Origin of the sequence: Actinorhabdospora filicis, from assembly GCF_030269765.1 — a bacterium.
Taxonomy (GTDB): Bacteria; Actinomycetota; Actinomycetes; order Mycobacteriales; family Micromonosporaceae; genus Actinorhabdospora; species Actinorhabdospora filicis.
Genome location: NZ_BSTX01000005.1, coordinates 111,366 through 165,939, shown reverse-complemented (window position 1 = coordinate 165,939; position 54,574 = coordinate 111,366). Strand labels below are relative to the sequence as shown.

General features: G+C 71.1%; 57 protein-coding genes (1 of these 57 running past the window's edge). 28 read left to right on the top strand and 29 right to left on the bottom strand.

Going from position 1 to position 54,574, the window contains the following annotated elements; translation table 11 throughout:
• The first annotated feature begins 80 nt into the window (after positions 1 to 80).
• The 4 genes from QSK10_RS29900 (at position 81) to pknB (ending at position 6,258) form a co-directional block, all read left to right on the top strand.
• Entirely contained in the window at positions 81 to 1,565 is a 1,485-nt protein-coding gene (locus QSK10_RS29900; RefSeq protein ID WP_285666712.1) for an FtsW/RodA/SpoVE family cell cycle protein, read from the top strand.
• Positions 1,562 to 3,007 (top strand): peptidoglycan D,D-transpeptidase FtsI family protein, encoded by a 1,446-nt coding sequence (locus QSK10_RS29895; RefSeq protein ID WP_285666711.1) that lies wholly within the window; start codon positions 1,562 to 1,564, stop codon positions 3,005 to 3,007. The genes QSK10_RS29900 and QSK10_RS29895 overlap by 4 nt, the downstream gene beginning before the upstream one ends.
• A 105-nt stretch (positions 3,008 to 3,112) precedes the next feature.
• Entirely contained in the window at positions 3,113 to 4,525 is a 1,413-nt protein-coding gene (locus QSK10_RS29890; RefSeq protein WP_285666710.1) for a serine/threonine-protein kinase, read from the top strand.
• 17 nt (positions 4,526 to 4,542) lie between these two features.
• A complete protein-coding gene (gene pknB / locus QSK10_RS29885) occupies positions 4,543 to 6,258 on the top strand; it encodes a Stk1 family PASTA domain-containing Ser/Thr kinase (protein ID WP_285666709.1) in 1,716 nt (571 codons plus the stop codon).
• A 55-nt stretch (positions 6,259 to 6,313) separates the two neighbouring features.
• On the opposite strand, the gene QSK10_RS29880 is transcribed toward pknB, so the two are convergent.
• From QSK10_RS29880 to QSK10_RS29865, 4 genes are read right to left on the bottom strand one after another with little or no spacing between them, the layout of a single operon-like run.
• Entirely contained in the window at positions 6,314 to 6,877 is a 564-nt protein-coding gene (locus tag QSK10_RS29880; RefSeq protein WP_285666708.1) for an anthranilate synthase component II, read from the bottom strand.
• The gene (locus QSK10_RS29875; protein ID WP_285666707.1) at positions 6,877 to 7,137 is read right to left on the bottom strand and encodes a hypothetical protein; all 261 of its coding nucleotides are present in this window, start codon (positions 7,135 to 7,137) and stop codon (positions 6,877 to 6,879) included. Before QSK10_RS29875 ends, QSK10_RS29880 begins: the two co-directional genes overlap by 1 nt.
• A gap of 4 nt (positions 7,138 to 7,141) precedes the next feature.
• On the bottom strand, positions 7,142 to 7,972 hold the full coding sequence (locus QSK10_RS29870; RefSeq protein WP_285666706.1) for a class E sortase: 831 nt from the start codon (positions 7,970 to 7,972) through the stop codon (positions 7,142 to 7,144).
• A 28-nt stretch (positions 7,973 to 8,000) separates the two neighbouring features.
• Entirely contained in the window at positions 8,001 to 8,840 is an 840-nt protein-coding gene (locus QSK10_RS29865; protein WP_285666705.1) for a DUF881 domain-containing protein, read from the bottom strand.
• Positions 8,841 to 8,944: 104 nt separating this feature from the next.
• Between QSK10_RS29865 and QSK10_RS29860 the strand changes: the two genes are divergently transcribed.
• Both QSK10_RS29860 and QSK10_RS29855 read left to right on the top strand, forming a co-directional pair.
• Positions 8,945 to 9,937 carry a hypothetical protein gene (locus tag QSK10_RS29860; RefSeq protein ID WP_285666704.1) on the top strand — a complete coding sequence of 331 codons (993 nt, stop codon included), beginning with the start codon at positions 8,945 to 8,947 and terminating at the stop codon, positions 9,935 to 9,937.
• 207 nt (positions 9,938 to 10,144) lie between these two features.
• Complete coding sequence (locus QSK10_RS29855) at positions 10,145 to 10,408, top strand: cell division protein CrgA (protein ID WP_285666702.1); 264 nt, start codon at positions 10,145 to 10,147, stop codon at positions 10,406 to 10,408.
• A gap of 127 nt (positions 10,409 to 10,535) precedes the next feature.
• On the opposite strand, the gene QSK10_RS29850 is transcribed toward QSK10_RS29855, so the two are convergent.
• On the bottom strand, positions 10,536 to 11,699 hold the full coding sequence (locus tag QSK10_RS29850; protein WP_285666700.1) for an acetyl-CoA C-acyltransferase: 1,164 nt from the start codon (positions 11,697 to 11,699) through the stop codon (positions 10,536 to 10,538).
• 110 nt (positions 11,700 to 11,809) lie between these two features.
• Between QSK10_RS29850 and QSK10_RS29845 the strand changes: the two genes are divergently transcribed.
• From QSK10_RS29845 to QSK10_RS29835, 3 genes are read left to right on the top strand one after another with little or no spacing between them, the layout of a single operon-like run.
• Complete coding sequence (locus QSK10_RS29845) at positions 11,810 to 12,469, top strand: sensor domain-containing protein (protein WP_285666698.1); 660 nt, start codon at positions 11,810 to 11,812, stop codon at positions 12,467 to 12,469.
• A gap of 10 nt (positions 12,470 to 12,479) precedes the next feature.
• Positions 12,480 to 13,508, top strand: a complete 1,029-nt coding sequence (locus QSK10_RS29840; RefSeq protein ID WP_285666697.1) for an NADH:flavin oxidoreductase/NADH oxidase — start codon at positions 12,480 to 12,482, stop codon at positions 13,506 to 13,508.
• 29 nt (positions 13,509 to 13,537) lie between these two features.
• Positions 13,538 to 13,948, top strand: a complete 411-nt coding sequence (locus QSK10_RS29835; protein ID WP_285666696.1) for a PH domain-containing protein — start codon at positions 13,538 to 13,540, stop codon at positions 13,946 to 13,948.
• A gap of 193 nt (positions 13,949 to 14,141) precedes the next feature.
• On the opposite strand, the gene QSK10_RS29830 is transcribed toward QSK10_RS29835, so the two are convergent.
• Together QSK10_RS29830 and QSK10_RS29825 are read right to left on the bottom strand one after the other, a co-directional pair.
• On the bottom strand, positions 14,142 to 14,993 hold the full coding sequence (locus QSK10_RS29830; RefSeq protein WP_285666695.1) for a sigma-70 family RNA polymerase sigma factor: 852 nt from the start codon (positions 14,991 to 14,993) through the stop codon (positions 14,142 to 14,144).
• An 82-nt stretch (positions 14,994 to 15,075) separates the two neighbouring features.
• The gene (locus QSK10_RS29825) at positions 15,076 to 15,900 is read right to left on the bottom strand and encodes a LysR family transcriptional regulator (protein ID WP_285666694.1); all 825 of its coding nucleotides are present in this window, start codon (positions 15,898 to 15,900) and stop codon (positions 15,076 to 15,078) included.
• Positions 15,901 to 15,970: 70 nt separating this feature from the next.
• Between QSK10_RS29825 and QSK10_RS29820 the strand changes: the two genes are divergently transcribed.
• The gene (locus QSK10_RS29820) at positions 15,971 to 16,645 is read left to right on the top strand and encodes a type 1 glutamine amidotransferase domain-containing protein (protein WP_285666693.1); all 675 of its coding nucleotides are present in this window, start codon (positions 15,971 to 15,973) and stop codon (positions 16,643 to 16,645) included.
• 76 nt (positions 16,646 to 16,721) lie between these two features.
• Here the strand turns inward: QSK10_RS29820 and QSK10_RS29815 are convergent, their stop codons facing one another.
• The gene (locus QSK10_RS29815; protein ID WP_285666692.1) at positions 16,722 to 17,258 is read right to left on the bottom strand and encodes a YbhB/YbcL family Raf kinase inhibitor-like protein; all 537 of its coding nucleotides are present in this window, start codon (positions 17,256 to 17,258) and stop codon (positions 16,722 to 16,724) included.
• Entirely contained in the window at positions 17,248 to 18,294 is a 1,047-nt protein-coding gene (locus QSK10_RS29810) for a serine hydrolase domain-containing protein (protein ID WP_285666691.1), read from the bottom strand. Before QSK10_RS29810 ends, QSK10_RS29815 begins: the two co-directional genes overlap by 11 nt.
• Before the next feature lie 53 nt (positions 18,295 to 18,347).
• Here QSK10_RS29810 and QSK10_RS29805 point away from each other — a divergent pair, with 53 nt between their 5' ends.
• Positions 18,348 to 19,448 carry an aminotransferase-like domain-containing protein gene (locus tag QSK10_RS29805; protein WP_285666690.1) on the top strand — a complete coding sequence of 367 codons (1,101 nt, stop codon included), beginning with the start codon at positions 18,348 to 18,350 and terminating at the stop codon, positions 19,446 to 19,448.
• Positions 19,449 to 19,850: 402 nt separating this feature from the next.
• Here QSK10_RS29805 and QSK10_RS29800 read toward each other — a convergent pair whose 3' ends face one another.
• On the bottom strand, positions 19,851 to 20,411 hold the full coding sequence (locus QSK10_RS29800) for a hypothetical protein (protein ID WP_285666689.1): 561 nt from the start codon (positions 20,409 to 20,411) through the stop codon (positions 19,851 to 19,853).
• A gap of 261 nt (positions 20,412 to 20,672) precedes the next feature.
• Between QSK10_RS29800 and QSK10_RS29795 the strand changes: the two genes are divergently transcribed.
• Positions 20,673 to 21,164, top strand: a complete 492-nt coding sequence (locus QSK10_RS29795) for a hypothetical protein (RefSeq protein WP_285666688.1) — start codon at positions 20,673 to 20,675, stop codon at positions 21,162 to 21,164.
• Here QSK10_RS29795 and QSK10_RS29790 read toward each other — a convergent pair.
• Positions 21,154 to 21,993, bottom strand: a complete 840-nt coding sequence (locus QSK10_RS29790; protein WP_285666900.1) for a helix-turn-helix transcriptional regulator — start codon at positions 21,991 to 21,993, stop codon at positions 21,154 to 21,156. The genes QSK10_RS29795 and QSK10_RS29790 overlap by 11 nt on opposite strands.
• 168 nt (positions 21,994 to 22,161) lie before the next feature.
• On the opposite strand from QSK10_RS29790, the gene QSK10_RS29785 reads away from it, so the two are divergent.
• The gene (locus QSK10_RS29785; RefSeq protein WP_285666687.1) at positions 22,162 to 22,992 is read left to right on the top strand and encodes an alpha/beta fold hydrolase; all 831 of its coding nucleotides are present in this window, start codon (positions 22,162 to 22,164) and stop codon (positions 22,990 to 22,992) included.
• A 295-nt stretch (positions 22,993 to 23,287) separates the two neighbouring features.
• Here the strand turns inward: QSK10_RS29785 and QSK10_RS29780 are convergent, their stop codons facing one another.
• Positions 23,288 to 23,668: a YciI family protein gene (locus tag QSK10_RS29780; protein WP_285666899.1), complete on the bottom strand. Its 381-nt coding sequence runs from the start codon at positions 23,666 to 23,668 to the stop codon at positions 23,288 to 23,290.
• A 464-nt stretch (positions 23,669 to 24,132) separates the two neighbouring features.
• Entirely contained in the window at positions 24,133 to 24,624 is a 492-nt protein-coding gene (locus tag QSK10_RS29775; RefSeq protein WP_285666686.1) for a hypothetical protein, read from the bottom strand.
• 1,143 nt (positions 24,625 to 25,767) lie between these two features.
• Between QSK10_RS29775 and QSK10_RS29770 the strand changes: the two genes are divergently transcribed.
• Positions 25,768 to 26,295: a peptidylprolyl isomerase gene (locus tag QSK10_RS29770; protein WP_285666685.1), complete on the top strand. Its 528-nt coding sequence runs from the start codon at positions 25,768 to 25,770 to the stop codon at positions 26,293 to 26,295.
• Complete coding sequence (locus QSK10_RS29765) at positions 26,295 to 27,218, top strand: rhomboid family intramembrane serine protease (protein WP_285666680.1); 924 nt, start codon at positions 26,295 to 26,297, stop codon at positions 27,216 to 27,218. Before QSK10_RS29770 ends, QSK10_RS29765 begins: the two co-directional genes overlap by 1 nt.
• Here QSK10_RS29765 and QSK10_RS29760 read toward each other — a convergent pair.
• Positions 27,215 to 27,889, bottom strand: a complete 675-nt coding sequence (locus tag QSK10_RS29760) for an SDR family oxidoreductase (protein WP_285666679.1) — start codon at positions 27,887 to 27,889, stop codon at positions 27,215 to 27,217. The two genes, QSK10_RS29765 and QSK10_RS29760, sit on opposite strands and share 4 nt — an antisense overlap.
• Positions 27,890 to 27,952: 63 nt before the next feature.
• Between QSK10_RS29760 and QSK10_RS29755 the strand changes: the two genes are divergently transcribed.
• Complete coding sequence (locus tag QSK10_RS29755) at positions 27,953 to 28,708, top strand: helix-turn-helix domain-containing protein (protein WP_285666677.1); 756 nt, start codon at positions 27,953 to 27,955, stop codon at positions 28,706 to 28,708.
• 61 nt (positions 28,709 to 28,769) lie between these two features.
• On the opposite strand, the gene QSK10_RS29750 is transcribed toward QSK10_RS29755, so the two are convergent.
• The 3 genes from QSK10_RS29750 to QSK10_RS29740 all read right to left on the bottom strand — a co-directional run bounded on the left by QSK10_RS29750 (position 28,770) and on the right by QSK10_RS29740 (position 32,060).
• Positions 28,770 to 29,918: an acyl-CoA dehydrogenase family protein gene (locus tag QSK10_RS29750; protein ID WP_285666676.1), complete on the bottom strand. Its 1,149-nt coding sequence runs from the start codon at positions 29,916 to 29,918 to the stop codon at positions 28,770 to 28,772.
• A gap of 14 nt (positions 29,919 to 29,932) precedes the next feature.
• Positions 29,933 to 31,474, bottom strand: coding sequence for an acyl-CoA carboxylase subunit beta (locus QSK10_RS29745; RefSeq protein WP_285666675.1), 1,542 nt, complete (start codon positions 31,472 to 31,474; stop codon positions 29,933 to 29,935).
• Positions 31,475 to 31,616: 142 nt separating this feature from the next.
• Complete coding sequence (locus tag QSK10_RS29740) at positions 31,617 to 32,060, bottom strand: chaplin family protein (RefSeq protein WP_285666674.1); 444 nt, start codon at positions 32,058 to 32,060, stop codon at positions 31,617 to 31,619.
• A 441-nt stretch (positions 32,061 to 32,501) separates the two neighbouring features.
• Between QSK10_RS29740 and QSK10_RS29735 the strand changes: the two genes are divergently transcribed.
• From QSK10_RS29735 to QSK10_RS29720, 4 genes are all read left to right on the top strand, one after another.
• Complete coding sequence (locus QSK10_RS29735) at positions 32,502 to 33,251, top strand: SDR family oxidoreductase (protein WP_285666671.1); 750 nt, start codon at positions 32,502 to 32,504, stop codon at positions 33,249 to 33,251.
• Positions 33,248 to 34,063, top strand: coding sequence for a helix-turn-helix transcriptional regulator (locus tag QSK10_RS29730; protein ID WP_285666669.1), 816 nt, complete (start codon positions 33,248 to 33,250; stop codon positions 34,061 to 34,063). Before QSK10_RS29735 ends, QSK10_RS29730 begins: the two co-directional genes overlap by 4 nt.
• Before the next feature lie 43 nt (positions 34,064 to 34,106).
• Positions 34,107 to 34,847: an SDR family oxidoreductase gene (locus tag QSK10_RS29725; RefSeq protein ID WP_285666668.1), complete on the top strand. Its 741-nt coding sequence runs from the start codon at positions 34,107 to 34,109 to the stop codon at positions 34,845 to 34,847.
• A 312-nt stretch (positions 34,848 to 35,159) separates the two neighbouring features.
• A complete protein-coding gene (locus tag QSK10_RS29720; protein ID WP_285666667.1) occupies positions 35,160 to 36,422 on the top strand; it encodes a DNA cytosine methyltransferase in 1,263 nt (420 codons plus the stop codon).
• A 213-nt stretch (positions 36,423 to 36,635) separates the two neighbouring features.
• Here the strand turns inward: QSK10_RS29720 and QSK10_RS29715 are convergent, their stop codons facing one another.
• From QSK10_RS29715 to QSK10_RS29690, 6 genes are all read right to left on the bottom strand, one after another.
• Positions 36,636 to 37,652: a chaplin family protein gene (locus QSK10_RS29715; RefSeq protein ID WP_285666666.1), complete on the bottom strand. Its 1,017-nt coding sequence runs from the start codon at positions 37,650 to 37,652 to the stop codon at positions 36,636 to 36,638.
• Positions 37,653 to 37,785: 133 nt separating this feature from the next.
• Positions 37,786 to 38,658 carry a chaplin family protein gene (locus QSK10_RS29710; RefSeq protein WP_285666664.1) on the bottom strand — a complete coding sequence of 291 codons (873 nt, stop codon included), beginning with the start codon at positions 38,656 to 38,658 and terminating at the stop codon, positions 37,786 to 37,788.
• A gap of 280 nt (positions 38,659 to 38,938) precedes the next feature.
• A complete protein-coding gene (locus QSK10_RS29705; protein ID WP_285666662.1) occupies positions 38,939 to 40,147 on the bottom strand; it encodes a hypothetical protein in 1,209 nt (402 codons plus the stop codon).
• A 103-nt stretch (positions 40,148 to 40,250) separates the two neighbouring features.
• Complete coding sequence (locus tag QSK10_RS29700; RefSeq protein ID WP_285666661.1) at positions 40,251 to 41,180, bottom strand: hydroxymethylglutaryl-CoA lyase; 930 nt, start codon at positions 41,178 to 41,180, stop codon at positions 40,251 to 40,253.
• Positions 41,177 to 42,508, bottom strand: a complete 1,332-nt coding sequence (locus QSK10_RS29695; protein WP_285666660.1) for an acetyl-CoA carboxylase biotin carboxylase subunit — start codon at positions 42,506 to 42,508, stop codon at positions 41,177 to 41,179. Before QSK10_RS29695 ends, QSK10_RS29700 begins: the two co-directional genes overlap by 4 nt.
• 176 nt (positions 42,509 to 42,684) lie before the next feature.
• Positions 42,685 to 43,260 (bottom strand): TetR/AcrR family transcriptional regulator, encoded by a 576-nt coding sequence (locus tag QSK10_RS29690; RefSeq protein ID WP_285666659.1) that lies wholly within the window; start codon positions 43,258 to 43,260, stop codon positions 42,685 to 42,687.
• A 158-nt stretch (positions 43,261 to 43,418) separates the two neighbouring features.
• On the opposite strand from QSK10_RS29690, the gene QSK10_RS29685 reads away from it, so the two are divergent.
• Together QSK10_RS29685 and QSK10_RS29680 are read left to right on the top strand one after the other, a co-directional pair.
• Positions 43,419 to 43,919: a sigma-70 family RNA polymerase sigma factor gene (locus tag QSK10_RS29685; RefSeq protein ID WP_285666657.1), complete on the top strand. Its 501-nt coding sequence runs from the start codon at positions 43,419 to 43,421 to the stop codon at positions 43,917 to 43,919.
• Positions 43,920 to 44,014: 95 nt separating this feature from the next.
• Entirely contained in the window at positions 44,015 to 44,464 is a 450-nt protein-coding gene (locus tag QSK10_RS29680; protein ID WP_285666655.1) for a carboxymuconolactone decarboxylase family protein, read from the top strand.
• Between the two features lie 108 nt (positions 44,465 to 44,572).
• On the opposite strand, the gene QSK10_RS29675 is transcribed toward QSK10_RS29680, so the two are convergent.
• Positions 44,573 to 45,169: a TIGR03086 family metal-binding protein gene (locus tag QSK10_RS29675; protein ID WP_285666653.1), complete on the bottom strand. Its 597-nt coding sequence runs from the start codon at positions 45,167 to 45,169 to the stop codon at positions 44,573 to 44,575.
• Between the two features lie 90 nt (positions 45,170 to 45,259).
• On the opposite strand from QSK10_RS29675, the gene QSK10_RS29670 reads away from it, so the two are divergent.
• Positions 45,260 to 46,060, top strand: a complete 801-nt coding sequence (locus QSK10_RS29670; protein ID WP_285666651.1) for a helix-turn-helix domain-containing protein — start codon at positions 45,260 to 45,262, stop codon at positions 46,058 to 46,060.
• Here the strand turns inward: QSK10_RS29670 and QSK10_RS29665 are convergent.
• A complete protein-coding gene (locus QSK10_RS29665; RefSeq protein ID WP_285666649.1) occupies positions 46,057 to 46,380 on the bottom strand; it encodes an ArsR/SmtB family transcription factor in 324 nt (107 codons plus the stop codon). The genes QSK10_RS29670 and QSK10_RS29665 overlap by 4 nt on opposite strands.
• 127 nt (positions 46,381 to 46,507) lie before the next feature.
• Here QSK10_RS29665 and QSK10_RS29660 point away from each other — a divergent pair, with 127 nt between their 5' ends.
• The 5 genes from QSK10_RS29660 (at position 46,508) to QSK10_RS29640 (ending at position 51,372) form a co-directional block, all read left to right on the top strand.
• Positions 46,508 to 47,923, top strand: coding sequence for an MFS transporter (locus QSK10_RS29660; RefSeq protein ID WP_285666647.1), 1,416 nt, complete (start codon positions 46,508 to 46,510; stop codon positions 47,921 to 47,923).
• A gap of 448 nt (positions 47,924 to 48,371) precedes the next feature.
• The gene (locus QSK10_RS29655; protein ID WP_285666645.1) at positions 48,372 to 48,995 is read left to right on the top strand and encodes an RNA polymerase sigma factor; all 624 of its coding nucleotides are present in this window, start codon (positions 48,372 to 48,374) and stop codon (positions 48,993 to 48,995) included.
• A complete protein-coding gene (locus tag QSK10_RS29650) occupies positions 48,992 to 49,750 on the top strand; it encodes a hypothetical protein (RefSeq protein ID WP_285666643.1) in 759 nt (252 codons plus the stop codon). Before QSK10_RS29655 ends, QSK10_RS29650 begins: the two co-directional genes overlap by 4 nt.
• A 33-nt stretch (positions 49,751 to 49,783) precedes the next feature.
• On the top strand, positions 49,784 to 50,443 hold the full coding sequence (locus QSK10_RS29645; protein ID WP_285666641.1) for a response regulator: 660 nt from the start codon (positions 49,784 to 49,786) through the stop codon (positions 50,441 to 50,443).
• Positions 50,444 to 50,511: 68 nt separating this feature from the next.
• Complete coding sequence (locus QSK10_RS29640) at positions 50,512 to 51,372, top strand: universal stress protein (RefSeq protein WP_285666639.1); 861 nt, start codon at positions 50,512 to 50,514, stop codon at positions 51,370 to 51,372.
• Here QSK10_RS29640 and QSK10_RS29635 read toward each other — a convergent pair.
• From QSK10_RS29635 to QSK10_RS29620, 4 genes are all read right to left on the bottom strand, one after another.
• Positions 51,369 to 52,718 carry a nucleotidyl transferase AbiEii/AbiGii toxin family protein gene (locus QSK10_RS29635; protein ID WP_285666637.1) on the bottom strand — a complete coding sequence of 450 codons (1,350 nt, stop codon included), beginning with the start codon at positions 52,716 to 52,718 and terminating at the stop codon, positions 51,369 to 51,371. The genes QSK10_RS29640 and QSK10_RS29635 overlap by 4 nt on opposite strands.
• 4 nt (positions 52,719 to 52,722) lie before the next feature.
• Positions 52,723 to 53,370, bottom strand: coding sequence for a nucleotidyl transferase AbiEii/AbiGii toxin family protein (locus QSK10_RS29630; protein ID WP_285666634.1), 648 nt, complete (start codon positions 53,368 to 53,370; stop codon positions 52,723 to 52,725).
• Positions 53,367 to 53,966, bottom strand: coding sequence for a hypothetical protein (locus QSK10_RS29625; RefSeq protein WP_285666631.1), 600 nt, complete (start codon positions 53,964 to 53,966; stop codon positions 53,367 to 53,369). The genes QSK10_RS29630 and QSK10_RS29625 overlap by 4 nt, the downstream gene beginning before the upstream one ends.
• A 71-nt stretch (positions 53,967 to 54,037) precedes the next feature.
• Positions 54,038 to 54,574, bottom strand: partial view of a macro domain-containing protein gene (locus tag QSK10_RS29620; protein ID WP_285666629.1) — the 3' portion only. The gene runs 81 nt beyond the window's last position; 537 of the gene's 618 nt are visible here — the last part of the coding sequence; the start codon falls outside the window, past its right edge; its stop codon occupies positions 54,038 to 54,040.

Genomic DNA, 54,574 nt, shown 5'->3' with positions numbered 1-54,574 from the left:
GACGGCGGCCGCAACCGTCATCACCCTCGGTCGCCGGGCGGACACGCCCGGCGACGCGCCATATGGAGTGGGGGAGCCCGATGAGCGCCACGGCGTCCGTCCCGTCCGCGACCGCGCAGCCGAGGGGACGCACCAGACGCAACACGGAGCTGATGCTCCTGCTGCTGGGCCTGGTCATCATCATGGGCTTCTACGCGGCCGCCGACATCGCGCTGACCAAGCAGGTCACCAGCTCGGTGTTCACGCTGCCGCTGCTGCTGGCCATCCCGTTCCTCGCCGCGCACGTGGCGGTGCGGGCGTGGGCGCCCTACGCCGACCCGGTCCTCCTGCCGGCCGCCGCGCTGCTCACCGGCATGGGCGTGGTGTTCCTGCGGCGGCTGGACCTGGTCCCCGACCCGTACAACGGGATCGACGAGCCGGAGCTGACCACCGCCGCCGGGCGCATCGACTTCCCGCTGTTCGCCGGTCAGGGCATCCGCCAGTACTTCTACGTCCTGGGCGCGCTGGTGCTGTTCGGGCTGGTGCTGGCGCTGCTGAAGGACCACCGGATCCTGTCCCGCTACGCCTACACCCTCGGCCTGGCCGGGCTGGTGCTGGTCGCGCTGCCCGCGATCCTGCCGGCCTCCATCTCCGAGGTGAACGGCTCGAAGCTGTGGATCCGGCTGGGCGCCTTCTCCATCCAGCCCTCGGAGTTCGCCAAGCTCCTGCTGCTCTGCTTCTTCTCCTACTACCTCGTGCGCAAGCGGGAGGTGCTGTCCCTGGAGGGCCGCCGGATCTTCGGCATGGTCTTCCCGCGCGGACGCGACCTCATCCCCGTGCTCGTGGTGTGGGGCGCGGCGATCCTGATCCTGGTCTTCGAACGCGACCTGGGCACCTCGCTGATGTACTTCGGCCTGTTCGTGTCGATGCTCTACATCGCCACCCAGCGCACCAGCTGGATCCTCATCGGCCTGAGCCTGTTCGCCGGGGCGGCCGTGCTGGCGCACACGCTGTTCAGCAACCTCCAGCTGCGCGTGATGATCTGGTCCGACCCGTGGCCCTACGCCGAGAACGAGAGCTACCAGCTCGTCCAGGGCCTGCTGGGCATGGGCACCGGCGGCCTCTTCGGCGCCGGACCCGGCCAGGGCCAGCCCGAGAAGGTCCCCTACGCCTCCTCCGACTTCATCATCGCCGGGTTCGGCGAGGAGATCGGCCTGGTCGGCCTCACCGCGATGCTGCTGGTCTACCTGGTCATCATCGCGCGCGGCCTCAAGGTCGGGCTGACCGTCCGGGACGCCTTCGGCAAGCTGCTGGCCGCCGGAGCCGCGTTCACGATGGGGTTGCAGGTGTTCGTCATCGTGGGTGGTGTGACCAAGCTGATCCCACTGACGGGTCTGACGACGCCGTTCCTCTCGTACGGTGGATCCTCGCTGGTCGCCAACTGGATCGTGATCGCGCTCCTCATCCGGATCTCGGACACGTCCCGCAGGCCCCCGCCCCCCGGGGTGACCGCGCCCGGCACCGGCGGCGGACCCGCCAAGCCGGATCGACTCGACCACGCGCCGACGGAGGTGATCAAGCTGTGAACGCCCCCATGCGGCACGTCCTCATGGTCTCGATCGGACTGTTCGTCCTGCTCATCGGGAACCTGACCTGGCTCCAGTTCTTCCAGAACGACTTCTACACCAACCACCCCAGGAACACGCGCACCCGGATCGCGGAGTACTCCAGCCAGCGCGGCGCGATCCTCGCCGACCGCGAGGCGATCGCCACCAGCGTGGCCACCGACGGCGAGCTGAAGTACCTGCGCACCTACGCCAACGGCCCGCTGTACGCGAACCTGACCGGCTACAAGTCCCTCGACTACGGCGCCTCGGGCATCGAGGCCGCCGAGAACGAGATCCTGGCCGGCACCGACGACCGCCTGTTCGTCAACCGGCTCACCGACATCTTCTCCGGCAAGGAGCAGTCGGGCGGCAACGTGATCCTCTCGGTCAACCCGAAGGTCCAGGAGGCCATGGCCAAGGGGATCAACGGGAAGAAGGGCGCCGCGGTGGCCTTCGACCCGCAGACCGGGGCGATCCTGGGGCAGTACAGCTCGCCGTCCTACGATCCCAACCCGCTGGCCTCGCACGACACCACCGAGGTCACCGCGAAGATCACCGAGTACAAGGACACGCCGGGCAACCCGATGCTGGACCACGCCGCGCAGGACTTCTACCCGCCCGGCTCGACCTTCAAGGTCGTCGTCTCGGCGGCGCTGCTGGAGATGGGCGGCTACACCGCCGACACGATGGTCCCGGCGGGCAACTCCTACACGCCCCCGCAGACCTCGCACGTCATCAAGAACTCCAATAACCAGTGCCCCGAGGCGGAGCTGCCGCTCAAGGAGGCGCTGGCCCGCTCCTGCAACACCACCTTCGCGCGCCTGTGCGTGGACAAGATCGGCGCGAACCAGCTCAAGGAGACCGCCGCCAAGTTCGGCTTCGGCGAGACCTACACGACGCCGCTGAACGTGATCGCGTCCAAGACCGGCGAGATGCCCGACCCGCCCACGCTGGCGCAGTCCTGCATCGGCCAGAACGAGGTGGCCGCGACACCCTTCGAGATGGCGATGGTCTCGGCGACCATCGCCAACGGCGGGGCGCGCATGGAGCCGCACCTGATCAAGGAGCTCCAGGCACCCGACCAGACCACGCTGGAGCGCACCACCGCCAGCAAGCTGAACCAGTCGATCAGCTCCAGCACCGCCACCGAGCTGCAGAAGATGATGTTCGAGGTGGTCAACGGCGCCAACGGCACCGGCAAGAAGGCCCAGATCCAGGGCGTGACGGTGGGTGGCAAGACCGGCACCGCCGAGCACGGCCCGGGCGTGCCCGAGCACGGGTGGTTCACTGGATACGCGATGGGTTCGGACGGCAAGCCCGCCATCGCCGTCGCGGTGTTCCTGGACTCCCCCGGTGAGGGTGGCTCCAGCGAGGCCACCAGGATCGCCGGTGAGGTCATGAAGGCCCAGCTGGGTAAGTGACGACCATGACGACGGGGACGCGCGCCACCGGCGCGCACGACGTGGAGCGGGCGAGATCCGCCCGTCCCGCACATCGAAGATGACACCGCCCAGGGGAGGAACGAAATGTTGAGTCCGGGCACCACGCTCGGTGGCCGGTACCGGCTCGATTCGCGGATCGCGTCGGGCGGCATGGGTGACGTGTGGAAGGCCACCGACTCCGTGCTGGGCCGCACCGTCGCGGTCAAGATCCTGCTTCCGTCGCTCATGGAGGACCCCGGCTTCGCCGAGCGGTTCCGGGGCGAGGCGCGCGTCGTCGCCACCCTGTCCCACCACAACGTCGTCCGGGTCTACGACTACGGCGAGTCCCCGCTCGAAGGCGGCGGCCACGCCGCCTACCTGGTCATGGAGTTCATCGAGGGCCAGGCGCTCTCCCGCGTCCTCCAGGACCAGGGACGCCTGTCGCCCACGCAGACGATGGTGCTGCTCGCGCAGGCCGCCGAGGCCCTGCACGAGGCGCACCAGGCCGGGATCATCCACCGGGACGTCAAGCCGGGCAACCTCATGGTCAAGCCCAATGGCACCGTCCTGCTCACCGACTTCGGCATCGCCCGCAGCGCGCAGTCGACGAACCTGACCATGGCCGGCTCGGTGCTGGGCACCGCCGCCTACATCTCCCCCGAGCAGGCCAACGGGCTGCCCGCCACGCCCCTGTCCGACCAGTACTCGCTCGGCGTGGTCGCCTACCAGTGCCTGGCCGGACGGCGGCCCTGGGACAGCGACAACCCGCTCGAACTGGCGATGCGGCACGCGCGCGACACGCCTCCCCCGCTGCCCGACGACGTCCCGGCGAACGTGCTGGCCGTCGTGCACCGGGCGATGGAGAAGGACCCGTCCAGGCGCTTCGGCGACGCCGCCGAATTCGCCGCCGCGGCCCGCGCGGCCGCCGGGGACCAGGCGACCTCGCCCGTCCCGGCGTCCCCGGTGAGCGGCGGAGCGTACGCGGCCACCGTCTCGGCCCCGCCCGGACGCGGCCTCGACCACGACGCCACGAAGATCGGCATGCCCCTGCCGCCACCGAAGGCGTCGTCGAAACGTGTTGGTTTGTACGCGATGATCGGTGCCGGCGCCCTGGCGCTGGTGCTGATCGTGGGCGGGATCATCTTCGCCGTGGCCAACGGCGGGGGGAGCGACACGCCCTCCGCGGGAGGTGACGGCAACCAGCCCACACAGAGCACTTCGTCGGGGAACAATGGGGACACCGCGCCCATCAACCGGGACGAATTCATCGGGAAGAAGCGCAAGGAGGTGGAGGACACATTGCGAGGCCGGGGCTTCACGAACATCGTGACGCAGGGCAGCGGCCAGTGGGTGTCTGAAATCAATCCGAGTGGTGGGAACATCCCGAAAACCCAGCAGATCATCCTCACACTGAGCCTGAAGAAACCCGATGGCGGCGGCAACCCCAGCCAGGGGACCTCGCCCGGGAAGTGCACGGGCCTTCTCTGCCCCAAGAACCACCTAAGCGACGCCAATTAGGCAAGGAATCTTTCGACATGACGGCGCAGGCCCGCCTTTTGGGCGGCAGGTATGAGATCGGCGAGATCCTCGGATACGGGGGCATGGCCGAGGTGCACCGGGGGCTCGACACCCGCCTAGGCCGTGACGTCGCGGTCAAGATGCTCCGCACGGACCTGGCCCGGGACGTCACGTTCCAGACCAGGTTCCGGCGCGAGGCGCAGAACGCCGCGTCCCTGAACCACCCCGCGATCGTGGCCGTGTACGACACCGGCGAGCAGCTGGAGCCCGGCGCGGTCACGCCGGTCCCGTACATCGTGATGGAGTACGTGCCCGGCCGCACCCTCAAGGAACTGATCGTCGCCGAGGGCCCGGTGCCGCCCCGGCAGTCGTGCGAGATCGTCGCCGACATCTGCGCGGCCCTCGACTTCAGCCACAAGCACCAGATCATCCACCGGGACATCAAGCCCGGGAACGTGATGATGACCCCCAGCGGCGACGTCAAGGTGATGGACTTCGGCATCGCGCGCGCCATGGCGTCCAGCCAGGCGACGATGACGCAGACCTCGGCGGTCATCGGCACCGCCCAGTACCTGTCGCCGGAGCAGGCGCGCGGCGAGACCGTCGACGCCCGCTCCGACGTGTACGCCACCGGCTGCGTCCTGTACGAGCTGCTGACCGGGAACCCGCCGTTCACCGGCGACAACCCGGTGTCGGTGGCCTACCAGCACGTGCGCGAGCAGCCCCGGCTGCCCAGCGAGCACAACCCGGACGTCCCCCCGGCGATAGACGCCATCGTCATGAAGGCGCTGTCGAAGAACCCGGTCAACCGCTACCAGTCGGCCGGCGAGATGCGCGCCGACCTCCAGCGCGCGGCGGCCGGGCGGCCCGTCCTGGCCCCGCCGGTCTCGGCCGACGCCGACCGGACCGCCATCATCGGCGCGGCGGCCCTGCCGTCCGAGGCGACCCGGGTGGCCCCGGCCGCGCGGGTGGCGCAGCCGCAGAAGAAGAAGTCGAACGCGCTGGTGTGGACCCTGGTCTGCTTCGGTGTGGCGGCGGCTCTCGCGCTGGCACTGGGTCTCTACCTCCAGAACCGCGGGCCGGACCAGGTCGCGGTCCCGGCGGTGGTCGGGATGACGCAGAAGCAGGCCACGGAGGCGCTGACGACGAAGAAGTTCAAGACCGCCGTCCAGCAGGTGGCCTCCGATCCCAAGGACAAGGGCAACGTCGTCAAGCAGGACCCCGACGGCGGCAAGAAGGCCGACGAGGGTTCGACGGTGACGATCTCGGTGGGCGCGGGACCGAACATGGTGACGATCCCGGCGACCATCGTCGGCAAGACCCAGACCGACGCCAGCTCGGTGCTGATCGCCCTGGGCCTCAAGCCCAAGTTCGTCACGGTGGACAGCGACAAGCCCGCCGAGACGGTGGTCGACACCGATCCCAAGCCCGGCCAGTCGGTCAGTGAGGGCAGCGAGGTCACCCTCAAGATCTCCAAGGGCAACATGAAGAACCTGCCGGACGTGACCACCATGTCCAAGGACGACGCGGTCGCCAAGCTGTCCGAGGCCGGCTTCAACAACGTGGGCTTCCAGGACGGCAGCAAGGCCGGTGCCGCCCCCGGGACGGTCACCGCCCAGGACCCGGGCCCGAACAAGTCGTACACGACCGACACCCGGATCACCCTGACCATCCAGAAGCAGCCCGACACCAGCTCCTCCAGCGGCGGAAGCTCGCCGCCCGGCGGCGCGTAGGACGCGAAAGAGGGCGGCTCCTTCGGGGGCCGCCCTCTTTCGTCGCATCGGTGGATCAGGACAGGCGCGCCAGCCAGTTGCCGAGCAGCCGGTGCCCGTGCTCGCTCAGCACCGCCTCCGGGTGGAACTGGACGCCCTCGACGTCCAGCCCCTCGTGCCGCAGGCCCATCACCACGCCGTCGCCGGTGGTCGCGGTGACCACCAGCGGCGCGGCCACGGTGTCCGGGTCGACGGTCAGGGAGTGGTAGCGGGTCACCGTGAACTCTCCCGGCAGGCCCGCGAAGACGCCCGTCCCGTCATTGCGCAGGACGGCCGTCTCCCCGTGCACCGGCTCGGGCGCGCGGACCACGCTCGCGCCGTAGGCCTCGGCGATGACCTGGTGGCCCAGGCACACCCCGAGGATCGGCGTGCCGCCCGCGTGGCGGGCGATGACCTCGTGGCACGTGACCGCCTCGGCCGGGCGTCCCGGCCCCGGGGACAGCAGGACGCCGTCGAAGCCCCCGGCGTCCGGCCCGGCCTCCGGGCGGCGCACGACGCACTCGGCGCCCAGCGACCGCAGGTAGTCCACGATCGTGTAGACGAACGAGTCGCGGTTGTCCACGACCAGGACGCGCGGCATCAGTTGCCCGGCAGGATCGTCCCGGAGTTCTCCGGGTCGCCACTGGGCAGCGGCGGGTCGGAGGGCTCGTCGTGCGGCACGAAGTTCGGGTCGGTGCTCTGCTCGGGCACGATCTGCGAGTCGTCGAAGGGCAGCAGCGGCTCCAGCTTCGGGAACGCGAAGAACCACAGGAGCGCGCCCAGGCCGCCGAAGAGCACCAGCATGCCGACCAGCTTCACGGGCCAGGGACCGGGAAACTTGCGCCAGATGAATCCGTACATGCCGCTACTTCTCCAGGGCCTCGGGCGGAATGCCCTCGCTACGGGGCTTGGTGTCGATGAGCTTGCCGTGCACGATCCAGCGGCTGGTGTTGTCGTACCAGGGCCAGCAGGTGGTGAGGGTGATGTAGGCCTCCTTGGCGTCCTTCACCTTCGAGCCGAGCTCGCCGGGGATCGGGGCGATCACCTCGCGGGCGTAGGGATCGACGATGAGGGTCTCGCTGACCTCGTAGATGTAGAAGTTCTCGGCGGTCTCCACCACGATCTTGTCGCCGGGCTTCAGCTCGTAGGTCTCGCGGAACATCGCCGGGACGTTGTGGCCGGCGACGGCGAAGTTACCCTTCTCGCCGGGGTCCTGGCTCTCCTTGTAGTGGCCCGGGGCGTCGCGGATGTCGTCCCAGTTGGTGCCCTCCACGACGATGAAGGGCTTGTCCTTCACCTTCGGGATGTACAGGCGGGCCATGGCCTCACCGGGCAGCGGGTCGGACTTCGGGTTCGCCTCCCACTGCTGCTCCAGCTTGGTGCCCAGCTGGTCCTGGTGCGCGTTGATCTCGGCGGTCTTGCCCCAGATCTCGTAGGCGGCGAACAGCAGGATGATCAGGCCGAAGGTGATGAACAGTTCGCCGAAGCCGCGCACGACCGCGCGGATCCAGTCCCCGGCGGTGCGGCGGCCGCCTCCGGTGGCGTCGCGGTGGCGGCGGACGGCGCGCCGCTTCTTCCCCTCGGCGGGGGGCTCGGGCTCCTCGTCGGAGATCTGCGGGAGAAGGGTGGTCTCGTCGCCCATCGGCACGAGGTCGGCGGCTCCCCTGCGGGGCCGCTTCGGGTCCTGCGCGGTCACTGGCGCCCCTTAGCGTCGGTGCGGTACATCATCGAACCGGCTTCGCGCCGGTGAGTTCGTGGGAGCCGTCGTAGGCCGGCATCTCGCGGTCGGTCTCCTGCCGCACGTCGTAGCCGAGACCGAAGTCCTCGGCCGCCCTGCGGTAGGCCCCCACACCCGGGGAGGCGTCCAGCGCGGCGCGCATCCGGTCCACCGGGCCGATGGCGGCGATCACGAAGGGCGGCGAGTACACCTGGCCGTGGAGAAGAAGGGTATTGCCCACACACCGTACCGCGCTGGTGCTGATCACCCGGATGTCCATGATCGTCATGGCTTCGGCCCCACCGGCCCACAGCGCGTTGACCACGGCCTGCACGTCCTGCTGGTGGACGACCACGTCGTCGACGGTCGCGCCCGCCGGGAGCCCGCCGCCCACGCGCGGGGCGTCGTCCAGGCCGACCACGAGCGCCGGTCCGTGGACGGCGGTGAAGCCAGCCCCGGCGGCCTCGGCGGCGGCGCGGTCGCGCTCGGCGGAGATCTCGGAGTCCCCGGCGGCCAGGCCGCCGGTGAGGGACTCGTTCTCCTCGCGCAGCTCGCGGGCCCGGGCGTCCTCGGCGGCGATCTCGTCGGCGCGCTGGGCGATGAGCTCGCGCAGCTCGACGGAGTCGTCCACGCGCAGGTCGGTGCCGCGCGCGGCGGTCGCGGTGGCCGCGAAGAGGAAACCGGCGGCGATCATGACGACCGGCACCGCCGGGCCCCACGCCGTCCGCCGTCCGCCCCGGCGCGGCCTGATGGCGCGCCCGGCGCGGCGCACGGCTATGCGCAGCGTCGCCGCCCAGCCCAGTTCACGGCGATCACGCCGTCTGGGCCCCCCGGTGTACTCGCTCATCGATCCCTCGCCCCGTCTCTCGGTCTACCAGGCTAACGATTACGCCCCTCCAGACGCGACCCGGCGGCCCCGGGGTTGACATACGGATGGGGGAGACTCGCCGGATGTCCGACTTCATCCCTCCCGAGGACTACATCCACCTCTTCGGCGCCGCGAAGGCGCCCGGCTGGTTCCCGGGACTCCAGCCGGGCTTCGTGCGGCTCGGCGAGAAACTCGACGCCACCCGCGACGAGAGCGGCTACGGGCCCGCCTCCGTCGCCCACGCGCTGGCCCGCGAGCCGTGGGACGGGCGGCAGCAGATGGTCCTGTGGGCGCTCCTGCGCGCCCTCCTGCGGCAACCCGGCTCGCTGCCCATGTTCGCCCCCGAGATCGTCGAGGGCTGCTCCTGGGGACGCGTGGACGCCATGTGGGTCATCCAGTACACGCCCGCGCAACCCGAAACCGTTCACCTGATCCTCGCCGCCGTCGAGTCGGTCCCTCCTGAGGACCGGCCCGTGCTGGCCGCGACCGTCGCCGGGCTGCGCGAGCTCACCGGCGACCCGGGCGTCCACGCGCGGCTCGACGCGATCGAGAAGGACATCGCCGGGCGGCCACGCCCCGACGACGTGCTCGACCCGAGGCTGCTGGACCGCATCCCGGAGATGCGGCACCTGCCGATCATGGAGCTGCTCAGCCGCTGCGCGGTCACCAAGCCGGAACGGCTGCCCTACTGGCGGCGCGACAACCTGCGCCGCGCGGCCGACGGGCTGCACGACGCCATCCGGCTGCTGCTCATGGCCGTCCCCGGGCACCTCGCCGAGCACGGCGGGTTCAGCCACGGCGAGGACGTCCTGCGCGGGCTGATCATGCTGGAGCTGGAGCTGCCGAAGAAGGACCTGTCGCCCGAGCTGCGGCAGCCGGGACTCACCGCGCTCCTCGCCGACATCATCCGCGCCGTCGACGCCACCCGCCCCCGGCGCGGCGAGAAACTGGCCAACGCCGCCGCCGAAGTCCTCTACTACAAGAAGAAGGCCAAGGGCACCGTCCGGCAACTCGTCGGCGAGGTCACCGGCAAACGCCTCAAGGCACGCCTGGAAATGGTGCTGGAGTACATGTGACGGAACCGGAGGGGAGGTCGGCGACGTCTGAGGCGAGAACACTTCAGTGTTCAGCGGGCAGCGACAATTCGATCACAACCCGGCGGATTGTTACCCACCCGCGATACCCTGTCCCGCTAAGCTGAGGGATGCAGCCGGGGCCCCCGGCCACCCCGAACACCTCTCGACCCCGGTTAAGCTGACCCGAAGGTCAGCGAGGAGATACCAGTGCCTAAGTCGCGCGTACGTAAGAAGAAGGTCTACACGACCCCGGCGGACATGCGTCCCACCTCGGCCGAGGCGGCGAAGCAGCCGAGCCCGACCTGGGTGCCGGTGCTCGCCGTCGTCCTGATCGTCGTGGGCATCGCCTGGCTGGTGACCTTCTACCTGTCCCGCCAGGAGTTCCCGGTGGCGTCGTGGGGTTACTGGAACATCGCGGTCGGCTTCGGCGCGCTCGTCGCCAGCTTGCTCGTTCTGTCCCGCTGGCGCTGAGTCAGGGGTTATCCACAGGCTGTGGACAAGCCTGTTGATAATCACACCGATGTAATAACTGATCTTGAACGGCCCGGTCTCCCCACCTGGGGAAACCGGGCCGTCACACGTGTTTTACGAAAGGGTCTCAGAGGGCTTCGAGGATGGTCGCGTTGGCCATCCCGCCGCCCTCGCACATGGTCTGCAGGCCGTAGCGGATGCCGTTGGCGCGCATGTGGTGGATGAGCGTGGTCGCCAGGCGCGCGCCGGAGGCGCCGAGCGGGTGGCCCAGGGCGATGGCGCCGCCGAGCGGGTTCATCCGCGCCGGGTCCGCGCCGGTCTCCTTCAGCCAGCCCAGCGGGACGGGCGCGAAGGCCTCGTTGACCTCGTAGGCGCCGATGTCGGCCAGCGACAGGCCCGAGCGGGCCAGCACCTTCTGCGTGGCCGCGATCGGGCCGTCCAGCATGACCACGGGGTCCGAGCCGACCACGACGGCGGTGTGGACGCGCGCCAGCGGCGTCAGGCCCAGCTCGCGCGCCTTCTCCGAGGTGGTGACCAGCAGCGCCGCCGAGCCGTCGGAGATCTGCGAGGCGTTGCCCGCGCTGATCACGCCGTCCGCCTTGAACGGGGTCTTCAGGCCCGCCAGCTTCTCGACGGTGGAGTCGCGGCGCACGCCCTCGTCGGTCTTGATCCCGGCGATCGGGGTGATCTCGGCGGTGAAGGCGCCCGCGTCGATCGCGGCGGCGGCCTTCAGGTGGCTCTCCAGTGCGAAGGTGTCCAGGGTGGTGCGATCCAGGCCCCAGCGCGCGGCGAGCATCTCGGCGCCCACGCCCTGGTTGAACGGGATCGGCAGCTCGGTCGCCACGCCCTCGACACCGGCGTAGCGCTCGCGCACCTTGTCGCCATAGGGCGCGCCCACGCCCTGGCTCACCGAGGAGCCCATCGGCACCCGGCTCATGCCCTCGACACCGGCGGCGACGACCACGTCGGCCTGCCCGGAGATCACCGCGGCGGCGGCGAAGTGCAGGGCCTGCTGGCTGGAGCCGCACTGGCGGTCGATGGACGTCCCGGGGACGCTCTCGGGCCAGCCGGCGGCCAGCACCGCGTTGCGGGCGATGTTCCAGGACTGCTCACCGACCTGGCTCACACAACCCATGATCACGTCGTCGACGTGGACCGGATCGAGCCCGGCCCGCTCGGCGAGCGCCGACAGCACCTCGGCCGCGAGGTCGGCGGGGTGGACGCCGGACAGGCCGCCGTTGCGACGTCCGACCGGGCTACGTACCGCTCCAACGATTACCGCATCACGCATGAGTCGAGCCTACTCGCCGGTAACCCCCGGTCAAAGAGTAGATCTCGGCTCTCCCCCAGGGGGGACCTAACCCCACTGACACCGGCCGGTTACCGGCGAAACATGAAGGCATGACATCACGGCGCTTCTCCACCGGCGGGCGGATGGAGATGACCGCCTCCGCGGTCTTCCTGCTCCCCCTCGTCTTCATCGGCCTCGCGGTCACCATCATCACCGTCACCGGCGTGTCCCTCATCTCCATCGGGGTCGGCGTCCCGATGGTCTTCGCGATGGTCCTGTTCACCCGGCACTTCGCCGATCTGCACCGCTACTGGCTCGCCTCCCGGTTCGGCGTCGCCATCGACCGCCCCTACCGCGACCTGCCCGACGAGCCCGGCTTCATCGGGTTCTGGAAGCGCTTCCAGGGCCTGGTGACCGACCCGCAGACCTGGCGCGACCAGGCGTGGCTGTGGGTGAACATGGTCCTCGGGCTGGCGTTCCTGGTGACCGTGATCGCGCTGTTCGCGGCCGGGCTCGGGTCCATCAGCATGGGCCTGTGGTGGCACCTGATGCCCGAGGGCGCCGAGTACACCAGCCTCTTCTACACCGTCTCCGACACGCCCACCGCGTTCCTCTACGGCATCCCCGCCGGGCTGGCGTACCTGACCGCCTGGTGGCTGGCGACGCCTCCGCTGATGCGCGCCTACACCCACCTCGCGGTGGTGTTCCTGGGCGAGCGCCAGCCCACCCTGGCCGAGCGCATCGACCGGCTGACCAGGGCCGCCGGGTAGCTTTCAGCGCATGCTGTTCGAGCCGCTGAAGCTGCGGGACCTCGTGATCCCCAACCGCGTGTGGATGGCGCCCATGTGCCAGTACTCGTGCGGCCCCGACGGGCTGCCGACGGACTGGCACATGACGCATTACACGTCCCGCGCGGTCGGTGGCGCCGGGCTGATCCTGACGGAGGCGACCGCGGTCGCCTCCGAGGGCCGCATCAGCCCCTGGGACCTCGGGCTCTGGAACGACGGGCAGCGCGACGCCCTGCGCGGGCTCGTGGAGCGCGTGCAGGCGTCCGGGACCGCGATCGGCGTCCAGTTGTCCCACGCGGGGCGCAAGGCGTCCACGGGCCGCCCCTGGGAGGGCGGCGGGCGCCTGGACCTCGGCTGGCGCGTGGTGGGTCCCTCCCCGGTGGCCTTCGCCGAGGGCTGGCCGGTGCCGCACGAGCTCACCGCGCCCGAGATCGCCGAGATCGTGGCCGGCTTCGCCGCCGCGGCCCGCCGTGCCCGCGAGGCCGGGTTCGACGTGGTGGAGGTGCACGGCGCGCACGGCTACCTGATCAGCGCCTTCCTGTCGCCGCTGGCCAACCACCGCACCGACGCCTACGGCCGCGACCGCGCCCTCCTCGCCGTGGAGGTCGCCTCGGCGGTCCGCGCGGAGTGGCCGGCGGGCAAGCCGGTGTTCTTCCGCGTGTCGGCCACCGACTGGGTCCCCGGCGGCTTCGAGGCGTCCGACGCCGTGGCCCTCACCCGCCGCCTCGCCGACGTGGGCGTGGACCTGATGGACGTGTCCACCGGCGGCAACGCGCCCGGCGCCCGCATCCCCGTCGGTCCCGGCTACCAGGTGGAGTTCGCCGCCCGCGTCCGCGCCGGGACCGGCCTGCCCGTGGCGGCCGTCGGCATGATCACCACCCCGCCGCAGGCCTCGCGGATCCTCGCCTCCGGCGCGGCCGACGCCGTCCTGCTCGGCCGCGAACTCCTCCGCGATCCCTACTGGCCCCGCCGCGCCCGGGGTGGCGAAGGCGTCCCGCCCCAGTACGCGCGCGCCTATTGATGTCACACTTGGTGATCGTGGAGGAAAGCATGTCTCGCACCTGGCGCGTGCCCCGGCCCGTGATCGCCGCGAAGCTGGCCGGCACCGCGGCGTTCGCGCTGGTCGCACTGTGGTTCTCGCACGACCCGAGCCGCCTCGTGGTCGCCGCCCTCGCCGCCCTGCTCCTGGGCGCCTACGCCGTCCGCGACCTCGCCTCCCCCGTGACCCTGGCCACCACCGCCGACGGCGTCATCGTCCGCCGCGGCTTCTTCGGCCAGCGCAAGCTCCTCTGGAGCCAGATCGAGCGCATCCGCATCGACTCCCGCCGCAGGCTCGCCGGCCGCTCCAACCTCCTGGAGATCGACACCGGCACCACGATCTACTTGTTCAGCCGCTACGAGATCGGCGCGGACCCCTCGGACGTGGCCGACGAGCTGCGCTCGGCGCGGACGGGGCATTAGTGCCGCTCGCGACCCGCACCACGCAGCCGTAGGACGTCTGCCGCATCACTCCGGACGAGTTCTGCGCGTCCACAGCCGGCCCATCGGCCGGGCCGCCCGTCCCCGCCGGACGGCCCTCAGTACCGCTCGACCCGTGCTCACCGCGCGAGCCCATGCGCACCGGGTCAGTTGGTGTGCCTGGCGTCCTGGTATTTCACGCGGTGCCCGCCGCGAACTCCATCCGCGCCAGCGACTCGGGGTCCATGACCGCCTCGATCTCGGTGACGAGTCCGTCGACCACGGTGAAGCGGAGCACGAGCAGCATCCGGCCGTACGGGGCGACGACGGCGTGGAACTCGCCGTCCACGAGCAGCGAGCGGGCGGCCTGGGCGGTGCCGTTGAAGCGTTCGGCGACGGCCCGGCGGCCGATGGTGTCGGGGCCGCCGCGCAGGCTCGCGAGGGCGTCGCCGCGGCACACGACGTCGGGGTCGAGGATCTCCAGGAGCCGCTCGAACTGCCCTTCGCGGGCGGCGGTGAGGAACGCGTCGACGACTTCGCGTTTGCGGGCGGCCTCGGGCGCGGGCTGGAGGGGCGCGCCCTGCACGCGGCGGCGGGCGCGGGAGGCGAGCTGGCGGGTGGCGGCGGGGTTGCGGTCGACGATGGGGGCGATGTCGTCGAAGGGCACGGCGAACATGTCGTGCAGGACGAACGCGAGGCGCTCGGCGGGCGCGAGGGCGTCCAGGACGACCATCATGGCCAGCCCGACGGACTCGGCGAGCTCGGCCTCGGCGGCCGGGTCGTGGTCCTCGCCGCGGCGTTCGCGGGCGGTGTCGTCGAGGGCGTCCTCGCGGCGGGACGTGCGCGACCGCAGCATGTCGAGGCACACGCGTCCGGCGACGGTGGTGAGCCAGCCGGGGATGTTGGCCACGTCGGTGGTGTCGGTGCGGTCGTAGCGCAGCCAGGTCTCCTGCACGGCGTCCTCGGCTTCGGCGAGCGAGCCGAGCATGCGGTAGCACACGGCGAGCAGGTGCTGGCGGGTCTGTTCGAAGAGGGCGGGGTCCTTCATCGCGTCACATTCCTCCGGCCGGGTCCGTCATGGTTCTGACGGATGGGGTCCGGTCGATGTGACCGGAGCGCGCCATGATGTTTCACCATGATCGCGCGGCGGCGCGCAGGTGGCCCCGGACGGGGTCGGCGCGGCCGGGGCGGGCGGCGATGAAGACGGTGTTCAGGGGCGGTATCGCGGGTTCGAGGAGGGCGTGGAGGCGCCCGTCGGCGAGTTCGGCGAGGCAGAGGTACCGGGGGAGGACGGTGATCCCGGCGCCGGCGACGGTGGCGGCGAGGACTCCGCGCAGGTCGGGGACGACGACGGCGGGCGGGCGGTTGAGGCGGGTGTCGAAGACGCTGCGCCAGTAGCGGCGCAGGATCGGCTGGTTCTCGGCGTAGGCGATGAGCGGCGCGGTGTCGATGTCGGCGGCGGTGTGCCCGGGCGCTCCGACGAGGACGAACTCCTCGTCGAAGAGGGGTTCGGCCGGGATCCGCCGGGGGCGCACGGTGGCGATGGCCAGGTCGAGGGCCCCGCCGGTGAGCCGCGCGATGAGGTCGTCGGGCAGCCCGAAGACCGCGCGGACGCGCAGTCCGTCGCGCACGAGGGGCGCCAGCGCCGGGAGCACCCGCTCGCACATGAGCTCGGCGGGGCCGCCGATGTGGACGACGGGCGCGCCGGGTTCGGCGACGGCCTCCAGTGCGTCGATGGGCCCGGCGATCCGTGCCGCGAGGTCATCGGCGGCGGGCGTGGGGATCATCCCGCGCGGCCCGCGCGTGAACAGCGGCCGCCCGATCCGGGTTTCGAGCGCCTTGATCTGCGCGGTGACCGCGGGCTGGGAGAGCCCGAGCGGCCCGGCGGCGTGGGTCGCCGAACCCGAGCGGTGCACGGCGAGGAAGGTGCGCAGGAGATCGAGTGGGAGAGACATCGGTTTCTTGATACCAGGTCTGCCCTGTTCTATTGGTCGCCAATACCTTCGCGGGTCGATGATCGTCGGCATGACACGCGCTCTGATCGTTCTCACCAGCCACGCCGACCTGGGCGGCACCGGCCGCCGGACCGGCTTCTACGTCTCGGAGGCCGCCGAGCCCTGGGCCGCGCTGACCGGCGCGGGCGTCGAGGTCGATCTCGCCAGCGTCGCCGGAGGCGAACCCCCGCGCGACGGCGAGGACCCGGACGACCCGGTCCAGCGCCGCTTCCTCGAAGCCGAGGCCGCCCGCCTGGCCGCCACCCCGGCGCTGTCGGAGGTCGACGCGTCCGGCTACGACGCCGTCTTCTTCGCCGGAGGCCACGGCACCATGTGGGACTTCCCCGAAGCCCCCGCCATCTCCCGCGTCGCCCGCGAGATCTGGGAGCGCGGCGGCCACGTCGCCGCCGTCTGCCACGGCCCCGCCGCCCTCGTCGGCGTGACCCTCTCGGACGGCACCCGCCTGGTGGCCGGCAAGCGCCTCGCCGCCTTCACCAACGACGAGGAGTCCGCCGTCGCCCTGACCGGCGTCGTCCCGTTCCTCCTCGCCGACGCCCTCACGGCCCGCGGAGCCACCCACGTCCCGGCCCCGCCCTTCACCCCGCACACGGTGATCGACGGCCGCCTGATCACCGGCCAGAACCCCGCCTCCGCGGCCGGCGTCGCCGAAGCCCTCGTGGCGGCCCTGACCGGCCCGGCGGCCTGAGCGAGGTTCCCGGCGGCGCACACGAAACCGCCCCGGCCGCTGCGGGCGGCCGGGGCGTTCTGGTGGGTACCGCGGCTCAGCGCTGGTAGACCGGGGTGATCACCGCGCGGGCGATCGTGTGCGCGGTCAGGTTGAACCCGGCCACGGCGGGCGGGTAGTCGCCGTCGGCGAGGCCGAGGTCGTCGGTGTCCAGCGCGTGCACCGCGAACAGGTAGCGGTGCGGGTGGTCACCGGCGGGCGGGGCCGCGCCGCCGTACTCGTCGCTCCCGTAGTCGCTACGGACGTGGTACGCGCCGGACGGCAGCTCGCCGCCCTCGCTGCCCGCGCCGCGCGGGAGCGAGGTCACGTCGGCGGGGATGCCGAGCAGAACCCAGTGCCACCAGCCGGACCCGGTGGGGGCGTCGGGGTCGAAGCAGGTGACCGCGAAGCCCTTGGTCTCCTTCGGGAAGCCCTTCCAGGACAACTGTGGCGACCGGTTCCCGCAGCCCTCGCCGAAGGCGAACTCCTCGGCGAGCATCTCGCCGTCCCGCACGTCCGCCGAGGTCACGGTGAACGCCCCGACCGGGGGCAGGAAGTCGTACGGCCACGGTGCGCGCGTGCGCTTAAGGTCCATCGCGCCTTTCCCTCCACATTGCTTCGATGACTTGGGCCACGGCACACCGTACCGCCCGCGCTTCCGAGCGTGTCCGCACCGGATGGACGCGATTGGTCAGCAGAACGGCGGTGGCCTCACGCTCCTCGTCGACCAAGATCGACGTTCCGGTGAAGCCGGTATGGCCGAATGCTTCGGTGAGCGGACCGCAGAAGCCGGGATCGCCGATCCGGCAGCCGAGGGCCTGCCCCCAGCCGTCCTCGACGGGGGCGAGCGTCTGCGGGGTGCGCATCAGCCGCGCCGACTCCGGCGAGAGCAGCTCACCGGCGCGCAGCGCCTCGGCGAAGCGCCGGACCTCACCGGCGGGCGCGAAGATCCCGGCGTTGCCCGCGACACCGCCCAGCGCGCGTGCCGCCTCGTCGTGGACGACGCCCAGGGGCGTGCCGATCTCGGTGGCGGCGGTGACCTCCGGCTCCCCGGGGAGGTAGCCGGTGCGGGACAGGCCCAGCGGCCCGGTGACGCGGTCGCGCAGCAGCGTCGGCAGGCCGGCGCCACCGGCCTCCTCGACCACGCGCCCGGCGATCTGGAAGCCCACGCACGAGTACCGGTGGACGGTGCCCGGCGCGTCCAGCAACCCCACCGACATCACCGAGCGCCAGCGCGCGGCGAGATCGGCGCCGCGCGGCTCGTAGGTGGCGGGCAGGCCGGACGTGTGGGTGAGCAACTGCCGCAGCGTCACCCACTCGCCGTCCCCGTACTCGGGCAGCCACGCCTCGACCGGCTCGTCCAGCGTAAGACGGCCCTCATCGACCAGCGACAGCGCCAGGACGGTCATGTACAGCTTGGTCAGCGACGCCAGATCGAACAGCGAATCGGCGGTCACCGCGGGCCGCTCGGGGGCGAGTCCGCCCAGCTCATCGGCGTAACGGACCAGCTCTCCTCTCACCACCTGGGAAACGATCTCGCCGCCCAGGGAGACGATGGCCACCGCGGCCGCCGCAACCTCCGGTACCGCACCCTCGATGACCTGCGGAAGTCCACTCGCGTCCTGGCTCACCCGAACAGCGTACGACCGGCGGTGGCCTGCGACGATGGCCGTACGATTTGCCCATGTCAGTTGCCGACACCAAACCCGTCTCCTTCGCCCGCGGCGCGCCCTCCCTCGACATCGTCGACGTCGAGGGCCTGAAGGCCGCCGCGCTCGCCGCCTTCGACAGCGACCCGGCCGGCGTCACCGGCTACGGCACCTCGGTGGGCTATGTCCCGCTGCGCGAGTGGATCGCCAAGAAGCACGGCGTGCACGTCGACCAGGTCATGGTCACCAACGGCTCGATGCAGGCCGACGCGTTCCTGTTCGACCAGCTCGTGAAGGCCGACACGCCCGTCATCGTGGAGCGGCCCACCTACGACCGGACCCTCCTGGGCCTGCGGGAGCGGCGCGGTCAGCTGCACCCGATCACCCTCGACGAGGACGGCCTGGACGTCGCCGAGCTGCGCGCCCTGCTGGAGTCGGGCGTCCGGCCCGCGATCGCGCACATCATCCCGAACTTCCAGAACCCGGCCGGGGTCACCCTGTCGATGCCGAAGCGCCAGGAGCTGCTCGCGCTGGCCGAGCAGTACGGCTTCATCATCTTCGAGGACGACCCGTACCACGATGTCCGCTTCCGCGGCGAGTCGATGCCGCGCCTGCTGGACATGGACGGCGGCAAGGGCAATGTCGTCTACGCGTCCTCCTTCTCCAAGACGGTGTGCCCCGGCGTCCGCGTCGGCTACCTCGTGGGCCCGTCCGGCCTGATCTCGCAGATCTGCAAGGCCGCGACGAACACCTACATCGCGCCGAACATGGTCGCCCAGGCGATCGTGCACCAGTTCGCCGTCTCCGGCGCCCTGGAGAACTCGGTGAAGACCGTCCGGCACGCCCTGAACGAGCGCGCCGACGCCCTCGCCGCCGCGCTGCGCAAGCATCTGCCGGAGGCGAAGTTCACCGTCCCCGACGGCGGCTACTTCCTGTGGGTCGAGCTGGGTGAGGACATCGACGTCGACGCCCTCCTGCACGCCGCCGCGGCACGCCACGTCGCCGTGGTCAAGGGCACCGACTTCCTCCTCGAAGGCGGGCAGGGTTCGCTGCGCCTGGCCTACTCGGCCGTCCGGGCAGAGGACATCGACGAAGGGGTCCGCCGCCTCGCCGAAGCGGTGCACTCTCTGCGTTGACCGTCCACTGCGGACGGCCGAAAGACGGGCCGGCCTTAACGGTTAGTACCCGTTCACTGAGCAGGCCGTGCACACTCGGTGTCGTATATGCGCCATGGCGGTTGTCCGCCAGGGATTACCCATTCCGAAGCCGAGGTGCCGCGGTTAACAATCGCTTCCGATGGCACACGACGACCCGGCGCAACCGAGGTTGTCGAAACCGTCCACAGACCAACCCCCCGCCCCCCCATGTGGCGCCGGGTGGACTGGTACGTCGACTCCCCCCGCGACGTGCCGACTTTCCACCCGGCGCCACTTTTATGCCCGCGTGCGGCCCGCGACCCGCGGTCCGGACGCCGGGGGCGGCGTGAGGTTCACCGGCGAGCGCGCGCCGTCGGCCCGCTCACGCCCGGGGCCCGTCCGTCACGGAGCCCTGGCCGCGCCTCTGTCCGCCCGCTCCCCCGGCACCCCCGTGGAGCTCCAGCGGTAGCGCGACTCCCAGAAGTTCTTGGGCACCACGCCGAGCAGGAGCAGCCGGGCTCTCAGGGAGCCGGGCGAGCGTCCGAGGTCGCCGGCGATGTGGTCGATCTCCTCCCCGGCGCGGAAGCGGTCGGTGAGCTCGCGTTCGTCCTCGACGGTCCAGGGCGCGCCCTTGTTGGGGTACTGGAGCCAGTCGGCGCGCATTCCGGCGTTCTCCCGTCTCTCCCGTATGTCGGCGGCGAGCCGGTTGAGCGCCCTGGTGACGCGGGTGAGCTCGGCGGCGGGGATCCGGCCGGTCACCCGGGCCACGACCATGCCGTCCTTGTCGCAGCCGTTCACGTCGAGTTCGTAGACGTCTCCGGTGGCGGTGGCGGTGAGGTCGTAGGTGTTCGGGCCGATCGCGACGGTCTCCTGGTAGGCGAGGGCCTCCTCGGGCGCCCGGTCGGCGGTGAAGGAGATCTGCGGCGGCTTCTCCAGCAGGGGTGTGAACGAGGTGGACGACATGTCGGCTCCTTCCGGTGGGCCGCCGATCGCGGCCGGTGGTCCAGAAGACACCGGTTCGCCCGAAAACACAAACGACATGTCGGTACACCTGTGGATAACTCACCGGTTGTGGATAACTTTTTGGAGCTTCACGCCTAAGTCGTCCAAAAGTTATCCACAACCGACCAGTAATCCACAGGCCCCCAAAGCACCTGTTTGCACCCATCCCGGTCTCATGGTTGGCTCACGTCACCAACTCGCATTCGCCCCAAGGAGGCCGAAATGACCGGGTCGACCTGTGCTCCCGTCCGCCGATCGCGCGGCACCGTCTGCCGCCAGATCCACGTCGGTCAGCGCGTCCTGGACTTCGCCGCCCGGCGCACCGCGCCCGGCCGCTACACGATCGAACTCAACGGCATGACGCCCGGCGAGCCACCCGGCACGCGCGTGACCGGCGAGGTCGCGGCGGCCGACCTGGCGTCGGTGGGCTCGTTCCTGACCCGGATGCTGCGCGAGGTCCTGTCGGCCCTGGCCGAGGAGACGCGCGAGGCGGCGACCGAGCAGGTGCTCTATCCCGTCGAGGGAGCGTCGTGGACGCTCGAAGAGGAGGCCGAACTGTTCGCGCGGGTCCGGGGCGGCCAGACGATCGGCGAGCTGGCCAGGGCGTTCGGGCGGCGTCCGGACGCGATCCGCTCCCGCCTGGGCTCGGCGGGGCTGGCCGCCGAGGGCCTGATGCCCCTGGAGGGGGTGGGCGCGATGTACGTCAGCCCGTGAAGACCTCGTCGCCGACGACGCGCAGCAGCGCGAGCCGGTCGAGGTCGGGGCTGCCGGGCGGCGCGGTGAACATGATGATCCGCTGGTCCTCTTCGGGCGCGAACAGCACTTCGCAGTCGAGTTCGAGGAGACCGACGGACTCGTGCCGCACCCGCATCCGGCTGTGGCGGCGCACACCGACCTCGTGGAGTTCCCACAGGCGGGTGAACTCGGGGCTGGCCTCGTGGAGACGGGAGACGAGCCGCGCGGAGGCGGCGTCGTTGCCCCGGCGCGCGACGGCGGCCCGCAGGTCGGCGACGTGCACGCGGCCGAGGTGCTCGTGCTCCTCCTCGGGGTAGGCGTGCCGCTGGTCGAGGTCGGTGAACCAGCGCCACACCACGTTGCGGCCGTACTCGGAGACGGTGCACACCCCGCCGAGCAGGCTGCGGGCCATGGCGTTCTGGGCGAGGACGTCGCCGAGGTCACTCAGGATCTGCGCGGGGGTCTCGGCGAGCCGGTCGAGCAGGTAGAGCAGGCCGGGGCGCACGTGCTCCCCGGCGAGCCGCCCGGCGGGCGGCCGGTGTCCGGAGAGGAGGTACAGGTGGTCACGTTCGTCATCGCCGAGTCGTAGGGCCCGGGCCAGGGCGGCCAGCATCTGCGTGGAGGGCTGCGGGCTGCGAGCCTGCTCCAGCCGCACGTAGTAGTCGGCGGACATGCCGGCGAGCTGGGCGACCTCTTCGCGGCGCAGCCCGGGCGTCCGGCGGCGGGGCCCGGCCGTGAGTCCGACCTCGGCGGGCACCAGGCGCTCGCGCGAGCGGCGGAGGAAGTCGGCGAGTTCGCGGCGGTCCATGCTCATGGCGACGATCATGCCCGCGTCACCGCCGGTCAACCAGGGATCGGCGATCCCTGGTTGGCCGATCCGGGGCGAAGCGCTCCGATTGTGGCCGTCCCGGCGGGGCGGCAGTGTCGTCCACGGCGACCGGAGATGCCGGTCGGCGTGAGCGATGTGGAGCGGGTCATGGCGTACGTGCCGGTTGGGGCGGCGAAGGTCCACTACGAGGTCGTCGGAGCGAGCGGCGCGGTCGAGGGCGCCGGGAAGGAGGGTGCGGCGAGTCCGGCGCTGGTGATGGTGCACGGCACCGGCTCGGCGGGGGCCGCGGTGAACTGGGGCCAGACCGCCCCGTTGTTCGCGGGTGACCGTCCGGTGGTCCTGCCGGACCTGTCGGGCACCGACAAGACCGCCGACGACGGTGGCGTGCTGTCCGTGGAGGTCCTGGCGCTGCAGGTGATCGCGGTGATCGAGGCGGCCGCGCGGGGTCCGGTGGACCTGCTCGGTTTCTCGTTGGGCGCGACGGTCGTGGTGAAGGTCGCGGCCCTGCGGCCCGACCTGGTCCGCCGCCTGATCGTGGTCGCCGGGTGGGCCCACACCGAGGGCGACGAGTACCTGCGGAACGGTTTCGGCCTGTGGCGGTCACTGGGGCGGACTCCCGGCCAGGAGGACGCGTTCGGGCGGCTGATCACGATCACCGGGTTCAGCGGCGGCTTCCTGAACTCCATCGGCCGGGACGGCGTGGAGGCCCTGGTGCCGAACCTCCCGCCGACCGAGGGGACGCTGCGGCACGTGGAGGCGGACCTGTCGGTCGACATCCGCGAGGACCTGCCGCTGGTCGCCGCGCCGACCCTGGTGATCGGCGCGACGCAGGACTTCACGGTCCCGGTCCAGCACAGCCGCGCGCTGCACGAGGCCATCGCGGGCAGCGAGTACGCCGAGCTGGACGCCGGGCACGTGATGTTCTTCGAGCGCCCGGAGGAGTTCGCCGACGTCGTGGGCGAGTTCATCCGGCGGTGATGCCTCACGCGGTCGTGCCACGTGACCGCATGTGGATGGTTTTTTGGAGGTGGTGGCGGCGGGCGGGCATAGGGGAAAGGAAGAGAAGACTCACCGTCACGTCGAAGTGCACCGACCCGACCCGGCCGACCCCTCCGGGAGCCGGTGGGAGCCGACCCCTCCGGGTGCCGGTGGCGGGTGACGTCGGCGTCGGCATCGGCGTCGGACGACGGCGGCCCAGGTCAGGTGCGGCCGCGATTCGCCCACCGGCCCCGGACGTCCACCACGACCATCCGCCCATGCTTCTGAGCGGACCTCAGACCTCCGGCGCCTGGCCGATCGGCTGGACGTGCAGCGGGAAGTTCATGGGCTTCCCGTCGGGTCCGGGCGCGGCCGAGATGAACGCGGCGATCTCCCGGACGCGGTCGGTGCTCTCCACGTCGACGAGCCAGTAGCCGGCGAGGAACTCCTTCGTCTCGGGGAACGGCCCGTCGGTGACGATGGGTTCGCCGGTCGGGGAGGCGCGCACGACGAACGTTTCGCCGGGGCCGCCGAGGCCTTGCATGTCGACGATCTCGCCGTCGCGGAAGAGGACCTTCGGCAGCGCCGTCATGAAGTCGACGTGGGCCCGGACGGCCGTGGCGGGCCACTCCGACATCGACTCGATCTCCTCGCGGGTGGCCTGCATCAGCAGCATGTACTTCACGGGGTTCCTCCTGCTCGGTTCGCGCTTCGGGTGAGACGTCGGCGCGGGGGCGGCGGTTTCGACACGGTCCCCGGATGATTCTCGACGCGATGGCCACGATGTCGCCGGTGGAATCCGGATGTGGCATGCAGGATCCGGGTCACCGCAGGGTGCCCGGGCGACGGACTGATGGGTCGCGGCCGACCGGGGTGGAGCGCGAGCGCCGGGTGGACGTACCGAGGCCACGAGGGTGGGCCACCTGCGGTGACGAGTACGTCGACGGACCCTCATTTCCGGACGACCTCGGGCCCGGTTGGGGTGCTCCCTGCGCGCAGAGGCGAGCGCGGAACGGGATCTCTTCCAGCTCGTCAGCATGGACCGGGCGAGACATGAGCGCCGGTCATCCCCGCGAGATCCCCGTGCAAAAGAGCCCGCGCCCCGGCGTGGCCGGGGCGCGGGGGTGTCGTCACGCGTGGTCAGTGCGTGCTGTTGTAGCCGCTGGGTGTGGCTGAGCGGACCTTGTCGGCCGCGCGGTCGGCGAGGTCGGCTGCCTTGTCGCGGGTCTTGTTCGCGAGTTCGGCGGCCTTGTCCTGCGCTTTGGCGGCGTGGTCCTTGACCTTGTCCTTGGCGTCGGCGGCGACGTCCTTGACCTTGTCGACGGCGTCGGATCCGGCTTCCTGGAGGTCATCGACGGCGTCGGTGGCCGTGTAGTCCTCCCACTGGCCCTGGCGGCGTTTCACCAGGGCGATGACCGTGACGCCCGCGACGGCGCCGAGGCCGACGGCTCCGGCGATCCAAGGCCAGAGGCGGCGCTTGGGACGCTGCCGCAGGCCGACGGCGACCATCGCGCTGTCGACGCGGGGGGCGATCTTCTCGGCGGCTCCCTGCGCGGCGTGCGTCGCCGCGGTACGGAAATGTCCGAAGCTCTGGCCGAGTTCGTCGCGGACGATCTGTGTACGGTTCTTCACTGAATTTCTACCAAAAGGCACCGCTGTCCACCTCCTAGACCCATCCTTACCCAGCTGCCCTGCTCATCATGCACCTTTTGCCCGGCCGCGTTGCCCGATTCGCCCGGTGGGGCACGCGCGTGGACGCGGGAAGGCCCCCGGCGGAGTGAGCCGATGGCGGCCGGGCGGAGTGGTGAACACCGAGGTCACGGACGTGTGACGGCACGCGTGTGGATGCGGTCGGCCGAGGCCCGGGCGGTGTGGACGGCCTGCGAGGCGGGCGGCCGGGGCTCGAAAGATGAGGCGGTGGACGGAGGTCCAGCACGCGAAACGGCCGGGCGGACCAGGCGACGCCCGGGCCGGGTCAGCCCGGTGGCACGAAGCGGATGGAAGAGACGGCGGCGAGGACGGGCCGCCGCGTGACCGGCACGACGCACGGTCTTGGCGGCGAGTCTTGCCGGGCGGGTGTGGAGTCCGGGGCCGTGAACGGGAAGCCGGACAGTCGGCGATACGCGGGACGAGAGACAAAAGCTGCCGCGTCGGGTAAATGGGGCCGGTGGGACCCGGCCAGACGCCTCGCGGCACACAGCGGTGAGGACCGAGCGCCCTGGGGGACGCGGCAGCGCGGGTCGCGCGCTCGCCCCGGACGTACGCGCCGCCTGCTTCGCCTGGACGGCGGCGGCCGAGCCGACGGGACCCGAAAGGTCGCCCGCGGCACCGGACGACGAGCAGCGGAGAGGGCGGCGTGCCTCCGCGGGATGATGGCGGCCGATCCTGCGGGACGAAAGTCGCCCGCGGCAGCGAAGGACGCGCCGTGGCCAGGACGGCGCGCCACCGCGAGATGGCGGCGGCCGTCCGGCGGAACCTGTGGGCGGACGTCCGGCGACGCACGGCAGTGAGGACGAGGCACGGCACCGGCCGGAGCCCGCGCGCCCATCGCCATCCGTGCGCCGCCCAGCGAGCGTGTCGGCCCGCATCGCGCCGGCCGCGCCCTGGCGAGCTTCTCAGCGAGTGCCCTATCGAGCCCATCTGCAAAATCCCCGCTCGGTGGCCCGCCGAAATGCCGCCCGAGCAGCCCGTCGAATGCCACGCCGGGCCCGGGGATCCGGGTGTCCCACCTCTCGTCGCCGGACCTCTTTTCGGTCCCCATGGCAAAATGGCCGCATGACCACCACCGCGACACTGCACACGAACGTCGGCGACATCAACCTGAGCCTCTTCGACAACCACGCGCCGAAGACGGTGAAGAACTTCGTGGAGCTCGCCGAGGGCACCCGTGAGTACATCGACCCGCGGACGGGCGAGAAGGGCGAGGGCCCGTACTACGACGGCGTCATCTTCCACCGGGTCATCGACGGTTTCATGATCCAGGGCGGCGACCCGACGGGCACCGGGCGGGGCGGCCCGGGTTACACGTTCAACGACGAGATCCACCCGGAGCTCCAGTTCACCAAGAAGTACCAGCTGGCCATGGCCAACGCGGGCATCCAGATGGGCCAGGGCACCAACGGGTCCCAGTTCTTCATCACGGTGACGGCCCCGAACTGGCTGAACGGCAAGCACACCATCTTCGGCGAGGTCGCCGACGAGGAGTCGAAGGCCGTCGTCGACAAGATCGCGACCACGCAGACGGGCCCCGGCGATCGTCCAGGCACCGACATCGTGATCGAGCGCGTTACCATCAAGCGTTAATGGACGCAGGGCAGATCGGGGCGGCGACCTGTTATCGCCACCCGCAACGTGAGACGTATGTCCGCTGCACGCGCTGCGGGCGCCCGATCTGCCCTAATTGCATGCATGAGGCCGCCGTCGGGTTCCAGTGCCCGGAGTGCGTGGCCGAAGGCAGGCGGACGGTCCGGCAGACGAAGGGCCACTTCGGTGGCGGTGTCGTCGGACGCCGTGAGTACGTCACCTACGCGCTCGTCGCGATCAACGTGGCCGTGTTCCTGCTGGACGCGGTGCTCACCAAGGGCCGCTCGCTGGGCGGGTTCGGCATCGGCGGCGGGTCGGGTTACTCGCCGGCGCAGTTGTGGGGCGGAGTCATCGCCCCGAGCTTCACCCAGGACGGGCAGCTCTACACCGGCGTCATGGACGGCGGCTGGTACCGGCTGCTGACCTCGGGTTTCGTGCACTACGGCGTGCTGCACCTCCTCATGAACATGTTCGCGCTCTGGTTCGTCGGGCGTGGCATGGAACGGACGATCGGGCACGTGCGCTTCGCCGCGCTGTACCTCGTGTCCGGCCTGGGCGGCGCGGTCGCGGTGTACCTGTTCAGCGACCCGCGCAGCGTCACCGTCGGCGCGTCCGGCGCGATCTTCGGCCTGTTCGGCGCCCTGGTCTTCGTCAACCGCAGGCTCGGCCGCGAGTTGCAGGGCGTCATCGCCATCATCGCCATCAACGTGATCTTCAGTTTCAGCGTGTCCGGGATCAGCATCGCCGGGCACCTGGGCGGGCTGGTGACCGGCGCGCTGCTGGCCCTCGGCATCGCCTACGCCCCGCGCAAGTACCGGATCCCGGTGCAGGTGGGCACGTTCGTGCTGGTCCTGGCGGTACTCGCCGTCCTGGTCGTGATGCGCACGAACTATCTGGAGATACATCCGGAGCTGTTCGGTTAGACCAATCGCTGCCCTCCATCGGCGAAGAGTGTGGTGCCGGTGATGTGCGGGTTGCGCATCAGCGTCAGGTAGGCCGGGGCCAGATCCGACGCCGAGGCCACCCGCCCGACGGGCAGCCGCGCGCCCATCGCGTCCAGACGCTCGCCCCGGGCGTCCCCCGCCAGGCTGTCCCAGATGTCGGTGTCGACCCAGCCGGGCGACAGGCAGTTGACCCGGACGGGCGCCAGCTCGATCGCCAGTGCGCGCACCAGCGCCTCGATCGCCCCGTTCGCGGCGGCGATGACGGACCCGCCGGGTGCGGGCCGCCGCGCGTTGAAACCACCGGTGATGGTCATGGATTCCAGCCCGGGCGGCGCGTACCGCGCCAACAGCAACGGTCCCAGCACCTTCGGCCCGAACGCGCGCTCGACGTCGTCCGGAGTCACCGCGGCCACTGGCGCGTAGGCCCCGTCCACGCGTACGGCGGTGGTGACGATGTGCGAAACCGTCCCGATCCTGTCGAACATAGAACGAACGGAATCCGCCGAGGTTACGTCGAAGGATTCCAGGCGCGCCCCGGGCAGTTCGCGGGGGTCGCGGCTCGCCGCGATGACGGGCGAGCCCTCGGCGAGCAGCGCCGATGCGAGAGCCCGGCCGATGCCGGTGGTCCCGCCGATGATCAAGGTGGTCATGCCCACGATCCTGCGGCCGATCGCCGCCGTTAACCAGGCCGCGCCGCACCTAGGCTGGGACGGGTGAGCAACGCACTCGGGACGTTCCTGCGCGCGCGACGCGCCGCCCTGTCCCCCGCCGACGTCGGCCTGCCCAGGGGCACCCGCCGCCGGACGCCCGGGCTGCGCCGCGAGGAACTCGCCGCCCTCGCCGGAGTGAGCGTCGACTACTACACGCGCCTGGAGCAGGGCCGCGAGACCGGGCCCTCCCCACAGGTCCTGCGCGCCCTGGCCACCGCGCTCCAGATGGACGCCGAGTCGGCCGCGCACCTCGACGCCCTCGCCCGCCCGCCGCTGGCCGCGCCAGAGGCCCGCGAGGGCGTGCCCGACACCGTCGTGCGCCTGGTCGAGACCGTCCGCCCCAACCCCGCTTACGTCCTGAACCGGGTCGCCGACGTCCTCGCGGTCAACCCCGAGGGCCTGCGCCTCATGCGCGGTCTGGACGACTGGCCGCGCGAACGCTGGAACTCCGTGCGCTGGATCTTCACCCACCCCGCCGCCCGCGAGGTCCTGGCCGACTGGGCGCACTCGGCCGCCGACAATGTCGCCCACCTGCGCACCCAGGAGCCGCAGGCGCCGGACGTCGCCGCCCTGGTCGCCGAACTGTCCGAGGTCACCGAGTTCGCCGAGCTCTGGCGGCGCTACGAGGTCCGCGCCTGGAACAGCCGCGTGAAGACCTTCCACCACCCCGAGGACGGTGAGCTGCGCCTGGTCTCCCAGTCGCTCACCCTCCCCGGAGGGGGCGACCGGCTGGTCATCTACCAGCCGGCCGAGGACTGAAGGGCGAAAACCGGGCCGCGTAACCCCGCGGCCCGGAGATCGTTAATCCCGGCAACCCGACCTAGAACCCCAGATCACGCGCGATGATCATGCGCTGCACTTCCGACGTTCCCTCACCGATCTCCAGGATCTTCGAGTCACGCCACATGCGGGCCACCGGCGTCTCGTTCATGAATCCGTAGCCGCCGTGGATCTGCGTGGCCGCACGCGCGTTGTCCACCGCCGATTCCGACGCGTACAGCTTCGCGATCGCCGCCTGCCGCTTGAACGGCTCACCGGCCAGCATCCGCCTGGCCGCGTCGTAATAGCCCAGGCGCGACATGTGCGCACGCGTCTCCATGTCGGCGATCATGAACTGGATCGCCTGGTTCTCACCGATCGGACGCCCGAAGGCCTCGCGCTGCCGGGAGTACTTGACCGACTCGTCCACGCAACCCTGCGCCAACCCGACCGACAGGGCCGCGATGGCAATGCGGCCCTCGTCCAGGATCCGCAGGAACTGCGCGTAGCCCCGGCCGCGCTCACCGACGAGGTTGGCCAGCGGGACGCGCACGTCGTCGAAGAACAGCTCGCGGGTGTCGGAGGCCAGCCAGCCGACCTTCGAGTACTCCTCGGCGACGGTGAAGCCGGGCGTGCCGCGCGGGACGATGATCGAGGAGATCTCCGGTCCGCCCTTGGGGGTGGTGCCGGTGACGGCGGTGACGGTCACGAAGTCGGTGATGTCGGTGCCGGCGTTGGTGATGAAGCACTTGGACCCGTTGATCACCCACTCGTCACCGTCGACGACGGCCTTGGTCTTGGTGGCACCGGCATCGGAGCCGCCGCCGGGCTCGGTGAGCCCGAAGGCAGCCAGGGCCTCGCCCCGGCAGAGGCGCGGCAGCCACGTGGCCTTCTGCTCCTCGGTTCCGAAGCGGTAGATCGGCATCGCGCCCAGGGAGACGGCGGCCTCCAGGGTGATGGCGACGGAGGAGTCGACGCGCGCCAGCTCCTCCAGCACCAGGCACAGCGCGAAGTAGTCGCCGCCCATGCCGCCGTACTCCTCGGAGAACGGCAGCCCGAACAGGCCCATGTCGCCCATCTGCTTGATGAGCTCGTAGGGGAACTGGCGATTCTCGTAGTACTCGCCGATGACCGGGGCGACCTTGTCCTGGGCGAAGGCCCGCACGGTCTCCCGAAGCTGGGAGTACTCCTCGGACAGTCCGAAGTGCATGATGGTCGCCCTCTCTAGACGGGGGTGATGCCGTGGCGGCGGCGGGAGAAAGTGCGGTCCTTGGTCGCCGCGGCGGCGTACCGGGCGATCAGCTCGGGACGCAGGCGCTCGGCGTCGATGATCGTGTCGACGACCAGCTCGGCGGCCAGGTGGGTGATGTCGATGTCCTTCTCGTACTCGGCGCGCTTGGCGGTGATGAAGCCCTCGCGCTCCTCCTCGGGAAGGCCGGCGATCTTCTTGGCGTAGACGGCGTTCACGGCGGCCTCGGCGCCCATGACGGCGATCTTCGCGGTGGGCAGCGCGATGGTGGCGTCCGGGCCGAAACCGGGTCCGGCCATCGCGTACAGGCCAGCGCCGTAGGCCTTGCGGACGACGACGCACATCTTCGGGACGGTGGCCTCGGAGATCGCGCTGATCATCTTGGCGCCGTGGCGGATGATGCCCTGCTTCTCCACGGCGGTGCCGACCATGAAGCCTGGCACGTCGGCGAGGAACAGCAGGGGCACGTTGAACGCGTCGCAGGTCTGCACGAAGCGCGCGGCCTTGTCGGCGGAGTCCACGAACAGGACGCCGCCCTTGAACATGGAGTTGTTGGCCACGATGCCGATCGGCTTGCCGTCCAGGCGCGCGAAGCCGACGGTGAGCTCCTTGGCCCATCGGGCCTGGATCTCGAAGAAGCTGCCCTCGTCCACGACGCCCTTGATGAACTTGCGGATGTCGAAGGCCTGCCGCTCGTTGGCCGGGACCAGCGCGGACAGGTCGGCGTCCTCGGGCGCGCGCGCCTCGCTCACCGGGGGCTGCCCGGCGTGGTTGGACGGCAGATAGGACAGGTAAGTGCGCACGACCTCGATCGCGTCGGCCTCGGTCTTGCACAGGAAGTGCCCCACCCCCGACTCGGTGGTGTGCATCTTCGCGCCGCCCATGGCTTCGAGGGTGGTCTTCTCGCCGGTGACCATCTCGACCATGCGGTCGGAGCCCAGGTACATGGACGCGTTCCCGTCGACCATCGCGACGATGTCGCAGAAGGCGGGAATGTAGGCGCCGCCGGCCGCACTGGGCCCGAACAGGGCGCAGACCTGCGGGATGGAACCCGAGGCGCGGACCTGGTTGTAGAAGATGCGCCCGGCGCCGCGGCGGCCGGGGAACAGCTCGACCTGGTCGGTGATGCGCGCGCCCGCCGAGTCCACGAGGTAGATCATGGGGACCTGCGTGTCGTAGGCCTTCTCGGTGATCCGCAGCAGCTTCTCCACCGTCCGCGCGCCCCACGAGCCCGCCTTGACGGTGGAGTCGTTGGCCGCGACGCAGATCGGCCGCCCGTCCACGGTCGCCGTGCCGGTCACCACGCCGTCGGCGGGCAGCGAGGGCTCACCGTCGGGGCCGGTGGCCAGCGCGTTGGCGAAGAGCCCGTCCTCGACGAAGGACCCCTCGTCGACCAGCAGCGCGATGCGCTCCCGGGCGAACAGCTTGCCCTTGGCCCGGTTCGCGGCGTGGTATTTCTCCGCGCCGCCGGATTTGACGGCCTTGGTCAGCTCGTCGAGGTCTCGTTCCTGGTTCATTCCGCCGCCTCATCGCGCTCAGACGTCCCTTAACGAGCGTTAGGTTATCCGAGATTGAGGTCGTTCGCACAGGGGCCCAGGCCCCGTACACACGAAACGGGAGCGGCGCGTCCGCCGCTCCCGTCCGGTCCGTGCTCGGGGATTACTTGTGGGTGGCGCCGCTGGTGGCGGTCGCGTCACCCTGGCAACCGGCGTTGGCCACGCCGAAGATGGCGATGGCGTTGCCGCACACCGTCACCGGCACCTGGACGTCGGTGCTGGCCTGGTTGCCGTTGAGAACGCCGTAGTTGTGGCCGGTGGTCATGTTGTGGCCGTGACCGTGGCCCTTGCCCGCGTGGCTGTCCTTGGTCGTCGCGGTGGAGTTCCCGTGGCATCCGGCGTTCGAGGCGCCGAGGACGGCCAGGGAGTTCCCGCAGACGCTGATCGGAACCTGGATGCCGGTGAGCAGCTGGTTGCCGTTCCCGAGGCCGTAGTTCCCACCCGTCGTGGCGTTTCCGCCGGCCTGCGCGGTCCCACCCGCGAGGAGGACCAGTCCGGCGGCCAGCATGCCGACCTTGACACCGGTACGCGCGAGGCTTGAGTTCATGGAAGATTCCCCTTTTCGTCTTCGTCGTCTGCCCGATGACCGGGACTCCGCACCACCACTGCGCGTGAGGAATGCCTCACGCGGTGATGCCACCGTATGGGGAAACGAGCGCCGGGGTGGACGGAAACGCTCATCCGCGAAGATCTTCACCTTTTCGGGTATGGACGGGCATCAATCTCGCGCCTGAGGCATCGACGTCGGCCGATCAACGAGTCGAGGGGACGTGAAAAAGTCCCAGGAAGTTCCGGGCCGGACATCGAAAGCCCTGGATACGCCGGGGGCGAACCGCAGCTGCGGCCCACCTGAGGCGTCCCGCCGATGTCGTCTGAAAGTACGACCTGCCGCTCCTCCGAACGTCGTCACATTCTCTCGCGCCCGCCCGTCAGGTGTTCAGACGAACGAGATCGAGAACCCGGACCGGGTTGAACGAAGGAGCAGCGCATGTCCAAGGTCGCCGTCATCGGAGCCACCGGACGCGTCGGCAGGCACGTCACCGACGTCCTCACCGAACGCGGCCACGAGGTCGTGGCCGTCTCCCGCGCCAACGGCGTCGACATCGTCACCGGCGCGGGCCTGGCCGCCGCGCTCGTGGACGTGGAGGTCGCCATCGACGTGTCCAGCACCCCCTCCTTCGACAAGGACGACGCCACCGCCTTCTTCCTCGCCTCCGCGGCGAACCTGCACGAGGCGGGCCGGAAGGCCGGCGTCGACCGGATCGTGTCGGTGTCCATCATCGGCATCGACGACACCGTCACCGGCTACAACGCCGCCAAACTCGCCCACGAGGACGCCCTCCTCGACGGCCCGCTGCCGGTCCGCATCGTCCGCGCCGCCCAGTTCCACGAGCTCGTCGGGCAGATGGTGACGTGGGGGACGCAGGGCGGCACCGCCTACGTCCCGCGCATGCGCACCCAGATCGTGGCCGCCCGCACCGTCGCCGAGACCCTCGTCGACGTGGCCTTCGACTTCGACTCGGCCCCCGCCGGGATGCCGTTCCTGGAGATCGCCGGTCCCCGCGCCGAGGACATCATCGAGCTGGCCGCGCTCTACGCGGGCGACACGCTGTCCATCACCCCCGTCACCGCCCCCGAGGAGGACCGCGCGATCTACGAGGACGGCGGCCTCCTCCCCGGCCCCGGCGCCCGCCTCGCCGGTCCCACCTACGCCGAGTGGCTAGCCTCGGAGGCGTGAACCGACGTCCCGAGCTCGCGGAGTTCCTCCGCACCCGCCGCGCCCGGCTGCACCCCGACGACGTGGGGTTGCCGCCGGGCTCCCGGCGCCGCACCCCCGGGCTGCGCCGCGAGGAGGTCGCGGTGCTCGCCGGCGTCGGCGTGTCCTGGTACACGTGGCTGGAGCAGGGGCGCGACATCGGGGCGTCCCCGCAGGTCCTGGACGCCATCGCGCGCGCCCTGCGGCTCAACCCGGCCGAGCGGCGGCACCTGCACGTCCTCACCGGACTGCCCGCGCCCACCGCCGAGCCCGTGGACCGTCCCGTGGAGGCCTCGCTCCAGCGCTTCATCGACGGCTGGCTGCCGCGCCCGGCCTACGTCATCGACCGGCACTGGAACTTCCTCGCGCTCAACCGCGCCGCCGAGGTCGTCTTCGGGCACGGCGTGGACTCCCGCAACTGCCTCTACAGCTTCTTCACCGACGTGCGCCAGCGCGTCCTGGTGCCGGAGTGGTCGGCCAACGCCCGCCAGCTCGTGGGCCTGTTCCGCGCCGAGGCCGCGCTGTTCCCCGGCGACCCCCGCTTCGCCGAGATGGCCGACGACCTCTCGGCGGTGTCGGAGGAGTTCGCCGCGCTCTGGGCCACCCACGACGTCGCCGCACCCGAGCCGGGCCTGAAGGCCGTCCACCACCCCGCCGTCGGCGACCTGCTGTTCGAGACGGTGACCCTGGACGTCCCGTCCCGCCCCGGCGACCGCCTGATGCTGTACAACCCCGTCCCCGAGCACGCCGAGCGCCTCGACCGGCTCATCCTGGTGGCCGCGGACCCCGGATAAGGAGCGTCAGCCGGCCGCCTCTCCCGGCCCGCAGGCTGGTGACATGACTCGTTTCGAGAACCGCATCGCACTCATCACCGGCGGCACCAGCGGCATGGGCTACGACACCGCCCGCCGCCTCCTGGACGAGGGCGCGCAGGTCGTCATCACCGGCCGCTCGCAGGACCGCGTGGACGCCGCCGTCGCCTCCCTCGGCCCCGGCGCCTCCGGCCTCGCCGCCGACACCGCCCGCCTGGACGACGTCGGCCGCCTGATGGCCTTCGTCGCCGAGACCCACGGCCGCCTCGACGTCCTCTTCGCCAACGCCGGAGTCGCCGGCTTCGCGCCCGCCGCCGAGGTCACCGAAGCCGACTACGACCGGGTGATGGACGTGAACCTCAAGGGCCTGTTCTTCACCGTCCAGGCCGCCCTGCCGCTGCTCACCGACGGCGCGTCGGTCGTGCTGAACGCGTCCTGGACGGCGTCGCGCGGACTGGCCGTCGCGCCCGTCTACTCCGCGTCCAAGGCCGCCGTCCGCAGCCTCGCCCGCACCTTCGCCGCCGAACTGGCGCCCCGCGGCATCCGCGTCAACTCGATCAGCCCCGGCTACATCACGACCCCCATGTCCGACGCGGCCCTCGACGACGCCGGCCGCGCGGCGGCGACCCGCGAGGTGGCCGCCGGGCGCTTCGGGACGGGCGAGGAGGTCGCGGGGGTGGTGGCGTTCCTGGCGTCGGGCGACGGGAGCTACGTGAACGCGCAGGACGTGGTGATCGACGGGGGGTTGGTGGGGGTGGCGGTGTAGTACGACGTTTGCCGGGTTCACACCCGGCAAACCTCTCGGCTCCGCACACACAGCATCATTCGTCCTGTTCGTACACCTGTCCAGATCCGGGTGGTAAAGGATCCGCACGTACGATCATCTGGTCCGTCGAACGTGAGCTGCCCCAGGTCTCGACGACGGTCCGTCCGGCACCCGCGATCTCGCGGTCGGCAGTACATGCGATACGCAGATGAACCCGCCCGGCCCGACGGGGGGAGTATCTCGGTCGCGTTTGAGGCAGGATTGCCTCTGCCCGGGTGCCAGTGCCCACTTGACGTGCGAGGAGTCGTGCCGATGCCCACCAACGTTTTCGATGTGGTCGAGATCTGTGCCGGGGCGGGAGGACAGGCCCTTGGGCTTGAGCACGCGGGCTTCGAACATCGCCTGGCCATCGAACTCGACTCCGACGCGTGTGCGACCCTGCGCATGAATCGACCTGGGTGGGCGGTGGTGGAGGGCGATGCCGCGGATCCATCCGTGTGGAACCCAGCCGATCACAAGGGGGTGGCGCTCCTCGCCGGTGGCGTGCCGTGCCCCCCCTTCACCATCGCAGGCAAGCAGCTCGGGGCCAAGGACGAGCGCGACCTCTTCGCTTGGGCCATCGAACTCACCGCGGTCATGGAACCCCGCGCCTTGATGCTGGAGAATGTCCGGGGCCTGAGTGCCAAGCGGTTCGCCGCCTACCGTCAGCACGTTCTCGACCGCCTCGGTGAGCTCGGCTACATCTCTGAGTGGAAACTGCTCCAAGCCTCCGACTACGGGGTCCCTCAGCTGCGACCCCGATTCGTGCTCGTCGCTCTGCGCCGCGAGTACGCACCGTACTTCTCCTGGCCGGAGCCGCAGGGAATTACACCGACCGTGGGCGAAACCCTCAAAGACCTCATGGGCGCCAACGGGTGGGCGGGCGCGGAGGCATGGGCCGCCAAAGCCGACCGGATCGCTCCGACGATCGTCGGTGGATCGAAAAAGCACGGTGGCGCGGACCTCGGCCCTAGCAGGGCGAAGGCAGCCTGGGAACTCATGGGTGTCAATGGATGGGGGGTCGGGGACACCGCGCCCTCCGCCGACATGTCCGAAGACCTCTTGCCAAAGCTCACCTGTGAGATGGTCGCCCGCCTGCAGGGCTGGAACACGGACGATCGGTTCCAATGGGAGTTCACCGGACGCAAAACGGCCAAGTATCGACAGATCGGCAACGCGTTCCCACCTCCGGTCGCCGCGGCGATCGGACAATCGATCATGCGCGCGCTCAAGCAGGAGGGCGAGCAGCGGGAGCTACTGGAGGCGACCGAGGTCGTCCATGACCCGGTCTATCGGGTTCTCCGCAAAACCGAACGGTTCCTGACTCTCCAGCAGATCAACCGCGAAACCCGGCTGAATCTGGATGAGGCCGCCCTTGAACGCCGCCTCAGTTACATCAGGCAGGACTTCGAGGTGGTGGTACAACAGAAGACGACCGGGCTCGCCTACCGGATCGAGGACTTCAAAGCATTTCTCGGACAGCGCGACCATGATCGCCACCAGCTCTTCGAGACGAACCGTTCGACGATCAGCTAGAACCGGGTGGTTCCCGACCCGCCCAGATGCAGCCCGCGGCCGAGGCCGTCATCACCGGCGGCTCGCCGATCTGCCCGGGCGGTTCCGCGCCTGCGTCCAGTGCCGTGGTCTCAGACCAATCGGCGGTGACCGTCATATAGATCGGGTTGCGCACACACCACGATCCCGGCGCCCAAAGGCGCCGGGATCAGGTGGTGGTGGTGCGATATAGGTCTACTGCGCCGCGACCGCTCCGCCGAGGCTGCCCGCGTGGGTGCCCGCGCCCAGACCGAGCGCGTTGCCGGTCGTGTTCGCGGGGACCTGGACGGGGGCCCAGAGCTGGTTGCCGTTGCCGAGGACGCCGTTGCCGAGGCTGGTCAGGTCGGCCACGAGGTCGTCTTCGCCGGCGGTGGTGACGGTTCCGTTGGACAGGTTGGTCACCGGGGTCACGGCGGGGAGGAGGCCGGCGCCGGGGAGGCCGGAGAGGACTCCGGTTCCGGTGGAGGCTCCACGGGTCGCGGGCAGGATCGTGGGTCCGGCTCCGCAGGTGGCGTCGGCGGCGGACACGATGGCGATCGCGTTGCCGCAGACGTTGATCGGGATCTGGACGGGGACGGCGAACTGGTTGCCGTTCGCCGCTCCGTTGTTGACGGCCGTGCGTGAGGACGGGACGCCCTCGGCGGCCAGTGCGCCGGATCCGGCGCAGGTGGCGTTGGCCGTCGCCAGCACCGATACCGAGACACCGCATACGTTGATGGGGATCTGGATCGGGGCCAGCAGTTGCGTGCCGTTCAGGACACCGTGGTTGCCCATGGTGTGCATGGACGCCTGGGGCCCGGCGAGGACGGCCGTGCTCGATCCGCCGACGCAGCTCGCGTTGGCGGCGCCGAGGACGGTGACGGCCACGCCGCAGGCGTTGACCGGGATCTGGGTGGGCAGCTGGAGTTGCGTGCCGTTGAGGATCCCGGCGTTGTCGTGGGCGTGCATGTCGGCGATGCCGCCGGGCCCGATGAGGGCCGCGGCGGAATTGCCGAGGCACGCGGTGCTCGCAGGGCCGCCGAGGCCCAGCCGCGTGCCGCACAGGTCCACCGTGGACTGGATCGGCGACAGGACCTGGGTCCCGTTGGCGCCGAAGCTGTTCCCGCCGGACATGAGCTGGGCGGCATTGGCGACACCGCTCCCCGCGATCAGCAGCAGCCCCGCCGCGATCACACCCGCCCGGACGGTCGTGCGGGCCCATGCCTTCTTCATGGACTCCACATCCTTCCTACATGGTCGTTTACCGAAGAGGACCGGGGCCGGGTGGAGACGGAGCTCTCGCCTCCATCCGGCCCTGACACCTTCAGTGCTTCAGCCCCCGTGACGGGCCGATCCGGCTAGCGAACTAGCCGAGGACGCCCGCGAGGGAGCTGACGGCCGACTTGGCCGACTTCGCCATGGACGCGGGACGCGCGGCGGGCTTGACGGCGGCCTTCGGCTCGTCGTGGTTCGAACCGGCCTGGGCGGTGGCGTCGCCCTTGCAGCCGGCGTTCGAGGTCGCGATGACGCCGATGGCGTTGCCGCACACGGTGACCGGGGCCTGCGCGCCCGCGCCGACCTGGTTGCCGTTCAGCACGCCGTAGTTGTCGCTGGTGTACATGTTCGGCGTCAGGCCGGGCTTCGCGACCGCGTGGACGGTCCCGTCGCAACCGGCGTTGGCGCCACCGAGACCGGCGGCGGCGTTGCCGCAGACCGCGATGGGCGCCTGGCCGATCGCGGCGGCCTGGTTGCCGTTGCCGAGACCGTAGTTGCCCCAGGTGACCAGGTCGTAGCTGCGACCCGATTCGGCCTTGGCGGACTCGATGTTGCGCTTGCCGAGGTCGGCGTCGGCGCGGCCGGTGCAGCCGGCACCGGTGTTGGCGACCAGCGCGACGGCGTTGCCGCAGCCGGTGGCCGGGATCTGCACGGTGCCCGCGGCCTGGTTGCCGTTGGCGAGACCGTAGTTCTGCGACGTCCACAGGTTGTTCAGCTGGTCGCCGGTGATCTGCGAGGAGACCACACCGTCGCACCAGGCGTTGCCGCCGCCACCGGCCACGGCGGAGTTGCCGCAGACCGCGATGGGCGACTGCCAGGCCGCGACGGCCTGGTTGCCGTTGCCGGCGCCGTAGTTGCCGTAGGTCGACAGGTCGGCGGCCTGAGCGGCGCCGCCCGCCAGCAGCAGGAACCCGGCGGCGATGATACCGGTGCGAGTGACCTTGCGGGCGAGGCTCTTCTTCATGAGAATCGTGCCTTCCTTGACTTCTTGGAATTGCGCGTGACTGCGTGGACTATTTGCCGGTCCTGGCGTGGCCGGGTGTTTCTTTGGCGACTTTCATTTGATACAGCGCATCGACCGCGTGCCGGATCGATGTGGACCCGATCAGTTCTGCTGCTACCCGTTATTGGCGGGGTTCATCGGGGAACCCGGGCATTCCGCGGGGAAAGAGCAACGGTCGGGCCGTCCGGCACCAACGCTCAAAAGGGAGGCGTCGACCAGCGCTCTTTCCGAGCGGGTCAGACTAATCGGGGGAGACGGCCGGGTCGCTGATCCAGATGGACAGCGGACCGTAGGCGGCCGTGGCCGGCGCGACGCGGTTCAACCGGGCGTCGGCCAGAAGGTTGTTGCTGGCGGTGGCGGCGCCACCATCGTGCATGGTGGCCCCGGCACCGCTGCCGGAGAGCGCACCACCGGTGACGAACCCCAGGTCAGGGGTCGTCGGGAGCCGCAGCGGCAGGGGACCGAACGGGTGGCGACCCGTCATCCCCGAACTGACCGCGGCGTCGTGCGACGAGTTTCCGCGCTCGGCCCCGGGCCGGTACTCGGCGGAGTACCGGGCCGTGTGGAGCAGAGCCTGCGCGGGGGTGACACGGTGCCGGTTCGCGGCGTCGTGCGCGTCATCGGGCCGCTCCGCGAAGGTCCCCAGTACTCCCCCGGGAAGGTCCGGGACGATCGGGGCGACCTGCGCGAGTGAGGCGCTCATCGGTGTGACGACTGTGGCGACAGGCGTCGTCACGCGATTGAGCACGCCGACCACGGGCTGTGTGACGGCGCCCATGCCATCGGTCATCGGCGACACCGTCTCGGTGAGCGGGTCGATGACCGGGCGGGCCGCACTCGCCAATGGCGCGCTGACCGGCCGCATCAGCCCGGCGATGGGCGACAGCGGCGCGGATGGTGCGGCGACGACACCGTCGAGGCCAATGGGCTCGACGGCGTCCTCCACGAGACCGAGCGGCGCGTCACTCGTCGGTACGGCGCTCTCGCTCGTGGAACCGGACTGGCCCTTGGGCCAGGTGTCTTCTTCTACTCGGGAGGTGTTCCCTTGCCCGCCCTCGGTGTCCGTTGAGACTCGCAGAGCCTCTCCGCGGGCGTTTCCGCATGTCACCACCGAGCTCTCGGCCGACCTCGGCACCGACGTCCCGGCGGCACCTTCGACAGGGGCATCCAGGAGCGGCGAGCCGATGACGTCCAGCTGGTTCGACTGGGTCGGATATGCGGCCTGCACCGACGTTGCAACGGCCTCGCCGAGCGAGGATGCCGTCATGGGTGCGAGGTCGACCGGCGAGAAGTCGTCGGTGACGGCGGCGTGGGCGGCGGCGGCGCTGAGGCACCAGGCCGTGCCGGCCAGACCGGCGATCAGCAGGCCGCGAACGAACGCGGCCAGGGGACGACGGCGCGACGTGCGGGCGCGACGAATGTCGCCTCCCATACGGTCGCGAACCGACACAGTGACCCCTTCGTGATCGACGGCCGAGTGCCTACCGGAAGAACTCCGGTGAGCACTCTCTGTCCTATCAACGAAGGGGCCCCAGAATGGGTAACGCCCTGGCTTAGTTTTTTTCCCGGGAAATCTGCGGCAGGCGCGGACCGGCCCGCAGGACTCCGCTCGGCAGCTCTCGCCCGACTATTTCCTGAGCGAGCCTCGCCACCTCGATCAGTTCCGGCAAATTGACGCCGGTCGCTATTTCCATGTCCTGGAGCATGTGCACGACTTCCTCGGTCGCCACGTTCCCGGTCGCGCCCGGCGCGTACGGGCAGCCGCCGAGTCCACCGACGGAGGCGTCGAATTCGGTGATGCCGTAGTCGAGCGCGGTGAGGATCCCGGCGAGGGCCGTCCCGCGCGTGTTGTGGAAGTGCAGCAGCAGCGGGACATCGGGATGCCGCGCCTTCACCAGGTCCAGCAGCCGCGCCACCCGCACCGGGGTCGACATGCCCGTGGTGTCGCCGAAGGACACCCGGTCGGCCCCGTCGGCGACCACCCTGTCCACGATGGACGCCACCCGCTCCGGCGGCACGTCCCCCTCGTAGGGGCAGCCGAAGGCGGTGGAGATGATGACCTCCGCGCTGGCGCCCTCATCGTGCAGCAGGGAGATGAGGCCGGTGATGTCGTCGAGGCTGTCCTCGGTGGACCGGTTCACGTTCCGCAGGTTGTGGGTGTTCGAGGCCGACACGACCACCTCGATCTCGGTGAAACCCGCCTCCAGGGCCCGGTGCGCGCCCTTGGTGTTGGGGACCAGCGCCGAGTACCGCACGTCCGGGTTCTTCTCCGCCCGCGCCCACACCTCGGCCGCGTCGGCCATCTGCGGGATCGCCTTGGGGTGCACGAAGCTCACCGCCTCGATGCGCTTCACCCCCGTCCGCGAGAGGGCGTTGAGGAGGCGCACCTTGTCGTCGGTGGGCACCGGGTCCTCGTTCTGCAGGCCGTCCCTGGGCCCCACCTCGCGGATGGAGACCTCGGCGGGGAACTTCTCGAAGTTCATCGCATCCTCCCGACGATGCCGGTGTCATAGGCGCCCGAGGTGAACTCGTCGTTGTCCAGCAGCTCCAGGAAAAACGGCAGGTTCTGCTTCGGCCCGGCGATCCGGAAGTCCTTCAGCGCCTCCCGCGCCTTCGCCAGCGCCGACGCCCGGTCCGGCCCCGACACCACGAGCTTCGCCATCAGCGAGTCGTAGAAGCGCGGCACCGTGTTCCCGTCGCCGTACCCGGAGTCCACCCGCACGCCCTCGCCGGACGGCTCCACCCACTCGGTGATGACGCCCGGCCCCGGCAGGAACCGCTTGGGATCCTCGGCGTTGACCCGGAACTCGATCGCGTGCCCGGACGGCTCGCCGACCTCGATGCCGGGATCGCGTCCCTCGGCCACCGCCAGCTGCGCCGCCACCAGGTCCACCCCGTAGACGGTCTCGGTGATCGGGTGCTCGACCTGGAGGCGCGTGTTCATCTCCAGGAAGAAGAAGTCGCCGGACTCCACGTCCAGCAGGAACTCCACCGTCCCCGCGTTGCGGTAGCCCACCGCCTCGCCCGCCTTGCGCGCGGCGTCCATGAACCGCGCCCGCAGCTCCGGCGTCAGCGCCGGGCTCGGCGTCTCCTCCACCAGCTTCTGGTTGCGGCGCTGGACGGAGCACTCGCGCTCGCCGAGGGTCAGCACGCGCCCGTCGGGCAGGCCGAGGATCTGCACCTCGACGTGCCGGACGCGCGGGTAGAAGCGCTCGATGAGCACGTCGGCGGAGCCGAAGAGGCGCCCGGCCACGCCCTGGATCTGCTCGAAGACCTTCGGGAGGCCCTCGGCGTCCTGCGCGACGGCCATGCCCATGCCGCCACCACCGGCGGCGGCCTTGACCATCACGGGGTAGCCGACCTCGGCGGCGCGCGCGATCGCGGCGTCCACATCGGCCACCGGCTCGCCCGTGCCCGGCGCGACGGGGACCCCGGCGGCGGACATGATGTTGCGCGCGTTGATCTTGTCGCCCATGGCCTCGATGGCCTCGGGGGACGGCCCGACCCACGCGATGCCGGCCTCGATGACCGCGCGGGCGAAGCCCGGGTGCTCCGAACCGAACCCGTAGCCGGGGTGGATCGCGGCGGCGCCGGTCTCCTTGGCGGCGGCCAGGATCGCCTCGTAGTTGCGGTAGGACGCGGCGGGGTCGGCCGGTCCGATGAGGACGGCCTCGTCGGCCTCGCGGACGAAGGGCAGATCCGCGTCGGCCTCGGAGTGCACCGCGATGGTGCGCACCCCGAGCTCCCGGGCGGTCTTGATGATCCGGCGGGCGATCTCGCCCCGGTTGGCGATCAGCAGCGACTCGAACACCAGACCACCTTAACGGTCGTTAGGTAGATCGCGCCAGATGCCACGAGAGGAGCCGCGACAGCAGCGACTCGAACACCAGACCACCACAGTGCCCATCTCAGGGGCCGTTAGGTAGATCGCGCCAGATGCGGCGAGAGGAGCCTCGACAGCAGCGTCACGTCACCCCCAGAGCCGCGCTACTCCCCGACGAGCGCCCCCAGGGCCGCCCGGCGCAGCAGGCGGGTGGTCTCGGCGCGCTCGGTGTCGGCGATGCGCCCGATGTAGGGCGTGGAGTTCATCAGGCCGAAGGCGGCGTGGGCGAGCACGCGGGCGCCCGACTCGCCGAGTCCGGGACGCAGGGCGACCAGGACGGCGACCCATTCCTCCACGTACTGGCGCTGTAGGCGGCGGATCTCGCGGCGGGACTCGTCGGGCAGGCGGTCCAGCTCGTGCAGGTGGAGGGCGATGACGGCGGGGTTGGCCAGCGCGAACTCGACGTGGAAGTCGACCAGCGCCTCCAGGGCCTCGCGGGGGGCGGTGGCCGAGGCGACGCGGGCGCGGCCGCCGTCCAGGAGGCCCTGGCTGACCGGGCGCAGGGCGGCCACGAGCATGGCCTCCTTGCCCTTGAAGTGGTGGTAGAGCGCGGGGCCGGTGACCGCGACGGCGCGGCCGATGTCGTCCATCGACACGCCGTGGTAGCCGCGGGCGGCGAACATCCGCACGGCGACCTCAAGGATCTCTTCGCGCCGGGTGCGGGGTGCGGTGCTGCTCATTCCGATGAGATTAGCCCCATCGGGGATAAGACTGAACGGTCGTTCACCAGCTGGGACGTCACGGGGTACTCGCGGGTAGGTGAAGGCCTTGTGAACAGTGGGGATACCGCGCCGAATGGTGAAGTTTGTCCACTACTCGGGTTTGCAGCATTGGCGGCGTGCGGGAGGCCGAGGACTTCATTCAGGACGTGCACGCCCACCACCGGGCGGCGCTGCTGTGGCGCGTCCGGCAGTGGACGGCGGGGGACGCGCAGCTCGCCGAGGACGTCGTGCAGGAGACGCTGATGCGGGCCTGGACGCGCCGGGGCAGCTTGACGTGCGTGGCGGAGGAGCTGCGGCCGTGGCTGTACACGGTGGCGCGGAACCTGGTGATCGACGCGCACCGGCGGCGCGCGGTGCGTCCGTACGAGTCGCTCGGGGACGGTGACGAGGAGCCGGTGGCGGCCTGTCACGCCGAGGCGGTGGCCGACCGGGTGGCGGTGGTGTCGGCGATGCGGCGGCTGTCGGTGGCGCACCGGCGGGTGGTGGAGCAGGTGTACCTGTGGGGACGCCCGATCGGCGAGGTCGCGGTGGAGCTGGGCGTGCCGGCCGGGACGGTGAAGTCGCGCCTGCACTACGCGATGCGGACAATGCGGCGGGAGCTGCAGGGACGGGCCTGAGCTGCGCGTTCACGCACGTGACGCATACCACCTGTGGGTATGGAAGTTCCCGTAGAGTGTCGGCGTTGCAGCGGACACGAACGAGGAGGCTTCACATGAGGTTTCGGATTCCGCGGGTGATGGGCGCGGCCTACCAGGCTCTGGAACAGGTCGAGCAGACCCTGCGGCAAGAGGACACCCTCGCGCACGAGATCCGCGAACTGGCCAAGATCAGGGCCTCGCAGATCAACCGGTGCGCGGTCTGCCTCGACGTGCACATCCGCGAGATCCTCTCCATCGGGGTGCGGCCGGAGAAGATCTTCCAGCTGGAGGTCTGGCGCGAGTCGCCCTACTTCGACGAGCGGGAACGCGCGGCGCTGGAGCTCACCGAGGCGGTCACGCGCATGGGTGAGGACGGCGTCCCCGACGACGTGTGGGCGGTGGCGGAGAAGCAGTTCAGCGAGGTCGAGCTGGGCAACCTGGTCATGACCATCTCGCTGATCAACGCGTTCAACCGGGTGAGCGTCACGGCGAAGGCGCAGCCCCGGGTCCGCCAGTACTTCTAGCCGATGGGTGCGGGCCTCGCTTCCCGAGTGCGAGGCCCGCGGCGTGCCACCACGCACCATGGAACATATCGGGCATTTCATCCATTGACGATCATGACTCGCCGGGCATCACTCTTTTGAGGGACGTTCCCAGCGCGGGTCGCGGCCGGACCTCGCCAGCACGCACTCGAACGCGCCGGCGTCCTCCGGCACCTGAACCTCTTCACCGAAGACGCCCATCTGCCGCGCCGTCGGCGCCATGTCGTCGACGAAGCCGCGCAGGGCGTCCACCGCCCGGGGCGCGGGGACGAACTCTCGTCCCGTGCCCCGGGCCAGGTCCCACGCGTGCAGCGTGAGGTCGAGCAGGACCATGCGCGCCACGACCGGCTGGGGCATCCCGAAGCCGGGCGAGACGCCGTCCAGCGCGCCGGGGGCGGACCAGGCCTCGGCCAGTTTCGCGGCCTCCCCGGCGAAGCCGCGCTTCCAGCCGGGATCGGCGAGCGCGTCGGGGGTCGTGGACCAGTCGGGCGTCTCGCGGCGGGCGAGGGCCTGGAAGTTGACCACGACCTGGTGGAGGTGGTTGGCGAGGTCGCGGACGGTGAACTCGGCGCAGGGGGTGGGCGCGTCGAGGTCGGTGTCGGCGATGCCGTCGATGACCGGGAGGGCGGCGGTGGTCGCCTCGGTGAGCAGCTCCTCGACCGGGACGTCTTTGACTTCTTCGCTCATGTGTTCTAACTTAGTGGTCGGGGTGGCGGGGGTCTTGAAGAAACGCGACAGCTTTCCGGCCGAAGCGGCGTTCGACCTAGGCTCGATGGTGTGAGCGAACCGCGTCGTGACACGAGGGGGATCGTCGATCCCGCCGGGTTGATGACGCGTGTCCGCTTCCGCCGCCATGCTCCGCACGCGCGGCTGGCCGGGCTGGTGGAGCACTACTGGTTCATCGACTGGGATCTCGACGAGCCCTATGAGTCGCGGGTGGTGCCGCATCCGTGCGTCAACGTGGTGTTCCAGCGCTATGACCCCGCCGGGGCCTTCGGTGAGGTCTCGGGGGTCGGCCGGCGGCTCTTCGCGATCAAGCTGGAGGGCACCGGGCGGGTGTGCGGCGCGCAGTTCCTTCCGGGCGCGTTCCGGGCGTTCACCCGTGAGCCGGTGTCGGCGCTGACCGATCAGCGGCTGCCGGTGGGCGAGGTGCTGCCCGGGGCGGATCCGGCGTCCATCGTGGACGCCGCCACGCCCGGGGCGCGGGTGGCGGCCTTCGACGCGTTCCTGCTGGGGTGCGTCGATGAGGAGCCCGACCCGGCGCGCGATCGTGCGATGACGCTGGCCGCGCGCGTCCGGCGCGACCGCTCGCTCATGCGCGTGGAGGAGCTGGCCGAGCTGGACGGCTCGACCCCGCGCACGCTCCAGCGGCTGTTCGCCGAGTACGTGGGCGTGAGCCCGAAGTCGGTGATCATGCGGTATCGCGTGCAGGAGGCGGTGGAGGCCGCCGGGCCGGACGTGGACTGGGCGCGGGTGGCCGCCGAGCTGGGTTACGCCGACCAGGCGCATCTGGTGCGCGACTTCCGGGCGATGCTGGGGATCTCCCCGGCGGCGTTCGTGCGGACGACGGAGGGTTAGGCCGCCTCGTCCCTGGCCGCCCCGGCCAGGATGGCGTCCAGGAGTCCCGGGTAGCGCGCGTCGAGGTCCTCGCGGCGTACCGAGAGCTGGTACTCGCGTCCGTGCTGGTGCTGCCAGATCACCCCGGCGTCGCGCAGGACGCGCCAGTGGTGGGTCATGGTCGATTTCGCGCTGACGCCGATCTCGGCGAGGAGGTTGCCGCAGTTGCGGTCGCCGTCCTTGTCGAGGCTGCGGACGGCGGCCAGGCGGACGGGGTTGCCGAGGGCGGACAGCACGGCGTCCACGCGGATCGCGTCGCGCTCGGGATGCCGGAAGCTCATTCTTTGACGGTACCGCGACATTCGAACCTCCCTGCGTGTGACGGGGGTCGCTCTTGACACTCACGTTCCCGGCGACGATTGTTCGATCGTACGCAAGTATTAGTACTATCGAATCCGGAGTCTTCCCATGCCCCGCTCCCGACCGGGACTCGTCCTGGCGCTGCTCGCCCTCGCGCAGCTGATCTTCGCCCTCGACCTGAACATCGTGTTCGTCGCGCTGCCGCGCATCGGAGAGGACCTCGGCTTCCCCGGAGCGACGCAGCAGCTCGTGGTGAGCGTCTACGTCGTGTTCGCCGGCGGCTTCCTGCTCCTCGGCGGGCGCGCCGCCGACCTGCTGGGGCGCCGCCGGGTGTTCATCACCGCGCTGGCGCTGTACGCGGTCTCGTCGCTGGCGGGCGGACTGGCGTCCGACCCGTCGGTGCTGATCGCGGCCCGCGCGATCCAGGGCGTGGGCGGCGCTCTGCTGCTGCCGTCGACGCTGGCGCTGCTGAACACGCTCTTCGAGGAGGGCCCGCGGCGCAACCGCGCGCTGGCGGTGTGGGGCGGCGCGGGCGCGAGCGGGCTGACGCTCGGCGCGCTGCTGGGCGGCGTCCTCACGCAGGCCTTCGGCTGGTCGGCGGTGTTCTACGTGAACGTGCCGCTGGCGGGCGCGGTGGCCGTCCTGTCGCTGCTGTTCATCCCGCGTGACGCGCCCCGGGCGGAGCGCAGGCGCTTCGACCTGCCGGGCGCGCTGACCGTCACCGGCGGCTCGACGCTGCTGGTGTTCGGCCTGGTCGAGGGACCCGAGCTGGGCTGGACGAGCCCGTGGGTGCTGGGCGGCTTCGCCGTCGCGGCGGTGCTGCTGGCCGCCTTCGCGCTCATCGAGGCCAAGGGCCGCGACCCGCTAATGCCGTTCCGGCTCTTCCGCAACCGGCACCTGAGCGTGGGCATGACCGTCACCTTCGTCTTCATGGGCACCTTCGGCGTCCTGCCCTACTTCCTGACCGTGCTGATGCAGTCGGTGCACGGCTACTCCGCGCTCCAGACGGGCCTGGCGTTCCTGGTGCCCTCGCTGGCCATCGCGACCGGGACGCAGCTCGGCGAGCGCCTGGCCACACGTTTCGGGACGCGCGCGACGCTGATCGTGGGGTTCGCGCTGGGCGTGCCGGGGACGGTGCTGATGGCCTTCGGTTTCAGCGCGGACGCCGGTTACGGCCTCCTGGCGCCGGGCCTGATCGTCTCGGGCGTGGGGCAGGGCATCGTGTGGACGGCGATGTGGATCGTCTCGGCGACGGGCACGCCCGCCCATGAGCAGGGCATCGCCAACGGCATCGCCTCGACCACCTTGAACATCGGCAACGCGATCGGGCTGGCGGTGTTCACCGCGATCGCCGACGCCGGGGTCGCGGGCGTGAGCGGGGACGCGTTGCGCGCGGCGACCGCCGATGGCGAGTTCCTGGTCGTCCTGCTGACGGCGGCGGGCATGGCGGTGGGGCTGCTGGTGACCTTCGCGCTGTCCCGGGTGGCCTCGCGGCGGGTGGTGGAGCAGAGCCTGGCGGCCTGAGGGGGTGGCCCGGACGGGGGACCGGGCCACCCCTGGGGTGGTCCACGCAGGGACCCACCGTCCCGGCGGCGGTCCGGGACGGTCGTTTCGCGCCGGGGCCGGCGGGGGTCGGGGGAACCCCCGCCGGCGGCCCCGCGCCGTGAGTCGCGGGGCAGGCGGGCGGCAATGCCGCTACCACCGGAAGTCGCTAGCCCGTGCTCTCCGGTGGGCGACGCCGGTATGGCAACCCGGCATCGGAAACTCTGCCGGAAGCTTTTCGGACAGTCAATACCCAAGCGGTCGGAAATATTCTTTCACTGACCTTTACCCGTAAAAACGGCATAATGCTCGGGCGGAACCGTCTCACCGGGGACTCCGCCTTTCACCCGCGACAGCGTCCGGGCGGGCGGTGTTGTTACACCCGCCCGGGGGGTGTCACGGGGTGAATCGCATGAGGCAGGCTGTAGGCGTGAGGCCCCCGCCCCCCGAGACCGACACAGAGCTGTCGGCGTGCGTCGACGCGGCGCGGTCCGGCGATGAGGACGCCTTCCGCGCGCTGTTCCGGGCGGTGCAGCCGCGGCTGCTGCGGTACCTGCGGGTCCTGGTGGGCGCCGACGCCGAGGACGTCGCGTCGGAGACGTGGCTGCAGATCGCGCGGGACCTGCGCGGCTTCAAGGGCGACTTCGACGGGTTCCGGGGCTGGGCCGCCACGATCGGGCGGCACCGGGCGCTGGACCACGTCCGGCATCAGCGGCGCAGGCCGGCCGCGCCCGTCCCGGATGAGGATCTGACGGATCTGGAGGCGCCCTCGGACACCGCGGCGATGGCGGTGGACGCCCTTTCCACGGATGCGGCCTTGACGCTGATCGCCTCTCTGCCCCAGGATCAGGCGGAGGCCGTCCTGCTTCGCGTCGTCATGGGGCTGGACGCCCGATCCGCGGGCAAGGTGCTGGGCAAGCGCCCGGGCGCCGTCCGCACCGCCGCGCATCGCGGTCTGCGCCGCCTGGCCGCGCGGCTGGGCCCGGACGCCGACGCGCGGCCGACCGATCCGATGATCCCCGCAGGGGCGCTCACCCCCAGGGACGCGACATGACCCGCTTGACCCGGCACGACGCGCGCCGGATCCTCGACGGACGCGACCGCTCCGGGCGCCTGGGGGCGCTGCTGGACGCGGCCGCCGCTTCCGCGCGCCCTGCGGAGCTGGGCGGCGAGGACGACGTGCTCACCGCGTTCCGCGCCGCCCCGCGGCACGCCGTCCGGCCGTCGCGGCGGTTCCTGGCGCGGTTCGTGGTGGTGAAGGCCGTCATCGCCGTCGCGCTGCTCGGCGGCGTGGCCCTCGCGGCCAGCTCCAGCCTCACGCCCGGTGGCGAGGGGTCCCCGGGGCAGCCCGTCGCCGAGGGCGGCCGGGCCGATCCGGCGCCGAACACGCCCACGGAGCCGGTGGAGACCCCGACCGCGCCCACGCCGTCCCCGTCGGACACCTCGATCAAGCCGTTCAAGGGCGAGGACGGCGAGGACCCGCCCGAGCCGGGCAGGCCCTCGGGCAAGCGGCTGAAGCAGTTGTGCCGGCTGTTCCTGGACGACCCGCGCGGGGCGAGGGCCGAGAAGGACTACCCGGGGCTGGAGGAACGCGCGGGAAGCCTGGAGCGCGTGCGGCGGTTCTGCGAGCGGCTCCTGGGCGAGGGCGGTGACGACGGGGACGGCAAGGGCGAGGATCCGCAGGACACCAACCCGTCCCCGAAGCCCTCGGCCTCGCACGAGGACACCTCCGGCCCGGGTGGCCCCCACAACGGACCTCAAGGTCACAAGGGACTTTCAGCCCGTTCGGACGGGACTTACGTAGGCTGACGCGGAGACCGTTTTCCCCACTATGAATGGGGAATGATCCGGGTTTTCCTGCTCGATGACCACGAGGTCGTACGCCGCGGGCTGTGCGAGCTCCTCCAGCGTGAGGGCGATATCGAGGTGGTCGGCGAGTCGGGGCTGGCCACCGAGGCCCGCCGCCGGATCCCCGCGTTGCGGCCCGACGTGGCGATCCTGGACGCCCGCCTGCCCGACGGGAGCGGGATCGAGGTGTGCCGCGAGGTCAGGGCGGCCGTGCCGTCGGTCCGGGTGCTCATCCTCACGTCGTACGAGGACGACGAGGCGCTGTTCGCCGCGATTATGGGCGGCGCGGCTGGGTATGTGCTCAAGCAGGTGCGCGGCACCGATCTCGTGGACGCCGTCCGCAAGGTCGCCGAAGGCCGTTCGCTGCTGGACCCGGTGGTGACGTCGAGGGTCCTGGAGCGGATCAGGCGCGGGCCGGAGGATCCGGTGGAGCTGCGCACCTTGACCGAACAGGAGCGGCGCATATTCGTCCTGATCGCCGAGGGACTGACCAACCGGCAGATCGCCGAGCGGATGTACCTGGCGGAGAAGACGGTGAAGAACTACGTGTCGAGCCTGCTGTCGAAGCTGGACCTGGAACGCCGCACACAGGCGGCGGTCCTGGCGACCAGGCTCCTGGGCGGGCCCGGGGGCAACGGCGGCGGGCGGCACTGACCTTCGGCCGGGCTCTTCAGGACGTAACGCCGTTTCACGTGGAACATTGAGACGGGAGCGTGATGATCATGAGCGGCGAGATCACCGAGAAGATCGGCAAGTCCGACACGATCGTGGTGGGCGTCGACGGTTCGGACGCCTCCAGCAGCGCCATCGTCTGGGCCGCCCGCGAGGCCGCGCTGCGCGGCCTGCCGCTGCGGCTCGTGCACGCCGTGGTCTGGTCGATGATCGACACGCCGATGGACCTGGCCGCCTACGGCATCCCCCGCGAGGACCTGCGCGCCGGCGGGGAGGCCATCCTCGCCGAGGCCGCAGACGCCGCCCGCGCTGCCGCGCCCGGGGTGTCGGTCAGCACCCACATGGAGGTCGCCGGCCCGGCGGGCGCGCTGCTCACCGCGTCCGAGGACGCCGAGCTGCTGGTCGTCGGCAACCGCGGCCACGGCGGCTTCACCGGCCTGCTCGTCGGCTCGACCGCCGTCCAGGTCACCGCGCACGCCACCTGCCCCGTGGCGGTGGTGCGCCCCGACCGGCCCGACACCGGGTCCGGCCCGATCGTGGTCGGCGTCGACGGCTCCCCCGAGGCGGGCAACGCGCTCACGTTCGCCGTCCGCGAGGCCCGGCTGCGCGACTGCCCCGTCGAGGCCGTCTACGGCCTCGACGACGACCAGCCCGCCGATGAACTGGCCTCGGCCGAGCGGCTGCTGGACAAGGCCCTGCTGGAGCAGGACGCGGCGGGCGTCAGCCTCACCGCGCGAGTGGTCCGCCGCCGCCCCACGGAGGCGCTCATCGAGGCCACCAGGACCGCGTCGCTGGTCGCCGTCGGCGGACGCGGCCACGGCGGATTCCGGGGCCTGCTGTTCGGCTCGGTCAGCCACGCGCTCATCCACCACGCCGAATGCCCGGTGGTCATCGCGAGGGACGGCGTCTAGCCCTCCAGCGCGCGCACGAGCCGGGCGGCCCAGCCGTCCGGCTCGCCCTCCACCCGGGGATACTCGGCCCGGAACTCCTCCCAGTCGTGGATGTCCAGGTCCAGCAGGTCCTCGGGCTCCCAGTCCCCGGCGTCCTCGATCTCGTCCCGCAGCATCTGGCGCACCAGCCCGGCGTCGACCCGCACGGCCTCGGCGAGCAGCACGGCGTCGTAGAGGTCCTTGCCCTGCGGGTACATGTCGCTGGCGAGCCACATGAGCTTCCACGCCAGCGACAGCTCACGCGTCGCCGCCAGCACCGGCCGCTCCACACCCGGCACGATCAGCTCCTCCGGCGGCAGCGGCAACTCCTCGCCGAACACGACATCGACCTGCACCGTCCCCCCGTCGTACGGGAAGACCAGCCGCCGCCCCTCGGCCCGCTCGTAGGTCCAGATCTCGCCGGTCCCCGCGTACTCCGCCCGCAGGCCCGGCCCCGGGTCGGCGTAGACCAGGTCGACCAGCGCGTCCATGAGCGCCTCCCCGGCCTTGGTGTCCGGCCTCAGCGTGTGCGGCACGACGACGAAGTCGAGATCCCCCGGCTCACGCGCCTGATCGCCGAACCACGCGCCCATCGCCGCGCTCCCGCGCAGCATCAGCCGCGGCGCCAGCTCCGAGCGCGACACCACGTCCAGCACATGGTTCATGGCCGCCCGCCGCGCCGCCCACCACTGAAGGCGCCGCGCCTCGTCCGCGATGACCGCGCTGACCCGGAACCCGTGCGAGTAGCCCTTGAGCGCCGGATCGAAGACCGGCGACTCGGCCACGCCCTCTTTGCCGACCGGCATGTAGGAGCCCGGCCAGTCCTGCTCCGGCGGCTCGCCCAGCCTCGGCGTCACCCGGTCCGGGTTCGCCCACAACGCCCCCGGCGCGAACCACCCCCGGTCCTCACCCAGATTGTCGTCGTGCACCACCCACACCGACTCGACCCCGTCGCCGAGCAGGACCCCGTCATGCCGCGAGGTCAGCGTCGCCACCCCGTTCACCACCGAGAGAGCGGTCAGCGGCGGCAGCGGATCGGGTACCTCTCGCACCGCGACCCTGTACTCGCGGTACAGCGCCTCCTCCTCGTCGGCGAGGCTCTCGATGCGCGACCGGACCACCCAGTCCCCCAGCGGCGCGAACGCCAGACTCAGCTCCCGCTCCCGCTCATGCGCGGCCTCCGCCGAGGGGAGTCCGCGTTCGACGACCCGGTGCCGCGTCGGCAGGACAGTGCCGGGATGCTCGACGACCTCGTACTCGGCCCCGAGTTCGCGGGCGGCCTCGGCCGGGCGGTCCATGCCCCAGAGGGTGAGGCGGATGGTGTACATGAGCTCACTCCAGTCCGCACGCGGCGTTCAGCCGGTCGATCCACTCGCCGGGACGCCCCGGCAGGCCCGCCGCGCGCCACCGGTCGTCCGCGGGGGCGTGCTCGGACCAGCGGGGTGGCAGTTCCACGAAGTCGTCACGCCAGACCGCCTCGAACACACCCCGCGACAGCTCCAGGTCCACCCGCGGCGACTCGGCGAGCAGGACGGCGTCGTACAGGTCCTTCGGCTCCGGATGGCCGCCCTCCAGCCATCGCAGCTTCCAGGCCAGCTCCAGCGTGGGCGAGGCCGCCGGCACCGGGACACCGTTCACCGGCAGGATCTCGGGTTCCGCCCACAGGATCTCGCCGAAGACCACGTCGATGCGCCCGCCCGGGTAGCCGAGCCGCCGCCCGATGGCCTCGCCGTCGGCCCACAGGTCGCTCTCGCTCTCCGGCGGACCGAGGACGCGGGTGAGCCCGTCCATGATCGCGTCGCCATCGGGTGAATGCGCCTCGATGTAGGCGTCGGCGACCACGTAGTCCACATCGCCCGGCCGCCGCGCCCGGTCGCCGAACCACAGGCGCATCGGGACGCTGCCGCGCAGCACCAGCTCTCCCGCCAAGGGCGAGCGCGCCACGCGCGCGGCCATCTCGAACAGGGAAGCCCAGTTCACGACAGCCAGCCCGCGTCCAGCCCGATCCGGTCGTCGAGGACCACGTACTCCTCCTCGACCTCGGCGATCTTGTGGTGCGTCAGCGCCGCCAGCAGCCCGTCGAGGCGCGCGCGGGCCGTCGAGCGGCCCACGCCGTGGCAGCGCTGGGTGACGAAGCGCTCCAGGACGCCGTCGGCGCGGGTCCGGCGGGCGTTTCGCGAGAGGCGGGCGCCGTGGAGGCTGACGACGGTCGTCAGGGCGTCCACATCGGAGGCGGGCGGCAGCAGCAGCTTGATGTGGTGTTCCCAGTAGAGGTCCGGGTCGGCCTCGACGTCGCTCTCGGGGAGGCCGTCGGTCCAGGGCGCGGCCTCGATCTTCGTGCGCACCACCTGGACGCCCTGGGCGTCCAGCAATGTGGTCAGGCGTGCGGCCAGCGCCCGCATCTCGGGGAGGGTGCCCTTGGCGGAGCGGGTGAGCATCGGCTGGAGGGGCGTGAGCCCGCGGTCCAGTTCGATGCTGGTGTACTTCGCGCCCAGCTCGTCGGCGATGGCGGTGAGGTCGCGGTCGGTTACGGCCAGGGTGAGGTGGAGCTCGAAGTCTCCCGAGAACTTGGGCACCCGCAAAAGGGTGCCATCTCGTTGCGACTAAAACCATCCAGTGGCGCGTCACATATTGGTCGCGGACATCCTCAGTACTGCAACCGGCCGGGGCCGTCGGTGTAGAGGAGCCGGTGGTCCTCGGTGGCCTCCGCCCAGGACGCCGGGAGCACCACTGGCCGGTCGGCGCGCAGCAGCGCCGCCCGCATCTGCCGCGCGCACACCGTCACGGGGACGCGGCCGGTGCCGGTGCCCAGGCCGGGGACCGCGACGCTGGCGATGCCGGGGTGGCGGCGGGCCTCGCGGAGGACCGCGCGCATCGCGAGGTAGGGGTTGACCGTCTCGGGCCCGAGGAACATCGGGACGCGCATGGTCGGCGCGGCGATGAGCCACGGCTGCCGCTCGTCGCCGGTCGCGACGGTGAGGGCGTCGCCGACCAGGAGCTCGCCGTCGTGGTCGTGGAGGATCCGCTCGCGCACCCGGTCCTGCACGAGCTGGCCGAAGTGGACAGTGTAGAGCTGATCGAGGCCGCCGTCCATGAACCCGAAGCCGTTGGCCGGAGAGACCACGGCGTCGCAGTCGACGTCCAGGATCGAGCCCTTGTGGACGGTGACCCGCTCGATCCCGGC

Coding starts and splice junctions, on each gene's coding strand:
- QSK10_RS29675 (WP_285666653.1), bottom strand. CDS start 45,169: ATGAGCGAAGAAGTCAAAGACGTCCCGGTCGAGGAGCTGCTCACCGAG.
- QSK10_RS29820 (WP_285666693.1), top strand. CDS start 15,971: ATGACACGCGCTCTGATCGTTCTCACCAGCCACGCCGACCTGGGCGGC.
- QSK10_RS29735 (WP_285666671.1), top strand. CDS start 32,502: ATGTCCAAGGTCGCCGTCATCGGAGCCACCGGACGCGTCGGCAGGCAC.
- QSK10_RS29660 (WP_285666647.1), top strand. CDS start 46,508: ATGCCCCGCTCCCGACCGGGACTCGTCCTGGCGCTGCTCGCCCTCGCG.
- pknB (WP_285666709.1), top strand. CDS start 4,543: ATGACGGCGCAGGCCCGCCTTTTGGGCGGCAGGTATGAGATCGGCGAG.
- QSK10_RS29790 (WP_285666900.1), bottom strand. CDS start 21,993: ATGGACCGCCGCGAACTCGCCGACTTCCTCCGCCGCTCGCGCGAGCGC.
- QSK10_RS29635 (WP_285666637.1), bottom strand. CDS start 52,718: ATGTACACCATCCGCCTCACCCTCTGGGGCATGGACCGCCCGGCCGAG.
- QSK10_RS29690 (WP_285666659.1), bottom strand. CDS start 43,260: ATGAGCAGCACCGCACCCCGCACCCGGCGCGAAGAGATCCTTGAGGTC.
- QSK10_RS29805 (WP_285666690.1), top strand. CDS start 18,348: ATGTCAGTTGCCGACACCAAACCCGTCTCCTTCGCCCGCGGCGCGCCC.
- QSK10_RS29740 (WP_285666674.1), bottom strand. CDS start 32,060: ATGAACTCAAGCCTCGCGCGTACCGGTGTCAAGGTCGGCATGCTGGCC.
- QSK10_RS29845 (WP_285666698.1), top strand. CDS start 11,810: ATGACATCACGGCGCTTCTCCACCGGCGGGCGGATGGAGATGACCGCC.
- QSK10_RS29645 (WP_285666641.1), top strand. CDS start 49,784: ATGATCCGGGTTTTCCTGCTCGATGACCACGAGGTCGTACGCCGCGGG.
- QSK10_RS29875 (WP_285666707.1), bottom strand. CDS start 7,137: ATGTACGGATTCATCTGGCGCAAGTTTCCCGGTCCCTGGCCCGTGAAG.
- QSK10_RS29715 (WP_285666666.1), bottom strand. CDS start 37,652: ATGAAGAAGGCATGGGCCCGCACGACCGTCCGGGCGGGTGTGATCGCG.
- QSK10_RS29780 (WP_285666899.1), bottom strand. CDS start 23,668: ATGCTGCTGATGCAGGCCACCCGCGAGGAGATCGAGTCGATGTCGGAG.
- QSK10_RS29815 (WP_285666692.1), bottom strand. CDS start 17,258: ATGGACCTTAAGCGCACGCGCGCACCGTGGCCGTACGACTTCCTGCCC.
- QSK10_RS29760 (WP_285666679.1), bottom strand. CDS start 27,889: ATGACCACCTTGATCATCGGCGGGACCACCGGCATCGGCCGGGCTCTC.
- QSK10_RS29850 (WP_285666700.1), bottom strand. CDS start 11,699: ATGCGTGATGCGGTAATCGTTGGAGCGGTACGTAGCCCGGTCGGACGT.
- QSK10_RS29770 (WP_285666685.1), top strand. CDS start 25,768: ATGACCACCACCGCGACACTGCACACGAACGTCGGCGACATCAACCTG.
- QSK10_RS29865 (WP_285666705.1), bottom strand. CDS start 8,840: ATGAGCGAGTACACCGGGGGGCCCAGACGGCGTGATCGCCGTGAACTG.
- QSK10_RS29860 (WP_285666704.1), top strand. CDS start 8,945: ATGTCCGACTTCATCCCTCCCGAGGACTACATCCACCTCTTCGGCGCC.
- QSK10_RS29830 (WP_285666695.1), bottom strand. CDS start 14,993: ATGAAGGACCCCGCCCTCTTCGAACAGACCCGCCAGCACCTGCTCGCC.
- QSK10_RS29795 (WP_285666688.1), top strand. CDS start 20,673: ATGACCGGGTCGACCTGTGCTCCCGTCCGCCGATCGCGCGGCACCGTC.
- QSK10_RS29765 (WP_285666680.1), top strand. CDS start 26,295: ATGGACGCAGGGCAGATCGGGGCGGCGACCTGTTATCGCCACCCGCAA.
- QSK10_RS29750 (WP_285666676.1), bottom strand. CDS start 29,918: ATGCACTTCGGACTGTCCGAGGAGTACTCCCAGCTTCGGGAGACCGTG.
- QSK10_RS29785 (WP_285666687.1), top strand. CDS start 22,162: ATGGCGTACGTGCCGGTTGGGGCGGCGAAGGTCCACTACGAGGTCGTC.
- QSK10_RS29640 (WP_285666639.1), top strand. CDS start 50,512: ATGAGCGGCGAGATCACCGAGAAGATCGGCAAGTCCGACACGATCGTG.
- QSK10_RS29900 (WP_285666712.1), top strand. CDS start 81: ATGAGCGCCACGGCGTCCGTCCCGTCCGCGACCGCGCAGCCGAGGGGA.
- QSK10_RS29745 (WP_285666675.1), bottom strand. CDS start 31,474: ATGAACCAGGAACGAGACCTCGACGAGCTGACCAAGGCCGTCAAATCC.
- QSK10_RS29840 (WP_285666697.1), top strand. CDS start 12,480: ATGCTGTTCGAGCCGCTGAAGCTGCGGGACCTCGTGATCCCCAACCGC.
- QSK10_RS29665 (WP_285666649.1), bottom strand. CDS start 46,380: ATGAGCTTCCGGCATCCCGAGCGCGACGCGATCCGCGTGGACGCCGTG.
- QSK10_RS29680 (WP_285666655.1), top strand. CDS start 44,015: ATGAGGTTTCGGATTCCGCGGGTGATGGGCGCGGCCTACCAGGCTCTG.
- QSK10_RS29720 (WP_285666667.1), top strand. CDS start 35,160: ATGCCCACCAACGTTTTCGATGTGGTCGAGATCTGTGCCGGGGCGGGA.
- QSK10_RS29825 (WP_285666694.1), bottom strand. CDS start 15,900: ATGTCTCTCCCACTCGATCTCCTGCGCACCTTCCTCGCCGTGCACCGC.
- QSK10_RS29835 (WP_285666696.1), top strand. CDS start 13,538: ATGTCTCGCACCTGGCGCGTGCCCCGGCCCGTGATCGCCGCGAAGCTG.
- QSK10_RS29800 (WP_285666689.1), bottom strand. CDS start 20,411: ATGTCGTCCACCTCGTTCACACCCCTGCTGGAGAAGCCGCCGCAGATC.
- QSK10_RS29725 (WP_285666668.1), top strand. CDS start 34,107: ATGACTCGTTTCGAGAACCGCATCGCACTCATCACCGGCGGCACCAGC.
- QSK10_RS29890 (WP_285666710.1), top strand. CDS start 3,113: ATGTTGAGTCCGGGCACCACGCTCGGTGGCCGGTACCGGCTCGATTCG.
- QSK10_RS29710 (WP_285666664.1), bottom strand. CDS start 38,658: ATGAAGAAGAGCCTCGCCCGCAAGGTCACTCGCACCGGTATCATCGCC.
- QSK10_RS29650 (WP_285666643.1), top strand. CDS start 48,992: ATGACCCGCTTGACCCGGCACGACGCGCGCCGGATCCTCGACGGACGC.
- QSK10_RS29700 (WP_285666661.1), bottom strand. CDS start 41,180: ATGAACTTCGAGAAGTTCCCCGCCGAGGTCTCCATCCGCGAGGTGGGG.
- QSK10_RS29880 (WP_285666708.1), bottom strand. CDS start 6,877: ATGCCGCGCGTCCTGGTCGTGGACAACCGCGACTCGTTCGTCTACACG.